This is a genomic window from Hypnocyclicus thermotrophus, from assembly GCF_004365575.1.
Classification (GTDB): Bacteria; Fusobacteriota; Fusobacteriia; order Fusobacteriales; family Fusobacteriaceae; genus Hypnocyclicus; species Hypnocyclicus thermotrophus.
This window is the reverse complement of the sequence record NZ_SOBG01000009.1, coordinates 1-57,671: the sequence shown is the minus strand read 5'-3', so window position 1 is coordinate 57,671 and position 57,671 is coordinate 1. Positions and strand designations below refer to the sequence as shown.

Here is a 57,671-nt window from a genome sequence, read left to right as displayed (position 1 = left end):
AATTAAATTTATTTGAATCATATAAAACATAATATTAGCTAAAACTATATTTAATGATACAAATTTTATAATTGTTGCTACTAAAAATACTAAAATCAAATTAGTTAATATTCCTGCTATAGCTACAGAAAAATAAGCTTTTTTATTGTCTTTTAATATTTTATACGATACTGGTATTGGTTTGGCCCATCCAATTACAAATGGTGCTCCACTAAATATAAGCAATACTGGAACTAATAATCCTAATAAATCTATATGTTTTATTGGATTAAGTGTAATTCTTCCTGCTATTTTTGCTGTAGGATCACCAAACTTATAGGCAATATATCCATGAGCTAATTCATGCAATGATACTGATATTATAAGTACTAAAATTTGTGCTAATATCAATGGATTTTTTATTATTGAATTAATTATTAATAATCCTATTAATCCTAAAATTCCTAAATATATATATTTTGTAATTTTAGGTATATTAGGATTGTTTCTTTTTATTTCTTCTAAAAAGTCTTTCATTTTTTTCACCTCTAGTTATATTTTGTATATAATATATAATCTTTAAATTGAATATATCTATCTTTTTCTAATATTTTTAATAAATCTAAGTTTGAATAAACCATCTTATTTTCTTTTTTATATTTTTTTATTTTTTCTATCTCTTTTTTTGTAAATCCAAAATATAACAACTCTTTTTCTGTTGCTTTATTTATATAAATTTTTTTTCGTTTTATATTTCTTTTTGTATAAAATTTTTCTTTTAATATCTCAATAGTTTTTTTCCCAAATCCCTTGATTGTTATTAAATTATCTATTTTTTCTATTCCTCCTACAATCTCAATATACTCTTTTATTTTTTCATATTTACTAAGAGATATCCCTTTTTCTAAAAATTCTTCTTTTGTTGCAATATTTATATCTATTTTTTCAATAGGTATAACTTTTTCTTGAAATAATAGTTTCTTTTCGTTTTTTTCTTTTTCATAATTATTATTTAAATATTTATCTATACTTATCCCAATAAAAATTAATACAACAAAAAATAATCCTTTAATAAAGATTTTTTTCATCCCCCTATCCCCTTTTTTATTTTTTTTAAATTTTCCCTTTTTAAATTATAACATAATTTATATTAAAATTAATTAAATTTTTCAATAAAAAATTTGTATAAAACAAATAAAAAATCCTCTTTTATAGAGGACTTTTTATTTTATCTACTTTCATACATTTTTTCATAATATTTTTGATAATCTCCACTTACTACTTCTTTTACCCATTCTTGATTATCTAAATACCATTTTATTGTTTTTCTTATTCCTACTGTAAATGGTGTCTCTGGGTAAAATCCTAATTCTTTTACTGTTTTACTTGGGTCTATCGCATATCTTGCATCATGCCCTAATCTATCTTGTACATATGTTATTAGTTCTTCATTTATATTTTCTTTTTCTATTTTCAAGATTTTTTCATATTCTGTATTTTCTTCTATTAATTCTCTTATTATTTTTATTATTAATTTTACTATATTTATATTTTGCTCTTCATTAAATCCACCTATATTATATATTTCTCCTATTTTCCCACCATTTATTACCATATCTATTCCTTTACAATGGTCTTCTACATATAACCAATCTCTTACTTGTTTTCCATCTCCATATACTGGTAATTTCTTCCCTTCTAATACATTTTTTATCATTAAAGGTATTAATTTTTCTGGAAAATGATATGGTCCATAATTATTACTACATCTTGTTATATTTATCGGCATATGATATGTTTCATTATATGCTCTTACTATCATATCTGCTCCTGCTTTACTCGAAGAATAAGGACTTCTTGGATCTAATGGAGTGTTTTCTGTAAAGAATTTTTTACCAAATATTTTTGGTATTACTTCTCTATCCTTTAATACTTTATTTAATTCTTCTAAACTTAATCCATTATCTATTGTTAATTTTTTTTCTTCAATTAATAATTTTCCATCTGGAAAATCTCTATCTAGTGCTCCATATACTTCATCTGTTGATACTTGTAAAAATTTTACATTGTCTCTAAATATTGGATAACCTTTTTCATTTTTTCCTATTACCCAATGAGCTTTTGCTACATCAAGTAAATTTTGTGTACCAATAATATTTGTTTCTAAAAATAATTTTGGATTTTCTATACTTCTGTCCACATGAGATTCTGCAGCGAAGTTAACAACATAATTAATATTATTATTCGCAAATATATATTCAATTAACTCTCTATTAGCAATGTCACCTTTTACAAATTTTACTCTATTATCATTTAATTCTTTTTTTATAGTACCTAAATTACCTGCATAAGTCAGTTTATCAAGTACAATTATATTAATATCATTATATTTTTTAAGCATGTATTTAACAAAATTTGCTCCAATAAAACCCGCTCCACCTGTTATTAGATATGTTTTCATTTTCCCTCCTATTAATTTTATTTAATTACAAAAATTTAATATATTAATTTTAAAATTATATTTAAGATTTTTTATACCATTGCACAAATTTTTGTATTCCTTCTTTAAAATTTGTTTTAGGATTGTATCCTAACAATTCTTTTGCTTTGCTTATATCTGCATTTGTTCTTTTTACATCTCCTAGTTGCATTGGTAATTTCTTTAATTTTGCTTTTTTTCCTAATTCTTCTTCTAATGTTTCTAACATCTCTTTTAAACTTATTGTTTGACTTTCTCCCAAGTTTATTATTTCATATACTTTCTCTTTCTTTTCTATATATTTTATTGCTTTTGTTATCCCATCTATTATATCTTCTATATATGTATAATCTCTTTCTGTTGTTCCATCTCCATAAAATGGTACCTCTTTTCCTTCTGTTATTAATCTAGTGAATTTATGTATTGCTAAATCTGGTCTTTGTCTTGGTCCATATACTGTGAAAAATCTTAATTGTATCATATCTATATTATATAAATGATAATATACATGCCCCATTACTTCACATGCTTTTTTTGTCGCTGCATATGGTGATATTGCAAAATCTACTATGTCTATTTCTTTAAATGGTACTCTTTTATTATTTCCATATACTGATGACGATGACGCTTGAATTACTTTTTTTATATTATATTTTTTACACATTTCAAGAATATTCATAAATCCTTTTATATTTACTTCTTCATATAATTGTGGATTTTCTAATGATGGTCTTACTCCTGCCATTGCTGCTAAATTTATTACTATATCTATCTTATTTTCTTTAAATACTCTATTTAACTCCTCTTTATTTATTATATCTATAATTTCTAATTTATAATTTTCACTATCAACTACGCTTTTTAATTCTTCTAATTTTTCTACTTTTTTATCATATTTATTAGTCGATTCTAATACATTTCTTATTTTAATATTAATATCATAATAATTATTAAAATTATCTATATTTATTATTTTATTTCCTTCTTTTAGTAAATATTCTATTAAATGTGAGCCTATAAAACCTGCTCCTCCTGTTATTAGATATGTTTTTACCATAAATATTCCTTTCTTAAAAATAATTTTTTAAACCTATATTCTATACAACAAATAATTATTAAAGTTATTTCCTTTATATATTACATTTATATAAAATTTTAGTCAACAATTTTTATTAGACAATTTTGGATAATACTTGTATAATATTATAAACTTAAATTTTAGATAGGAGAATAAATTATGGAAATTTCAGTTATAATTCCTGTATATAATGAAAAAGATAATATTAAACCAATGATTGAAAAAGTTGAAAATGCCTTAAAAAAACAATTTAAAAATTATGAAATTATTTACGTAAATGATGGAAGTACTGATGGTAGTGAAGAAATATTAAATTCTATTGCAAAAACTAATAAAAATGTAAAAGTATTTCATTTTACCGAAAATAATGGACAAACTGCTGCTTTAGCTGCGGGTTTTGAAAAATGTAATGGTGATTTAGTAGTAACTATGGATGGAGATATGCAAACAGATCCAGAAGATATTTATGTTTTATTACCTTATATAAAAGAATATGATGTAGTAAATGGAAAAAGAGCTACTAGAGAAGATGGATTTAGCAGAAAATTAGCTTCACAATTAGGAAATGGTATCCGAAACTTTATCACTAATGATAATATTACAGATACTGGATGTCCTTTGAAATTATTTAAAAAAGAGGTTGTTAAAAAATTTCAATTATTTAATGGAATGCATAGATTTTTACCTACATTAGCAAAAATTTATGGACATTCTGTAATTGAAGTACCTGTTAGACACTATGATAGACAATTTGGAACTTCAAAATATAAAACTTGGGGAAGAGCTCTTAGAGGTTTAAAAGATGCGTTAGCAGTTAGATGGATGAAATCTAGAGTATTGATGTATAAGATTAAGGAGGACTAATTTTGAATAATTTCTGGTTAAAAATAGGATTTTTAGGACAATTTATGTTTACAATGCGATTTGTTGTTCAATGGCTGGTATCAGAAAAAAATCAAAAAAGTACTATTCCTTTTGCATTTTGGATATTTAGCATTTTAGGAAGTCTTTTATTATTGAGCTATGCAATCCATAAAAAAGACCCTGTATTTATTTTAGGACAAAGTTTTGGAATAATCGTATATATCAGAAATATTATGTTAATGAAAAAATATAAAAATAACAGAAAATAATTTGGAGGATGTTTATGTTTAATATATCATATAAAAAAATGTTTTTATTTATGTTTTTTATATCTTTATTTTCATTTTTACCTAATATAAATATAGAAGATGCAGATATAATGGAAGCTAGAAATTTTACTACAGCACGAGAAATATTAAGTGAAAATAATTGGTTAATTCCTACTATGAATGGAGAAATTAGAATAACTAAACCACCTCTTCCTACCTGGATTACTACTCTAGGTTTTTTAGGAAATCATAAAGAAAATTTAGGTTTATTACGTATTCCTACTGTGTTTACTACTATTTTTATGATTTTTTTATTCTTTTATTTTGTACTGACTCTAACCCAAAATAAAGATTTATCGTTTATATCTTCTATTGTATTAGCTACTAGTTTTCTTATTTTTAAAATGGGAAGAACTGCTTCTTGGGATATATATACCAATGTTTTTATTGTTGGTTGTTTATTTTATCTTTTAAAATCTATAGAACATATAAAATACTCTTTTATTGCTGGTATTTTTTTAGGATTTTCAATTATGAGTAAAGGTCCTGTATCTCTTTATGCAGTATTTTTACCTTTCATTATAAGCTATACTATTATTTATAATATAAACTTTAAAAAAATAAATTATAAAAAAATTATTATATTTATTATCACTTCTCTTATTATTGGAGGAAGTTGGTATTTTTATATATTTTTTTTGCATACTGATATTACTTTAAAAGTAGCTCAGGTCGAATCTACTGCTTGGTTAACTAAACATACTCAACCTTTTTGGTATTATTTTCATTTTCCTATTTTTTCAGGAATTTGGTTTGTTTTAGGAATTGGAGCTTTATTTAAAAAAAATATGGAAAAATTTGTAGTTGATATTAAAACATATAGATTTTCTTTACTCTGGATGCTTATTTCTTTTGTTTTACTATCTATTTTACCAGAAAAAAAAGAAAGATATCTTATTCCTGTAGTTATTCCTATGGCTTTATTAATAGGACAATTTATTTATAGTGCTTTTTTAAACATAAATAAAAATTCTAAATTTATTAATAATATTTTAAAAATACATTCTACTATTATAATTATTTTTTCTATCTATATTCCAATATTACTTTTTACAAAAAATTATTATAATTTAAATATTTTTTATATTATATTTTTAACTATTTGTTATATTATATTTATAATATTATTTTTAAAAAACTTTAAACAATTAGACATAAAAAAACTTTTTATTTATACACTTGTTTTTATGTTGTTTTCAAATATATTTTTTGCTCCATTTTATCTAAAAAATATTATGTTTAAACACAATAGAAAATATCAAGCACTTCGAGATGTAAAGAAAACTGATTATTTAGATAATATAAAAATTTATAGTTTCCATCAACCAGGTATAAGAAACGTATGGAATATCGGTCATAAAATTAAAATGATTAATAAATCTGAATTAGATAATTTAAAATTTCCTCTATGCATAATATATTATGATTATGAAAAAGATGAAGTAGAAAATTTATTAAGTTCTTATATTATACTTGATAAAAAAACTTTTTATTTTTCAAATACTTCTAATACCGAACTCAATCTTGTTAAAATAATAAAAAAATAGTTTCTAAATAGAAACTATTTTTTTTATTTATTATATAATTCTACTAAATATCTATCAATTGCATTTTGCCAAGTCGGAATATTTTTTCCTATTATTTTTTCTACTTTTTTACTATCTAATTTACTATATTTTGCTCTTTTTGCTGGCAAGTTAAAATCAGCTGTTTTAGCCCTTCCTAATTTACCTTTCCATCCTATTTTATCAAGTACATATTTAGCTTGATCATATTTACTTGCTATTCCATTATTTGATATATGATATAAACCAAATTTATTTATTTTTATAAGTTCCCATGAAAATTGTGCAAGGTCATATGAGTATGTTGGCACTGATACTTGATCATCTACTATATTTAATTCGTTTTTACTTTTTGACCAATTTATTACTTGAGTATTAAAATTATTATTACCTATACCAAATACCCATGATGTACGTATTACAAAACTTTTTTCATATGTATCAAGAACTGCTTTTTCCCCGTCATATTTACTCATTCCATATACAGATAATGGATTTGGAATATCTTTTTCTGTATACGGAATATCTTTTTTTCCGTCAAATACAAAATCTGTAGAATAAGTAAGAAATACAGCATCTATTTGTCTTGCAATTTTTGCTAAATTTTGAGGTGCATAACAATTTAAGGTATATGCTTTATCTTTTTCAACTTCTGCTTTATCTACATCATTATATGCTGCACAATTTATAATAATCTCAATCTCTTTTCCTTTTACAAACTTTTCTATAGCTAATTTATTTGTAATATCTAGCTCAGTATAATCTGTCGCTATATATTTTATACCTATTTTATCAAATATTTTTTTAAAATCCGTACCAAGTTGCCCGTTTGCACCTGTTAATAATATCATTTTTTTTCCTTTCTATATAAATTATTTATTTACAAAACTTAACTATGGTAAAAATAATATTAATTATCTTTTAAAAAATTACTCCACTTTTAATAAATTCTTTAAATGTTTGTTGATTTTTATCTTTTTCTGATAAACTTAATTCTTCTTCTTTTATTCCATATTTTTCTAATTCCCAATCTATTCCAATTTCTTTGTCATTCCATATTATTCCACTATCATATTCTGGAGCATAATAATCTGTACATTTATATTGAAATTCTGTATTATCTTCTAGTGTTAGAAATCCATGAGCAAATCCTTCTGGTATATAAAACATTCTCTTATTCTCTGCTGTTAATAAGACACTATACCATTTCCCAAATGTTTTGCTATCTTTTCTCAAATCTACTGCCACATCTAACACACTTCCTGCTATTACTCTTACTAATTTTCCTTGCGTATGTTTTGTTTGGAAATGTAAGCCTCTTAAAACGCCTTTTTTAGATTTCGAATGATTATCTTGGACAAATTCCATATTTAATCCTATTTCACTAAAATCTCTTTTACTATAACTCTCCATAAAAAATCCTCTATTATCACCAAATACTGTTGGTTCTATAATAACCAAATCTTTTATACCTGTTTCTATTTTATTAAATTTACTAATTTTAAAAACCTCCAACTCTATTTACTTGAATCTTTTTTTATTATACATTTCCAGTTGTTAATTGTCAATTATTTCAATATTTTCATATTCTTCTCTGTGGTTCTTTTTCTTTTTCTCTGTGTTCTCCGTGTAATTATTTTGACTTTTTTTAATTTTACATAATATCTTTTTTCATATTATCACTTATACATTCCATTCCCTTACATTCAGATCCTACAAATACCAAAGCCCATTTTTTCATATTATTCATACTTCTTAGTTCTTCTGATTCTTTATATTTCATTAATTGTTCTTTTGCTTCTTCTAATTTTTTCTTTAATAAGTCTTCTGTATAATCTTTCTTTGATATATATTTCAATTCAAACATTCCATAATATCTCGGCTGTCCTATTGTCCCTTTTTTCAACACTATATCTATATATCCATCTTCTACCTCATATTCACTCTTTGTGAAATATAAATTACTTTTATATAAATACATTAACATTATTACTTTTACATATTTTTCATCAAATTTTATGAAGTCTCTATTTGATAGTTTATGCAATATATTTTCTGTTAATTTTATTAATTTATCAATTTTACCATCTCTTGCTATTTCTAATATCGCTTCTCTAATTTTGCTATCATCTATTTTAAAATCTGCTTCTTCTTCTATTATTTTATTGAAATATTCAAAATATAATTCTCTTATTACATAGTTTGGAACCCCTATATATACTGCTCCAAATTCATCTACTCTTTTTATTGTCATAAGTCCCATATAAAATAACAAAGATTTAAAATCATCTAAATTAAACTCTATTTCTAAATTAAATCTACTACTTATTACTACTTCTTGCTCTATTCCCATTACTATCTCTTTTAATATTTTTATTCTTTCATTATTTCTTCCACCTATTTCAAACAATTTTCCTATTTTTCTATAATCACTTAATATATTATTATCAATTATATTTTCAGGTTCTTCTTTATTTTTCTGGTAATAACTCATATAATAAAGTACCATATCACTATTATATACTCTATTTTTACACTTTTTATTAAATTTATATCCATTGTAATAGTCTCTTAATCTATCTATATTAGCATCTATATCATAATTTTCTATTGTTGCATTGGCTAATTTCTTTACCTCTTCTTCTGTAAACCCCATCATCTCATTAAAATCTGAATCTAATGTTATATCTGAACCTATATTAAATCCACTTGTCATACTATCTAATGTTATTGGACTTACTCCTGTTATAAATAACCTATCTACTATTCCAGTTCCTGTCCCATCTTTTATTACTTCATAAAATTTCCTTACAAATCCATTACTGCTTACTGAATTTTGATAAAAATTATAATTAAAACCTAATAATTCATTGGCAAAATGGTCATATTCATCTATTAATATATATATTTTTCCATCAATTAAAGCTCTTACTTCTGTTAAAAATGTACTCATTATTTCCGTTGCAGTTTTTTCTTCATCTATTTTCATTTTAAATTTATTTTTTATTAAAAATTCTTTTATTCCATTTATTACTTTTGTCCTAAATCCTTCTAATGTCTCCTTTTCTATTTTTGTATTTATTCCTGAAAAATTAAATTTCAATATATAATAACTATTTTTTAATTTTGTTGGATTATTTCCTATATAAAATTCATCAAACAGCTTATTTTCTTTATAATTTATATCATAATAATATTCCAATAATGATATAAATAGACTTTTCCCAAATCTTCTAGGTCTTAAAAATATCAAATATCTTTCATTTAAATTTTCTAACATCTCAATATATTTAGTTTTATCTACATAATAATAACCATCTTCTATTATTGTTTTAAAATTACTTATCCCATATGCTATTTTTTTCATTTTACCTCCTAAAACTCTACACAAAGTACACTAAGAAAAAATTAAGTTCCTCTAAGTTTTTTATGCTTTTCTTTGTGGTTCTTTTTCTTTACCTTTGTGTTCTCCGTGTAATGTCTTTTCCTTCACTATCTAATTAATTCCATTAGATATTTACCATAATGTGTTTTCATAAGTGGTTTTGCTAATTCTTCTACTTTTTCTTTTCCAATCCAGCCATTATTATATGCTATCTCTTCTGGACAAGCTACCATTACTCCTTGTCTTTTTTGCACAGTACTTACAAAATTAGCCGCATCTAATAATCCATCATGTGTACCTGTATCTAGCCATGCCATCCCACGTCCAAAATTTATTACATTTAATGTTTTTTCTTTTAAATACATTTCATTAAGAGTTGTTATTTCTAATTCTCCTCTTGAGCTCGGTTTTACTTTCTTAGCTTTTTCTACTACTGTATTATCATAAAAATATAATCCTGGTATGGCAAAATTTGATTTTGGATTTTCTGGTTTTTCCTCTAATGAAATAGCTTTACCATTTTTATCAAATTCTACTACTCCAAAAGATTTTGGATTTTTTACTGGATAACCAAATATAGTAGCTCCTTTTGTTCTACTAGCTGCTTCTTTTACCATTCCTGTTAATCCATGTCCATAAAATATATTATCTCCTAATATCAATGCGCATGTATCATTACCTATAAAATCTTCACCAATTATAAAGGCTTCTGCAAGTCCATTTGGATGCTCTTGTACTTTATAACTAAAGTTAACTCCAAAATCTTTTCCGCTACCTAATAACTCTTTAAATACAGGTAAATCTCTATGTGTTGATATAATAAGAATATCCTTTATCCCTGCAAGCATTAACACAGATAAAGGATAATATATCATAGGTTTATCATAAATAGGTGTTATTTGTTTTGAAATTGCCTTTGTTACTGGATATAATCTAGTACCACTACCTCCTGCTAAAATAATTCCTTTCATAAAAAATTTCCCCTTTCTATATTAAGTGAAACTACAAAGACTCAAATAGTATTAAATTGTTAATTTGTTCTATAAACAATTAATTTGAGTCCTTGCATTAAAATTTTATATAATTTTTTTAATCTCTTCTATATAAATCTCTTGTATAAACTTTTTCTTCTACATCTTTTAATTCTTCTTCAAATCTATTTGCTACTATTACATCACTTATTTTTTTAAATTCTTCTAAATCATTTATCACTCTCGAATTATAAAAACTATCTTCTTTTAGTACTGGTTCATATATTACTACTTCTATTCCTTTTGCTTTTATTCTTTTCATTACTCCTTGAATTGATGATGCTCTAAAATTATCACTATCTTTTTTCATTGTTAATCTATATATGCCTACTACTTTTGGATTTTTTGCTAATATCATTTCTGCTATATGATCTTTTCTTGTTGTATTTGCATCTACTATTGCTTTTATTATATTACTCGGTACATTATCATAGTTTGCTAATAATTGTTTTGTATCTTTTGGTAAACAATACCCTCCATATCCGAATGATGGATTATTGTAATGTGTCCCTATTCTAGGATCTAATCCTACTCCATCTATTATATGTTTTGTATTTAATCCTCTTACTTCTGCATATGTATCTAATTCATTAAAATATGCCACTCTCATAGCTAAATATGTATTTGCAAACAGTTTTATTGCTTCTGCTTCTGTTGCATTTGTAAATAATATTGGCATATCTTTTTTTATTGCACCTTCTTTTAATAATTCTGCAAACTCTCTTGCTCTTTCTGATTGCTCACCTACTATTATTCTACTTGGATATAAATTATCATATAATGCTTTTCCTTCTCTTAAAAATTCTGGCGAAAACATTATATTATCTATACCATATTTTTCTTTTACCTCTTCTACATATCCTACTGGTATCGTAGATTTTATTACCATAACTGCTTTTTTATTTATTTTTAATACATCTTTTATTACTGATTCTACAGTACTTGTATCAAAATAATTTTTCTTTTCATCATAATTTGTAGGAGTCGCTATTACCACAAACTTTGCATCCTTATATGCTTCTTCTTTATCTAAAGTAGCTTTTAAATTAAGATTTTTTGTAGCTAAAAATTCTTCTATTTCTTTGTCTACTATTGGTGATTTTTTATTATTTATCATATCAACTTTTTCTTTTATTACATCCAGAGCAATAACTTCATGATTTTGTGCAAATAAAACTGCTATTGATAATCCTACATATCCAGTACCTGCAACTGCTATTTTCATACTATATCCTCCATAATATATTAGTTTAGATTTTATTTAAATAAGCTTAAAACAATACAAAATACTTTTAATAATGGTTAAACATATAAATTTATGATTATCTTATCATACCAAAATAAATTATATTTTTTTATAATTATTTTTATTTAAAATTTCTTTATTTATTTCTTTCCTTTTTTTATCAAAAAACCATCCCCACTTGTTAAAATAGTAAATAGCAGATTTAATATGATAAATTAATAATTTTTTATTTTTAAAAGACCCTTTTTCAAACTTATGATATACTGTTACTTTTGGATAATACATAGTTTTATATTTTTCATTTATTCTTCTAGATAAATCTGTATCTTCTAAATACATAAATATATTATCATCAAAACAACCAACTTCTTTAAAAATTGAAGTTCTTATAAACATAAAACATCCTGACAAATACGGAACTTCCATTTCAGTATTATAATCTGTAAATTGCATTTCATATTTATAATCTAATTTTTCTAACAACGATTTTATTGGAATAAATTTTCTTCCTATTAAATTCATAGGTGTAGGTAATAATTTACATAATCTTTGTATATCTCCATTTGGATAAAGTACTCTTGGCATAACTAAACCAACATCTTTATTATTTTCCATATATTTAGTTAAATTTTCTATTACTCCATTATTAAAATATATATCTGGATTTAATATCAAATGATATTTACTTCCTTCTTTCATTGCTTTTTCAATCACAATGTTATGAGCTTTTCCAAAGCCTAAGTTTATATTATTATAAATATATTCAATTCTACTATCACTACATAATTGTTTTATATCTTTATTAGATGAATTATCTGAAATATATAGTTTTACTTCTAAATCAGTATTTAAAAAACTATATATCGCCTTTTTTAATTCTTCTTTATTATTATGATATGTTACTATTGAGGCTGTTATCATTTTAGCACTCCTTTATAAGATCTATAAATTTATTTTTTCCATAATTTCTATTAAAAAAAATTTTCAACTCTTTTTTATCTTCTACTTTTAAAAATTTTAAATTTTCTATAGCTTTTTTTATATCTTCAAAAGAATTAATTTTATTTATAAATTTATTTTGTAGTTCAATTCCTTCTAATGCTACCTCTGTTCCAATTACAGGAGTTCCACAAGCTAAAGCTTCTATAACTTTTACCTTTACCCCCGCACCATTAAAAAGAGGAGCAATAAGACCTTTTGATTTATTCAAAATTTCATATGGATTATCTACAAATCCTAAAATTTCAAAACCTTTGTCTTTTAAAATTTTTTTATAATCTTCTTTTAATCCCCCACCAATAATTTTTATATTAAAATCCAATTTATATCTTATATTTTCTTCAAACCATTTTAAACTTTCTAAATTTTCTTTTCTTCCCCAAGCTCCATAAAAACAAAAATAATCTTCTACTTCTTTAATTTCTTGATTTTGAATTTCTTTTTCAATAAAAAAATCTACTTTATTTCCACTTAAATTATACTCCAAATTTAATAAATTCAAATCTTTATTACTAAAACATAAAATATTAGAATCCTTAGCTTTTAATACTAAATTTTCAGAATATTTAACCCAATATTTCAAGAAAAAATTTTTACTCTTTCGCTTATATTTTTGAATTATAATATCATGCGCCATCAAAAATTTTATTTTATTTTTAATAAATAAACCATATATAAAAACTTGAGAAAAATCTAAATATATATAATCATATTCATTTAAATTTTTTAATATATATATTAATACTCTAAAAGAAAATCTACTCGTAAAAAAAGGAAATAATAATAAAAATTTAAAGCTACCCATAATTTTAGTAAAAATATTATTTTTTATAATTTTTTTATAAGATACATTTTTATTATTAAAATCAAAAAAATCATGTTTTTTATAAGAAAAACTTACTATATCTATTATATTTTCTTTTGATAATTCTTTTATTAAATTTTTTGTATAATTTTGCCCTGCAGTTTTATTATTTGGAGGAAATGCTGTGACCAATAAAATTTTCTTCATAATTATAACTCCTTAAATAGATTTTTTATCCCTTCTTTCAATATATTATTAGAATACTTTTCCAAATAATTATTTCTTGAAAATTTGTTAAATTTTTCTATTTTTTTATCATTTATATATTGATTTATTTTTTCTATAAATTCATCTCTACTATTACATTCTTCACCTATTTTCCCAAATTCCAATTCATATCCTTCAAATGCTTCTTTTGTTCCAAATATTGTTTTTCCATACATTAAAGCTTCTGCTGTTTTTACTTTCATTCCAGAACCAGAGAATATTGGAGCTACTATAAAGTTCGCATTGTAATAATATTCGGCAAGATCTTCTACCCCTCCGACAACTTCTACATTTTCTCTACTTAATTCTTCTCTTAATTTCTCCATTCCTTTTCCTACTATATACAACTTCCCCTCTATTTCTGGCATAACATTTTTTACAAACCAAGTAATTCCTTCTATATTAGCAAAGAAATAAGAACCTACAAATAACAATTTTATTTCTTTTTCATATTTTTCTTTTAATTTTTTTTTATCAAATTTATCCTCAAAGCTTACTGGTAATTTTAAATCAATTTTCCTTTTGTATTTTTTTCCAAAATTAATTTATCTCTTTCATTTAAAGAAATTAATTTATCTGAGTATTTACATGATAAATTTTCATTATATAAACTAGATAGAACTAATGGAAAATATTTAACCCCGTCTAATTTTAACCGTTCCTTATAATAAAAATATTCTACATTATGAAAAAAAGTTATAATTTTTATGTTATGATTTGTTTTTTTTATCTTTTTGGCAATTCTTCCAAATAGTGAACAATCTAAAAAAACAACTTCATATTTGTTTTCAAAAATAAATCTTAATATCTCTTTTTCATTTTTTTTGTTTAAATTTCCTGCATATAAAAATAAATTTTTAAATAATAATTCTATTTTACTATAGTTAACCTCAAATATTATTTCAAATTCCGAAGACATTCCTTCCCCAAATGAAATTACTTTTATTTTATATTCTTCTAATTTTTTTAATAATTCTAAATTTCTAAAACTTACAGCCTTCCCTCCACTATCTTCTCTTCCTAAATCATTTGAAATAAACAATAGTTTTTTCACTTTTATATCCTTTCATTTAAATTTATTTTATAAGAAAATATAATTTTTTCTCCTTTTTTCAAATTATCTTTCTCCATATAACAACTTATATTTGTCACTTCATCTATAGCACAATAATATTTTTTATTATCTATTCTTACTTCTTTTAAACCTTTGAACTCAAATGATATGTTTTTATTGTTAATTAAAGAATTTATTTCTTTCTTAGATTTTTTTTGTAAACTTCCCAATGAAAATATATTTAATATCTTAAATTCTTTAATTTTTAAATTATCCTTAGAAATTATAGTTTCTTTTATTTCAATGCAATTTTTTTTAAATTCTATATCTCTTCTATGCTTAAAAAAATATCCTTCTCCTATAAAACTCCCTTTAAAATCTAAAGAATATATAAGTCGATTTTTAAAATAATATTTTTCTTCTTTTTTATTTCTTTTCAATATAATTTTTAAAATTTTTTTTAATCTATCTAAAAAACTAATTTTTTTAAAAAAAATAAGTTGATATAACGCTTCTTTTATTTTTTCTCTTAAATTTAAATTTAAAAATAAATTTGGCAATGGAATTCCTTCTAAAGAATATAAAGAAGATCCATATTCTTCTCCTCCATACATTGGAGTAATCCGTTTATCCCCCATAATTATGTAGGGAAAAGACATATCATTTGTTAAATATCCATTATAATCTGGAACCGCTAATGCCGCTTCATAATTTACATTCTCTCTTTTTATATAATACATTCCATCATAATAATCTTTTTTATTATCTATATTTTCATCTTCTATTTCTACTTCATTAAAAATTTGTTCTAATAAAACAAAAAAATATGTTAGAAATGGCAAGTAATCAAAATAATTGTTATAACCATACCAACCTAAATAATTAATATCATTTATATTTATTTTAAAAGGATATTTTTTTTCTGAAGCTCTTAATACTAAAGGAATACTTCCATCTTTTTTTATAAATTTTTTTAAATATATAAAAACATTCTTTTGTAAATATTTATACTTTTTATCATTTGTATAGATGAATGCTTTTTCTAAAGAATATAATAGTGGACCGTAACCGAAAATTTGTTCTTGTCCTCTACCAATATAACTATTATCTCCATTTGCTAGTGTAATGTTATAAATAAAATTTATTCCCTTAATAAAAGAATTTAATAACCATTCTTTTTGGGTTACTTCATATGCTTCAATTAATAAAAACAACATAAATGAATGATATTGAAAAGAATTTACCTTTTTATCATCTTTAATCAAACCATTTTCTAATTGGTTCTTTTTTATTTTATTTCTTATTTCTTTCAAACCTTCTTTTTTTCCTGTTATAACCTTAACAAGTCCTCTTAACATCGTCCAATTCGAACAATTTGTTCCTTTAAATTTTAAAGGGAATAAGTTCTCTTTATATTCCAATTTATTTTCTATTTCATAAATTTTAAATAACGCATAATTATTAAATTCCCAATGAAAATCCTTAACACTTTTATCTTTTTTATTTAAATAATACTCCATTATTTCTTCTATTTCTTTATTATATTTTTTCTTATCATACATTAACATTGACAATGCAGTAAATGTTTCACCATAAAATGTTCTTGCTGGAAATTTCCCATTTTTATTCTCTTTAGATAAATAATTTAATAATTGCTCTATTATTTTTCTAATTTCTTCATATTTCATTTAATATCCCCTCAACATTCTTAAAAAATACTTAACAAAGTTTTTCAATGTTAGTTCATTTTTTAATTTTTTTGCAAAAAGTTTCCAATGTTTTCTATAATATAATTTATAACCTTTTAAAGTTTTTTTTGATTTTCCTATAGTCTCTCTATTATGCTTATGATAAATCGTTTCAAATTTTTTTACAACTCTACACTCATAACCGCAACTAATAATTCTTGTCCACATATCCCAATCTTGACAACTCGGCATTTTTTCATCAAATAATCCAGCTTCTATAAGAGCTTTTTTCTTTAACATTATTGATGGTGAAGGAATAAAACACTCTTTTAATATTTCTTCCATTAAGTATCCTTCTTTAGTTGGAGTATATTCTCCAACTAACTCTTTTCCTTGAAATATTTTTGTCCAAGTATAAACTATTCCTGTTTTTTTATTACTAGATTTAAATATTTCTATTTGATTTTCTAATTTTGTAGGAAACCATTCATCATCATCATCTACTAAAGCTATAAAATCATATTTTGCTTGTGAAATTCCCCTATTTCTTGAATAAGGGGCTCCTCTATTTTTTTTATTTCTTAAAAATCTAAATTCATTAAATTGATTTGAATATTTATCTATAACTATCTTATATTCATTATAATTAGGCGAATTATCATCTATTATAATAATTTCATAATCTTTAAAACTTTGTTTTTTTATACTTAATAGTAATCTTTCTAAATAATCTGCTCTTTTATAAGTAGGTATTACTATTGATACTTTATAATTTGGTTCTTTTTCTATTATTTCAAAATTTACATCCCATTTTAATCTTGTCCCTTTATTTAAAGTTACTATTGGAAAAGCATTTGGATTTATAAATTTCATAATCTTATTTTTATAAGGTATTCTTTCATTATGATACCATAAGTAATCTTTTAATTTTTGGTTTTTTAATATTCTTTTTGACAAAATCTGATTTATTGGTTGTGTTTTATACCAAGAATTACATAATTTTATTACTTCCTTATGCCATATCTTTGGCATCATTCTTACATGTATAATCCATTCGCCATTATTATCTCTTGCATATATAAATGGAAGCATTTCTTCAGAAATGATTTTATCATTTATAGTAATTTTTATATCAAAATTTTCTCCTATTAATTTTACTTTTTTAACAGAATACTGATTATAAACATTTGTATTCTTATAATACAACTCCTTATCCGATATAAGTACTTTATTTACAAATTCTTTTTTTATTCTAAATCTCATAACAAAATCCATAAAATTAGAGTCTTCTAAACATTTTAATTCGATTTTTCTATTCAAAATTTTGCCATTCAAACTCTCTTCTCCATTTATTTCCCATAAACCTTCTATCATTTTATTTACTATTTTATAAGAATAATGTTTGTCATCGTATTTTATATTCTTACTTAATATTTTATATTTATACCCTATTCCTTCTTCCAAAGAAAAAAAAGCATACGAATCTGCAGTTTCTATTCCAAAAGGATTAATAATATTTTCATTATTAATCTCTAATTTAGAGATTACATTATTATTAATCTTCCAATTTATTTTCATTTATTTCCTCCAATAGATTTAACCAATTTTTTTTAAATTTTATTTTAGAATAATTCTTCACAGCATAATCTCTTGCTAACTTAGAGTAATATTTATAATTCTTATTTATTTTTTCTATTTTTTTTATATAATCTTCTGAATTCCAAGTTTCTACTACAAATTCTTCAATTTCATTTTTTAATTTTTCTCCTATCCCAACTTTACTTATTACTATCGGCAATCCACATGCCATTGCTTCTACCGTAACAATTGAGCAAGCTTCAAACCTACTTGGAAATATAAGCATCTTATGTTTATTATAAATTTCAGGTAACAAATCATTTTCTATATTTCCTCCTATATATCCTAATAAACCTTTGGGATCTCTTGTAGTTACACAATTAATTTTATAATCTGATTGAGCAATTTTTTCTAATACATCAAATCCTTTTGAATATCCATTGTTTCTATATCCACCAACAAAAATATATTCATTAACTTTTTCAATATTTAATGGTTTAAATTTATTTACATCAACGCCATTTTCAATTACTTTAAATACTTTTATTCCTTGTTTTTTTAAAATTTTAGCTATAAAATCAGATACAGCTATAACAATTTTGCCATTACTTCCTAATTTTTGTATATAACTTAATTTCATTAAACTTAGTTTTTCTCTCCAATTTAATTCTTTTGATAAATACTCTCTATATCCTTTATATGAGCCATGAAAAACATTTATACATTTCGGATGTTTTATTCCAAAAGAAAATTCACCATTACAAATAATAATATCATATTTTTTTGACAACTTCTTAAATTTCAGACTAGTTATATAAGGTAATCCTATTATTCTAAATAATACTTTTTGTAAAATATTTAATTTTAACTTTTTATCCGTTGTTAAATAATCTACACAATGCCCTTCTTGAGTAAATATATTTTCTAATTCTTTATTTACAATTTCTACTCCACCAAAATAATTTTTATATGGAGTAATAATAAGTATATTCATTTCTCACCTCATTAAAATTGATTTAACACTCTTTTTTAAAATTATTTTCAAAACATCTAAAGTAAATAAATAATTAGAAGCAATGATTTTAGATTTATTCTTATATTTTATTTTAAAAAATGATTTATATCTATTAAAAAATATAAAATTATTTTTCAATTTAAAAAACTCATATTTTAACCAATTCCCTTTATGCTGACCACTTTTTTCCTCAATTTCATTCCTTAACATATGATAACAAACTGCATTCCCATTATAATAAATCTTATATCCATTTTGTACCATTTGTACTTGTGCATCACTTTCTTCTCTATAACCATTATAATCATATCCTTCGTAATATTTTACACCTTTATATGCACTTTTAGGAACTAAAATTAGCGCATGTCCAAAAGGTATTTCCTGTTTTTTAATTCCTTCTACTCTAAAATACCCCTCCATTTTTTTATAATCAAAAATAGGTTTTTTTGATTTTCTTTGCTTATCAATAACACTTTTTTGAGATTCTAAACTCTTTTTTAAAGATATATCATAGATTATCGCTCCACAATATATCTCATTTTCTGATATTTCTTCAACTAACCTTTCTATATAATCTTCTTTCAAGAATACATCATCTTCACCCCAAAAAATATAATCATAATTTGAATTTTTAACTCCTATATTTCTACAATATGCTGCTCCCATATTTTTTTTATTTCTTAAATATTTGTAATCTATTTGTTTTTCTTCACATAACCCATTTATATATTTATTTAAACATTTATATTCAACTTTACTTCCATCATCAATTATAATTAACTCTTTTACATATTTTTGAATAATATAAGAATTAATTACTTTTTTTAAAGTTATAGCTCTATTATAAGTTGGTATTATTATTGAAATCTCCCTCATTTTCTTTTCCTTTCTTATCAGTAATAAAATAATCAATCATATATAAAAATGTTGGATTAAATATTGCATAAAAATAAATATTCTCTACAAATGAATAAACAATAAAAATTGTTACTACCGTTATTTCCTTATATTTTTTTTCTTCTATCATAATCTCCAACAATTTATAATATAATATTGAATACACTAAAAAAAATAATATTCCTATTCCAAAAATAGAATATATATACGAATTATCAATAGGATTATGCATTTTTTTAGCCAACGAGTATATATCATGGCCTTTTAAATAATCAATTGAATCCATGATTGAAAACATATTTTTCCAAAATCTTAATCTATAAGATAAAATATTATCAATCAAAAATAGAATTCCATTCAATTTATATGTCAACCCAATATACATAGTTAATAGCCCAAACAAAAAATAATTGATCTTTAATACAAATTTTATAATGTTATTTTTTAAATTAGTAATCTTTAAAATAAAATATATTATATTCATTATTATTATAACTAATACTATTGTTCTAGTCTTAGTAAAAGCAACAACTATAAAAATTAATAGTATAATAATAAAATTAGATTTACTAAACACCTTAGTTCTTAGTGTATTTCCAATATACAAAAAAAACATTAAAAGTGGAAAAGCATTTACTGAGAGAAAACCTAAACTTTTTCTTATATTTACCTTCCCATTTATTTCATATTCTATTAAAGTTTTGTCTGGAAGTATATTTAAAATATATAAAATTATATGCAATATGCTATACATCAATAATGTATAGCATATTAATTTGAAATAGCTTTTTCTTTTTAATCTTTTTATCAAAATAAACGAAGTTACTATCATAAATATATCTTTAGAAAAAGGTGTTCTAAATACTACCATTAATAAAAATAAAAAAGAAATCAAAAATATCTCCTTCTTATTATAATTAATGATTAAAATACTAAAAAATAAGTATACATAGTATATTATCATTAAGGTTTTATTAATAATATTGAGTGCTAAAATATCAATATTAATAGTGCTTATATAATATTTACTAATAAATATAAATACTGTAAAATATATAAAAAATTTAGATATGTTTTTATTTTTATTGGATAACAATAACATCTATTTCTCCATCTTATTTTTAGATTCTGTCATAATAAATTCTGCTAAATTCATAGACTTTTTTATACATATATCCATATTGGGATACTCCCACTCTGCAAATCTTCCATGTAAAATTAAATTCCTATTTTTAAAATAATCTTTTATCAATGACATATTATCTTTTCTATGCTTATCAAATATCACATATGCATATTTTGTAAAATTTTCGGCTATTGGATTTTTAAGTCCTAAAAAATTTGAAATATTTTCTAACATTTCTTCTTTAGTATATAACTCTGGTTTTGTTATTTCAACTGTTATACTACTCTTTCCTTTAGGGCTATTTTCTTCTGCAAAATTCCCTTGATAAACAATTCTATGTGGTATAATCTTTTTATCCGGTATGTACATCCATGAATAGTCATTTTCTTTATCTATAGGGTAAAGAAAAGAATGAACCGAATTATACTTGAGATTATCTATAGCATTCAATATATTTTCATCTAATTTTAATATCAATTTCTTTAATTCCGGAAGAGGTATTGTATTTACTACCAAATCATACTCCTTTTTATTTATATAGATTTTTGAATCTTTAAATTCAATTTTTTCAACTCCTTCATACCTATTATTACTAGGAATACTCTCAGAAATTGCATCTATCATTGTTTGTATTCCTCCCGCTACAGGGTAGTAATATGTAGAATGAGACATCCCCTCTTCTTTAGTATCCTTATTTAAAGTTTTAATTAATATTTCTCTTGCATTTGGAAAAGGAAGTTTCCCCTCTATCCAATCAAAATCCATATCTGCAGGTGAAAATTTCCAAATTTTTTCATTATAAGGTCCCAGATAGTATTCATAAATTTTTTCTCCAAAATTTTTTACCAAAGCGTCCTTAAAACTATTGATCTTTATTTCATTATTTCTTTTAAATAAACTTTCTATACAATCTGCAGCAATTTCTTTATCTACTTTTGATAGAGAAAATTCAAATGGATAATCTATTATTTGACTGCCAAATTTAATCTTTGATTTTCTTTCTGAATATTGCCAATTTGATTTATCTAATAACTCAAAAATATATTCTTTTACCTCTTTATATTTTGAGTTAAATACATGTCCTCCACTAAGATCATAGACATAACCATCTATGATTTCTGTTCTACATAATCCTCCAAATTTATCGTTTTTTTCATATATATCTGAAACAATCCCATATTTTCTATTTAATATATCGTATAAAGAAATACCTGAAAGTCCTCCACCTAAAATAGCTATTCTCATTTTTCCTCCTTATATAATATCTTATAGTCAAAAAGCTACTATAGAATCAAATTCATTTTATAATTTTCATTTTCAATTATATTTAATTTTTTTCATTGATTAAAAATTGATTAAAATATGAATTTATTATACTCTTATCCATTTTTTTATACCTTTATCATATTTTTTTATTACTCTTGCAGGATTTCCAACGGCCACACTGAATGGTGGTATATTTCTAGTAACAACTGCTCCAGCCCCAATAACCACATTATCACCTATTTCTACTCCACCTAATATATGAGCACTATGGCCTATCCAAACATTGTTCCCTATCTTTATTTTTCCTTTACTATAACTTCCTTGATTTATTATAGGTATATCTATATCAACATATTTATGATTTCCATCATTAATATGTACAAAAGCTGCTACTAACACATTATTGCCTATTCTTATTCCGTTAGAGCATCCAATATGTTGAAATCCATTTGCAAATCTAACATTATCACCGATTTTTATTTCTGCTTTATCTGCACATATTAAATGCATAAATTCATCAAAATGAATATTATTGCCTAAAGTTATATTTTTATAGTTTACAATCCGTATATTATTACTTACAAAAGGTCTCCATTTCCTTTCCCATGTTATATTCTTACCATACTTTTAAACTTTTTAGAATAATATTGCTCAAACATATTTAATACTATTCTCTTTTTTTTACTAATTACTTTTTTTATCAATTTCATATCTTTTCACCTTTGTAATATTTCAACCTACGCTTCAAATTATCTTTTAAATCCAAAATATTATTTCTTAAAATTTCTTTTATTGATAAACCATCTTTCTCATTTTCAACATTTGATTCTATCTCTCTTATTATCTCTCTTGATCTTTCACTTTTCATTAAAGGTTTAAAATCATATCTTTTAAATACTTGTGGATGACTTTTTTCAAAGCTTTCTTTTAAACATTTTTCTGCATACTCGTTATGCCTAGTTGTGCTTTTAAAAAATGCATAATGATGTATTGCTATATTCCTAGAAACAAGAATTCTATTGTCATATGGATGCCATATAGACACCTCTTTCCTATCTTTATCAAACCATCCCTCGTCATAAAACGTTTCACTCTTCCCATCTCTATAATGATGTTCCGCATGAATGCCTTCTTCATTTTTTATCATTATCGTTGCAAATGTATGCGGTTCTCCAACTGGTACTTTTGTTTTTAAATTATCAACAAAAAAATGATAAGGCCACCCAATTGACTTCACATTAGAATTTCTTAACTTTTTTTTAACAAAATTTCTAACCTGTTTTGCATTAAAATCAGAATAAACTTCATCCCCTTCTAATCTTAATATCCACTCCCCTTTACATTTTTTTACCATATCAGTTCTTACATGAATCAACTCTTTTTTGGGTCTTAAATCCTCCCAAAATACAATCTTTTTATCCAGATCGTATTTAGCTATGATTTCATTAATAATCTCTACTGTTCCATCTGTACTTCCACCATCCACTACAAGTATTTCATCTACATACTTATACATTGACATTATACTATATCCAATATACTCTTCTTCATTTTTTACCATTACTATTGCTGAAATTAACATTCCATTACCTCCTGTATTTATTAAACAAAATAAATTTGAAATTAGTTTTTCTTACTTCCCTAATTAATAGTGTTGAAAAAAATATATAAGCAATGATATTTCCAACAGCTACTCCAACTGCACCACCAATAACCGCTCCCCCAAAATAAATTATTATTGAAAAAATTCCTGTGGGAATTGCCACATTTAATAAAAGAATCTTCGGATCATTTCTTAGTGCTATATAACTCCCTAAAACTATCATTGAATTATAAATTGATAAACCTAGTAAAATATATTTCATATAATTATAAATTTCAGTTATTTCCTTCACTTCAATAAAAAAACTCAAAAATATTTTACCAAACAAAATAAATAAAGCATATTGAATAATTGATAAAACAACACTCAATGTTAAAAATTTAGAAATAACAGTATTTTCTTCCACCTCATCACTTATATTAGCAAGTGCTATAGATGCATTATTTTGTAACACTTGAAATATTATCATAAAATAATTCCCTAAATTCAAAGCAACACTATACCTACCCAATGTAGTCATTGTAACAAATCCACTCAAAATCAACGGATCTATTCTGTATATGATATTCGAAACTACCCCCAACAAATGAGTTGTTAACGTATAATTTCTTATAGATTGTTTATTCTTTTTATAAATTATTTTATTATCTAATTTTGAAAAATGAAATTTAATATCTGTCACTAAAATTTTATATAACATTATACCGAAAAACAATTGAGAAAACAAATTAGCTAATATTACAATCTCTAATTTTGGAAAAACTAACAATAACAAAAGTAATAACAATTTTAATATAGTAGATTTTATTCTGTATTTTGTAATCTTTTTCTGCAAAAAATTTATATTCAAAACCATACGACTAACAGCAATCATTTGGTTTATAAAAAAAAGAACCCCATTACTCATTATCGCAATAAACAAATAAATTCCATTCAAAAATTTTAAATATAAAACAATTCCAAGTATAACATTCAAAATAAATATAAATATTCCTTTTATAATTTCAAAGACAAAAAATGAAGTTATATATACATTCAATTCTTCTTCATCTTTTAAATTATTCTTCAATTTAAACATATAATTAGCTGGAACTATATTTATAAAATTTATAAGCACCATAAAACTCAATACATAATTATAAATTCCATATATTTTTCTATCTATATATTTTATAATTAAATAAGTACTTAAAAATCCAAATATAACAGATATACCTTGTTCTATTAAAGCAAAAAATACCGAGTTTTTTATTTTTTTATTTAGACCTCTACTCATATTCCCTCAAATACCATTCATAAACTTTTTTTATTCCTTCTTCTAGCTCAACTTTATGTTTCCATCCAGTTGCATGTAACCTCTCTACATCAAGTAATTTTCTTGGTGTTCCATCAGGTTTACTTGTATCATTTACTATTTTCCCTTCATAACCTACTACTTTTTTTATGATTTCAGCTAATTCCCTTATTTCTATATCTTCACCTGTTCCCATATTTACATGTATTTCATCACTATAATTATTCATAAGGTGTATTAATGCATCTGCCAAATCATCTACATACAAAAATTCTCTTCTAGGCTTACCTGTTCCCCACATTACCACTTCTTTATCTCCATTTACTTTTGCTTCATGAAATTTTCTAATCAAAGCTGGCATTACATGGCTTGTTTCAAGGTCAAAATTATCATTTATACCATATAGATTTGTTGGCATTGCAGATATAAAATCTACGCCATACTGTCTTCTATAAAATTTACATAGTTCTATACCTGTTATTTTAGATATAGCATAAGCTTCATTTGTAGGCTCTAAATATCCACTTAACAATTCTTCTTCTTTTATTGGTTGATTTGCGAATTTTGGATATATACAAGAACTACCTAAAAACAATAATTTTTTTATTCCTGCTTTATATGCACTATGTATTATATTTGTTTCTATCATAAGGTTATCATATATAAATTCTGCTGGATATGTATTATTAGCATGTATTCCTCCTACTTTTGCTGCTGCCAAAAATACATATTCTGGTTTTTCTTCTTCAAAAAATTTTTCTACATCAGATTGTCTTCTTAAATCAAGCTCTTTTGATGTTCTATATACAAGATTATTATATCCTAATTCATTAAGTCTTCTAATAATAGCAGAACCAACCATTCCTCTATGACCTGCTATATAAATCTTTGATTCTTTTTCCATAAAAACACACCTCTTTTTTACCGTCAGTTATACGGTTTTTTTTATTTAATCTATTAACACTTTTATTTTTTTTAAACTCTTTTCTTCTTTGTGGTCCTCTTCTCTTTTACTTTGCGTTCTTTGTGTAAGTTCTTTTATATTTTTACAAATTTCTATATTATTATATTAATCAAAAGCTTTCTTTATTCTATCCTCTTTTGCTACAAATTTCATATCATGCTTTACCATTATTTTAACTAATTCTTTAAAACTAGTTTTTCTTGGATTCCAACCAAGTAATGTTTTAGCTTTTGTAGGATCTCCCAATAATTGTTCTACTTCTGCAGGTCTAAAATATCTGGGTTCTACCTCTATCAATACTTGCCCTGTTTTCTTATCTATTCCTTTTTCATCTATCCCTGTCCCTTGCCATTCTAGCTCTATTCCAGCTTCTTTAAATGCTAAAGTAGCAAATTCTCTAACTGTATGCATCTCCCCTGTAGCTATAACAAAATCTTCTGCTTTATTATGTTGTAACATAAGCCACATACACTCTACATAATCTTTTGCATATCCCCAATCTCTTTTTGCATCAAGATTTCCTAAGTATAATTTTTCTTGTTTTCCTTGTGCTATTCTAGCTGCTGCAAGAGTTATTTTTCTTGTTACAAATGTTTCTCCTCTTCTTTCTGATTCATGGTTAAAAAGTATACCATTTACACAAAACATATCATATGATTCTCTATAATTTTTAGTTATCCAAAATCCATAAAGTTTTGCTACCCCATAAGGACTTCTAGGATAAAATGGTGTAGTTTCTTTTTGTGGTACTTCTTGTACTTTTCCATATAATTCAGATGTCGATGCTTGATATATTCTTGTTTTTTTCTCCATACCCAATAATCGAACTGCTTCTAATAATCGAAGAGTACCTATTCCATCTGTATCAGCTGTATATTCTGGCATATCAAATGATACTTTTACATGTGATTGTGCTGCTAAATTATATATCTCATCAGGTTGAATTTGTTGGATAAGTCTTATTAAATTACTAGAATCAGTCATATCTCCATAATGAAGATTTATTTTTCTTTTTATATGCATATCTTTTATTAATTCATCTATATACAAGTGTTCTATTCTTCCTGTGTTAAAACTAGAACTTCTTCTAATTATTCCATGTACTTCATACCCTTTCTCTAATAATAATTCCGCAAGAAACGAACCATCTTGACCTGTTATTCCTGTAATTAAGGCTACCTTTGACATTTTGTTCCCCTTTCAAATCTTTGATTTTTTTCTTTTATTTATATATTTTATTTCTTTTTTTTAGATAAAAATTAGACTTTATCATTTATTATATTAATGTATTCTATATTTTTTTCTTTTAATTTTTCTTCTAATTCTGTATTCCAAAAATATACAATAATATTCTTAAAATATTCTATATCTTTTATATTATTTATTTTATCATATGATATATTATTTAGTTTAAATGTAGTTTCTATTATTTCCATTATTTCATCATTTTTTCCTAATAAGACAATAGTTTTATTTTCTGATATATGTTTATTACTTAATTTTATTATTTTATTATTTAATTCTATTATCAAATTATATGAATTCTTTATATATTTTAATGTTTTTCTAGTTTTTTCTTTTATTCCTTGCGGAGTCAGTATATATTTTACTGTACGTGAATTAAGGTTTTCTATTTTTATAAATCCTTTTTTTACACATTTTTTTATTAACAAATTCACTGCTCCTAGTGATATACCACTTTTTTCAGATAATTTTCTTTGACTTATTATTGGCTCTTTTTCTATTATTTCTAATATATCACTTTCATCTACTATTCGTTTCATATTTGTCTCCTATTTTTTTATAGTTCATTATTTGAACAATAAAATTGTAACTTGTTATATATTTTTTGTCAAGTTACTTTTTATTATTTTTCTTACTTCATATTCAATAAAAAATATTAAGAAATAAGTAAATATCATTAAAAATATTGTACTGGCATATTTTATATCTATTTTCATTAATGGTATTTTAGAAAACAATGTTACTATCCCATATAATGAGTGATACATTCTCTCTATTATATATCTTATTAATATTCCAAAGAAATTAAAACTAAGTATATTTATAAAGTATAGTATAAATATCGCTGGTATAATAAATATTGCATAAGATAAAATAACTACATTTGCAATAAATGAAAAAATATATATACTTTTAAAATAATATAGAAATATTGGCATTAAATATATTTGAATTATTATACTTAGTAATATTAGTTTAAAATATTTATTTCCAATAAATTTATTATAATAATTATATGAATAAATTATTGCAAAAAGTGCTATATATGACATTTGAAAAGATATATTTCTTAGAATAAATGGATTATTTATAAGGTTTAATATCATGGAAAAACAATATGATTTGCGTATTTCATTTTTTTCATAAAAAATATTTGAAAACAAAATAAAGCTTCCCATTATATATGCTCTAAATACTGATGGTGTAAACATAACTAAAAATACATATATACTCAATAATATAAAAGTAAAGAAATATTTTTGTCTATAAGAAAATTTTAAAAATTCTGCTATTTTTAATAATAGTAAAATAATAAGTCCTATGTGAAATCCTGATATAACCAAAATATGAGAAGCACCTATATTATTAAACTTATTTTTTATACTATTATCAAGAGATGTTTTTTCACCTAAAATTATAGCTTTTACAAAATTTTCTGTATTATATTCCAAATCAAGTTTTTCAATATTTTTATATAAAAAATATCTATATTTATTTAAATTACTTTCTTTTATTTCATAATTATCAAGATATACTATATTTTTATATTTTTTCTCTATTTTTGAAATGGTATAAAATACTCCATTATTAATCTCGTCATAAGTTTTTATATTATATTCTTCTTTTGAAAGTTTTTTATTTATTTTTAATACTTCTATTTTTTCACCTATTTTTCTTATTTTCAGATTATATATTTTATCTTTTTCTAAAACATCACTATTTATATAACTTTGATAAAAAAGAATTAGTATAATCAAATAAATATAATCCTTTTTTATAAAAATATACAACAAAAAAAGTAGAGTTATTATAGCCCCTACTTTTAGATTAAAAACTATATATATCATCGAAAAAATTATAGAAATTATAGTTAATTTTTCAATTATATACATATACTCACCCTAAATTTCCATGTCAATAAAACAAGAAAATAATGTTTCAAATAATTTATTGAAAATTACTTAGAAAATCTTACTTTTAACCATTCTAAATTTCTCACATATACTTTTTCATAATCAAGATCTAGATATCCTCTGTCTTTATATACTTTTAGATATTTTTCTATCTCTTCAAGTGGTAAATTTGTAATATTTTTTATTTCTTCAAGCGATAAAATCACTTCATTTTCTCTTGTATTTAAATATTTTTCATATATATAACGTAATATCTTTCTTTCACTATTTTCTTCTAATATTATCTCTAATTGTTTTTCAGTGTTATATCTACGATTTGACAATACTTTTACCAAACTCACTGCTATATCAGGAGCTAATTTTAAAATTTCAAAAAAACTATCTTTATCAAATTCTAACACTTTTGTATCTTCTTCTGCTATTATAGTCGCTGTACGAGGTTTATCCTCAAATACAGCCATTTCTCCTATAAATTGATTTGCCCCTATATATGCCAATACTTTTTCTTCATTTTTTCTTATTTTAGTTATTTTTACTCTACCTGATATTATAAAATATAATTTAGATTGTTTTTCATATTCACAAAAAATTATATCTCCATTATTAAAATTTTTTCCAAATTTTTCTATAAGTTTTTTATTTTCAAACATTTCCCTCACCTTTTCTTTCTAGAGTGAGTTTCTCTTTTAATACTGTTATCATATCTTTAAATCTTATTTTTTCTTCTTCATTAAGATCTGCATCCATAAGTAGATTTCCCACTTGAAATGCTTTAGTATAATTTTTTTTCTCTTCATATATTCTAAGTAATAAAAACATCATCTCTTTATGTCTATTTGAAGTCTGAAATTTTTCAATGAATTCTTCTAATTCACTTATAATTTCACTTTCTCTTTTTACTGCTACATGTATATCTATAGTTTCAATAAGAAGCTTTTCTAGTACATCATCATATATCACATTATGACGTAGTCCTTTTAAAAAGGCTATCAATAATTCATGTGATTTTTCATAATATTTTTTTACTAAATCTATTTTTTCTAGCGTTACACTATAATCTAAAAAATTTTCTATTCGTTTAGATTCAGATTTTACAAAGTCTATTTCAATTCCATTTATCATCATTCTTTTCAAAACTTGTGAAGCTTTTAAAAATTCTCCTCTTGAAATAAAATATATATATATATCAAAAAATGGTGTTTTTGAACGAAGCTCATCTTTTTCTTTTGATTCCAAATGTATTCTCTCATCTAATTCTCGTATCTCTTTTGAAAGGGATATTATCATTTTTTTACTTATTTCAATATTATTTTTTATAAAATCACTAAATTCATTATCTTCAAAAGCTAATATTTCAGAATCAATATCAGCTATTACTCTAGATTCTCTTTTTATTCCTATAAAAATTTCTTCAAATCCAAACATATCGCCAACATTTAATACTTTTAAAGTATTTATTTTATTATTATAAAAGAAAAAGCCTTTTTCTTTTTTTAAAAAAATTCGCCCTGATTTTAATACATATATTTCTCTAGGTTCAGTATTTTCAAAATACAATATTCCACCTGCTTTTAATTTTATCATCTTCATATTTATCCCCATCCTAATATAGAGTTCCAATTAATATTATATTGTTTTTTTTGATTTTTCCTCTTTTATTTGCAAAAAAATTAAATATCTAACTTTAAATAAAAACTTCCCTAAGATTAGGGAAGTTTTTATTGTTAATTTACAACTGTATTTACAAGAAGTACTGTCGTTAAAAGTTGTACACTTACTTGTAATATATCTAAAAATCTATCTAATTTACTTTTTTCTCTAGTATCTTTTGGAACTATTATTGTATCTCCAGCTTCTATATTTATTTTTTTTATATTTTCTTTCATAGCTTTTCCATTTGCTTTTATTATAAATACTTTTTTTTCATACGCTTTTTCTTTATATCCACCTGCTGCATCAATATAATCTTTCAATTTAAAATTTTCATTATATGCTATTATACTAGGTGCATAAACTTCTCCTACTACTTTTACTGTTGTAGGTCTATTTGGTATATAGATTTCATCTCCATCTATAAGTTTTATATCATTTTTATATCTATTTAATTCTCTATCATATTTAAGGTTTGTTACTTTTAAATTAAACACATTTTGTTCAAGAGATATTTTATCATCTATTTCTAGATTTAAGCTTCTACTCTCTTTTAATTGTGTCTCTTTTCTTTTTATTTGGATACCATTTGGAAATGCATCAGATTTAAATCCACCAGCTCTATTTATAATAGAATTAATTCCCTCATCATCATTTAATAAATACTCCCCAGGGTATTTTACAAATCCTGTTATTTTTACCGTTTTTACATCTTGCCATGTTGAATCTTTTCTTACAAAGATTACATCATTTGGTAATATTTTAAAATCTGGATTTTTCATATAATCAACTATTATTTCAGATATTTTATCTTTAATTTTTTCATTTCTAGCTATTACTATATTTCTATCTGCTTTTTTTTCTAATCCCTTTGCATAAAATATTGTATCTTCTAATGTCATTCCTTTATAATATTTTATTTTCCCTGGCTCTTTTACATTTCCATATATATATACTGTATCTGGTTTTATTACTTCTTCATATTTATAGATTTTTACTATATCATTTGCTTTTAATATAATATTTTCTTTTGTATCACCAGCAAGAGCTTTTTCTAAATCAAATTTTATAAGATTTAATTCTCCTTGTTCATCAACTCGATAAATATCAGCTCTTTTATAAAAAACATTTTCTTTTATATCTATTCCACCAGCAAAATTAATAAGATCTAATACTCTTTGATTTTTATATATTTCATAATTTCCAGGATTTTTTACTGCTCCTATAATATTGCTATATTTTTTAGCCGCTATATCATTTCTATTATATACATATATTGTATCATTTTTTTTCAATTCAATATTTTCATCAATAGGATTAAAAGTAATAATTTCTTTTTCATAATTTTCTTTTAATCTAATTAAAGTTATACTATTTAAATATGTATCTTTTTTATATCCTCCTACAGTTTCTATTAAACTCCTATAATCTTTTATCTTATCTACATTATATTCTCCAGGGTTTACTACATTCCCATAAATATATACACTATTTTTTGATTCTTTATCTATACTTCCTATTTCAATTGAAATTAAATTTTGTTTTATACTATTTTCTAATCGTTCATTTGATACCTTTACTTGTAAATTTTCAATATATTTTGTTTTTATCAAGTTTTTATTTGCAAAAATATCAAATGCCCCTATATTTTTAAATATTTCTTCATACGTTTTTTCATTTTTTAATTCATATATACATTTTTTCTTCAATTCTCCATAAAGTGCTACCTTTTCTTTTATTACAGGGACATAAATTATATCTCCATCATTTATTTTTATATCTTCAATATTTTTATTTCCATTTATATAATCATACAAATCTACTATAGTTTCTTTTTCTTTCGACTTGATTTTTATATTTCTTATACTAGAATTTTTATTTATTCCACCAGCAGTATAAAGTATATTAAATAAATTATAGTATTTATCTATACTGTAAATACCTGGTTTATTAATTTCTCCTATTACTGTTATTGCAAATGTTCTACTATTCTTTAATGATATATCTATATTAAAATTTTTGATTTTTTTATTTGCTTTATATAAAATATCTTTTTCTAACTCTGCTATTGTTTTCCCTTCAGCTTTTATTATTCCTATATTTGGTATAAATAAATTCCCGCTATTGTCTATTGTCAATATTGGCATAAAATTTTTATTTGCTTCATCAGGTAATAAAATGTCACTCCAACTATTTATATTTATTGTATCTCCCATTCCTAATATATAATCTTTCCCAATAGTTTTTGTGGTTTTTACTGCTCTACTATTATTTATTATATCCATACCATACATTTTTAATTCTTCTCTATTTCTTATATATTCATTATAATATCTTTTAAATATATTTGATTCTTTATCTTCTTTATTTAGTTCTTCTTTATTTAGTTCTTCTTTATTTAGTTCTTCTTTATTTAGTTCTTCTTTATTTAGTTCTTCTTTATTTAGTATTTTATCATTTTCTTTTTGTAAAGTATTTAATTTCTCCATCTGTTGCTGTGATTCATCAGTATTATCTATATTATCACTTTTCTTTAAATTATTTAGATTATTATTTGCTTGCATAAGTGTTGTAACATCTGTTGTTGTAATATCTGCTGCAAATATTGTTATTGATAAAGATAAAAACAATAGTATTTTTTTCATTTTTACGCCCCTTTTTAATCTATGTTCTAATTTATTTTTTCTTCTGTTATTTTATCCCACTCTATATTTTTTAAAAATTCAATAAAAAATTCAAAAAATATTCCTAAAAATCCACCTAGTACAAACGATATGACTACTATAAGCTTTTTATTTGGTTTATCTGGATATTTTGGATCTATTGCACTATCCAAAATAGTTATCATACTTTTTTTATTTAATACCTCTAATTTTGTTTTTTCATATTCTACTCTAAGCATTTTATATACTTCTATATTTACATTTAATTCTTGCTCTAATTTTTGTAATTCAAATTTGATTTGTGGTATATCACGAAGAGGTATAATATCAACAGGTAAGTTATCATCTCCATTTATTATCGCATTTAATTGTTCTTTAGCTACTATTATTTCTTCTTTTATTTTTTGAACTTCAAAGCTATTTTCTCCAGCAAATTTTTTAGATATTTTCAATTCATTTTCTTTTTGTATAATAAATTGTTTTAATTCTGCCACTTTTTCAGTTACTACTTTTGCTTCATCAAGTATACTTACTGTTTTATATTTTTTTTCTATTTCTCGAAGTTCTGCTTGTTTATCATTTATTTGTTTTTCTACTGTATCTACTTGCTCTTTTAAATATTTTAATGATAAATTTGATTTATCATCTTTTTGCTCCTTTAAATAATTATCCAATACAGTAAAATATTCATTTGCTATTTTAGCTACCATTTCTTTATCAGATAATTCTACTTCTACTCTATATATTCCATTTTTTTCATCTTTTGATACTACTACTATATTTCCAACCCATTTTGCTACATCATAAATAGTTGGTTTATCATTTTCATCCTCTATTTTATCTAGCTCTATTTTATTATATTTAATATAGTAATCATATAATCCTAATTTATTTACTATTTCTTCTCTAAAAGTTCTACTTTCAAGTATTGTAAGTAACGAGCTACTTCCATTATTAGATGTTCCACCTATCAATCCAAATGGTATAGAGTTAGCTAAACTTGATAACATACTTGAAGATGAGGATTTTTCTTCTGTAAATGTTAATTCTGCTTTATACAGTGGTTTTGAAATAAGTGCAAAAATTCCCCCAAAAATAGTCACTAACACTGTAATAATTATAATAAGGGTTTTCCTTTTCCATATTACTCTAATAAGGTCAAGTAAATCAATCTCGTCCTCTTCATAATAATTATTTTGGTTTATTATTTCATTTTGCATAACTTTACTATTCTCTTGCATTTCTTTCCTTTCTATAGCTACATAATTTTTTTAATATTTTTATTATCTTCCTTTTCCAAACACAACTGTTTTTACTGTTTTAAAGATAATTATTATATCAAATATAAAGTTTTGATGTTTTATATAAAATAGATCATATTCCAATTTTCTAAGTGCATCTTCTACACTAGCTCCATACGGATATTTCACTTGTGCCCAGCCAGTAAGTCCTGGTTTTACAGAATGACGTACATTGTAATATGGTATTTCTTTTTCTAATATATCAATAAAATATTTTCTTTCTGGTCTAGGCCCTATAAAACTCATCTCACCTTTTATTACATTCCATAATTGTGGAAGTTCATCTATTCTTGTTTTTCTCATGAATTTACCAAATTTTGTTACTCGATTATCTTTCTTTTGAGCCCATTGTGGTCCATTTTTTTCAGCATCTACTGTCATTGACCTAAATTTCACTATTTTAAAAGACTTATTTCCTAGACCTATTCTCTCCTGTATAAATAATATCGGTCCTTTTGATTCTAATTTTATTATTACTGCTGATACTAACATAATTGGAAAAGTCAATATAAATATTAATATGGCTAGTAAAAAATCAAATATTCTTTTTAATCTCTTTTGAAAATTATCATGAAGTATATTAAATCCTCTTCCAAATAAAAACCATTCTTCATTAATTCTATTTACTAATACTTTTTCTTCTACTTTTTCAAAAAAATTTATATAATTATACGTTTTTACACCTTTTAACTTTACACTTAATATTTTTTGTATAAGTGATTCTTTTATAATATTTTCTGTGATAATTATTCTTTCCACATCATATTTTTCTACTAATTCTTCTATATTTTCTATCTCTTGAAAATTTAATTCTGCAACTACATTATAAATATCTTTTTCATTTATTATTCTTTTTATTACTTCTGATTCTTTATTTTTTCCAATAATAATCACATTATTTTTTTTTACAAAAAATTTTGCTAAAAAATATTTAATTATATTTTGTAAAATAAAAATATCTATAAAAACAAATGCTAATTCTTTCATATTTACAAGTAGTGCAACAATAACAAGTAATAAATTTAAAAAAAACGAATACAATAAATCACTAAATTGATATTTTCCTTTTTCCATATTATAAATATTAAATATATAATATATTATAAATATCCCAAATATTAAAATAATAAAAGAAAGATTAATATCAATACCAAAAATAAAAGATAAAAAATAAAAAAATATTAAATTTAATAAAGTATTAAAAATTGTTAATCTTGACCCTATGCTCATTTTACCGCCCCTTTTGACTCATTTGTATTTATTATAAAGTATTATATAGTTTTTTTCAATAATTTATTTTCTTATATTTTTTTAATAATTCAAGAACTTTATCAATATCTTCTTTTTCTAATAATGAATTTAATGAAAATCTTATTCGTGGAATATTTACTGTAGGCTTACGTATTACAACTACATAAATATTATTTGCTAATAAATATTCACCTAATTTTATTGTACTTATATTACTTTTAAATAAAACAGGAATTATTTGAGAATTTGTTTCTGATACATTATATCCTGTTTTTATTAGACTTTCTTTAAAATATTTACTTATTTCTAATAAATGTATTCTTCTTTCTTTTTCTTTTATTGATATATCAAATGCTTCGTTAATTCCAGCAATAAAAGCAGGTGGAAGAGCTGTAGTATATATAAGTGAACGGCATCTATTTATAAGATAATCAATAATTGTAGCTGACGCTGCTATATAAGCACCTTGTACTCCATATGCTTTTGAAAATGTTCCTACATTTATATCAATTTTTTCTAATACATTTTCTCTTTCTGCAATTCCAAAACCATTTTCCCCAAAAACTCCTCCAGCATGTGCTTCATCTACCATTAAATAAATATTTTTATATTTTTCTTTTATTTTAATTAATTGCTTTATATCAGCAATATCTCCATCCATACTAAACAACGAATCTGTAACTATAAGTGCTTTATTATAATTTTGATTTTTTTCTATTTTTTCTCTCAAATCATTATAGTCCATATGTTTAAATCTAATTAATTTAGCACCACTTAATTTTATTCCATCATAAATACTTGCATGATTTAATTTATCACAAAATATTACATCATCACTTGTAAACAATGTAGAAATCACTCCTATATTTGCATCATATCCACTATTAAATATAAGTGCTCTTTCTTTCTTTAAGTATTTTGCTAACTTATCTTCTAAATTCCTAAAAATATCTGCTTCTCCACATATGAGTCTACTTGCTCCACTTCCTACTCCATATGTTTGTATTCCTTTTATTACTGCTTCTTTTATCCTTATATCATCTCTTAATCCTAAGTAATTACTAGATGTCATATCTAAGTACTTTATTCCCTCTTTATAAATATACTTATGCTCAAGTTTATCTATATCTTTCAATTCTCTATGCATATTATTAATTTTTAAATTATGCAATACTTCTTTTAAATAATTCATAACCCCACCTCTTTAATTTAATTAAAAAAAATTATAATTTTTATAATTATAAAAACAAAAAAATCGGAAGTAATAATCACTCCCGCTTATTTATTTTTCCACATTTTTTTTACATTTTCTATAAATTTAAAATCATCTTCTACTTCTCTACCTCTTACAGTAAGATATCCTCCTATAAGCATACCATTCATTCCACTCATAAATGCCATCCCCATAAAATCTTTTAATATCCCTTCTCTTCCTGCACCTATTTTTAAAACTTTATCTTTGTGTATTATTCTAAATATTGCAAAAGTTTTTAATATTTCATCCATAGATAAAGCTTGCATATTTTCATAAGGAGTTCCTTTTATCGGATTTAATATATTAAGTGGTATTGCATCTACATTTAATTCTTTTAATGTAAATGCCATATCTATTCTATCTTCAAATGTCTCTCCCATTCCTATTATTCCACCACTACATACTTCTATTCCCTCTTGTTTTGCTATTTTTATGGTATTTATTCTATCTTGTACATTATGTGTAGTAGACACTAATTTATCATATACTTTTGGAGAAGTTTGTATATTATTATGAATTCTAGTAAGCCCTTTTGATTTTAAAATTTTTATTTCTTCTGCATCTAAAAGTCCTATTGAGCAACAAAGCTCTACTTTTTTATTAGTTTTTTTTGCATTTTCTATAAATTTTTCTATTTCTTCAAATTCTTTTGTTCCTTTTTTTATACTTCTCCCACTTGTAACTAATCCAAATTTTTTTGCATTATAATCTTCTGATTTACTATATTCATTAAGTAAAGTTTCTTCATCTTTTAAATCATAAGTAGGAATATTTGTATTATGATGTGCTGACTGTGCACAAAATTTACAATTTTCTGGACATTTACCAGATTTTGCATTTGTTATAGTACATGTATGTAATTCATTACCACAATACTTTTCTCTTATTTCATTTGCGACTGCAAACAATTCCATCATTTTACTACCTTTTAACCTTGAAAGTTCTATAGCTTCTTCTCTTGTTATTTCTTTATCAATAAGTTTTCTTAAATCCATTCCATCTCCTTATACTTTTTATTTATAAATTATTTAAATTATACAAAATATATTAAAGCAATTTTATATATAAAATACTTATAGCTAATAAATTTTACTATATTAATTTCTGATATATATTATTTTTTATAAAAAATGACAAGTATTACTTGTCATTTGATTTTTATTTTTTTTCTATACACATTAAAGTAAGATCATCTATTACCGGTAATCCTTCTAAAAAATCTTTTAAATCGCCATATATATTTTCAATAAGTTCTGTTGCACCACAATTTATATTTTCGCTAAGTACCTGTTTCAATCTATCTAGTCCATAAAATTCATCATTTTTATTTTGTGCTTCATTTATTCCATCAGTATAAAAAAATAGTTTTTCTCCTGGTAATAACTCTACTTCTTTATCTTCAAAATTTAAAACGCCTGGAAAATCTTTTTCCGAAAAAAGTCCTAATACTTGACTACTTCCTGGTAATTCTTGTACACTTCCATCTTTTTTTAAATGTAAAACTGGTTCTTGTGAAGCCCTACAATATCTTATTGTATCACTTTCTTGACTCATTAACAAATAAAAAAGTGATATAAATTTACCGTCAGGAAAAGTTTCAACTACTTTTTCATTTAATACTGTCAGCAACTTACTTGGTTCTTGTATCTCTTTTGAATGTGTAACTAAATGTACTTTAAATATTGTTGAAAGTAATGCTGCAGGTATTCCATGTCCTGACACATCGGCAAAAGCTATTCCATAACTATTATTATTAAGATTTATAAAATCATAAAAATCTCCGCCTATATCTTGTGAAGGTTTATATTTCACTGCAAAATTATATCCTGCTATATCTGGATAACTTTGTGGTAACAATTTTTTTTGTATTTCCGATGCCAATTTTAACTCCTCTTCCAATTCAGAGTATAGCTTAAACAACTGATTATTTTTCTTTTTAAGCTCTTTTTCTCTAATCTGTAATTCTTGAAAAAGTCTTTCATTTTCTTTCATTAACTTATTTTCTTTAACTACTTTTTTTAATATATGTATAAGTTCTTCTTTTTTAAAAGGTTTATTTAAAAAATCAGAAGCTCCTAACCTCATTGCACTAACTGCCAAATTAACATCTGTTTCTGTAGTAAGCATTACTGTAGGTATATTTCTTTTTTTAGGCTTAAATTCTCTTATAAATTCTAATCCATTTAGATTTGGCATTTCATAATCTACTAGTATTATATCTGGTTCTTTATATCTTAATTCTTCTAAAGCCTCTAAAGGATCACCATAAGCTATCGTAGCAAATCCTTCTTCTTGAAGTACTGTTGATATCAACGCTCTCATAAATTTAGCATCATCTACTATTGCTACTAATATTTTATCATTGTCTACTTCTATGCTTGTTACATCATTTATATTATCATACATCTCTATATATTTTTCAAGCTTTACAATGCTAATAAGTTTTTTTATTCTATTAGATGTAATAATATATTTTGCTTCTCCTGATATTTCATGAACTTTTTTTCTTATATAAATAAGTACTCCAAGTCCTACTGATTCCATATAATTCAATGTAGATATATCAATTATAAAATTTTTTCTATTATTTTTTAATAATTCATCTATTTTTACTTTTAGATAATATGAATTTTTAGGATTTAATTCTGATTTTATTGTAATTACTGTCCATTGATTAATATTTTTTATTTCAATATTTACTTCTTCTTCATCTTTGTTAAAAAATCTATCTACAGCATCTAATATTGGTTTATAACTTTCTTTTTTTACATAAATTATATCAGATACTCCTTTTTTAAACGTATCTACTATATCTGCATTTCCTACATTTCTATCAAATACAACAATTACAGGTATTTGTGATACCTTTTCAGATTTTCTAGCTAATTCAATTTCATTTATACTTTGAGCACCTAAAATAAGTAAGTCTATTTTATTCTCTAAAATATTATCAATAATATTTTCTACAGATAGTATATCTACTATATATCGATTATCTCTAAGCAAATCTGATATATTTCTTTCTAATTCATGATCTTTTATAATGATAGCAATTCTTTTTTTCATCTATACTCACCTAATTTATCGATTTTATAATATTTGCTAACACTCCATTTATAAATTCATGCGACTTCTCATTTCCATATTTCTTTGCTATCTCAATTATTTCATTTACTACTATTTCTTTTCCTGTATCTTTTTTTAATAATTCAAAAGCACCAAATCTCAAAAGAACTTTTTCCACATTTCCTATTCTATCAATATTCCAATTTATCATATTTTCATCTATTACTTTATTTATTTCTTCTAAATTTTCTGCAATTCCTGTAATATATTCTTTTATAAATTTTATTTGTGGTTCTCTTAAATTTTCTAATTCCTCTCTTTTTAAATAACTTAATAGTACATCTTTTAAATCAGTGTTACTAAGTTCACTTTCAAATAATATCTTAAAAACTTCTTCTCTTGCTACTCTTCTGCTCATTTTTAACCTCTCTAATCTATAATATAATTATTCTTCCATTTTTTTTGCAAATTGTTTTAATTTTTTTAAAACTTTTTTAAAAAAATAAATAACTTCTCTATAAATTCTCATGTAATTATAACCAATAATAGTAAATAATGCAACTATTAAAGTATCTAAAAACCCAAAAGATATATATACTATTCCAAAAATGAATCCGAGTATTGCTGCTAATATTTTTTTTCTATTAACTATCAATTTCTCTAATATCTCTGTCAGCATTATTTTCATCTCCTATATTATCAACTTTTACTATATCTTTAACTTTACTAGTCACTATATCTACACTTTTTACTTCTATATCAAATACTTCTTTTGTTCTATTTTTTATATCTTCTTGTATTGTTTTTAATTTTAAAGATACATTGTCTGTTTCTAATATTTCTATTTCTATTTTTACATAAACACCTTTTTTATTAATACTATTTTTCATTTTTATAAGTTTTAAATTTTTTCTTTTTGTTATTTCTTTTTTTATTAAAGTATTTAGTGCTGAAATTGTTATTCTTATTTTTCCATTTTCAGTATCAAGATAATAAGCTTCCTCTTTTTTAAAAAGTCTTAGTAATTTTTCAATAAACAATGCAAAATAAAAAAAACCTACTCCTAATATTATTAGCCTAAAATTAATATTATAATAATTAACTATTGAAAAATATTTAGGAAAAACTGCTAAAAACATTGTACCCAGTGATATAATACCCAAACCTATCCAACCTATAGCAAATAAAAACATCCACAACATAATATCACCCTTTTTCTTTTTATTATTTCTAATATATTTTATACTAATTTAAAGAAAATAACAAATAATTTTTTTAAATAAAAAAAACCTCCTTTTATATCGGAGGCTAATTTTTAATACGCTTCTTCTATCAATTCCTCATTTTCAGCTTCTATTTCTTCTTTATCATCTGAAGGAAAATGTAAATCTTGAATATAAACATTTACTTCTACTACGTTTAATCCAGTCATCATTGTTATTTCTTTAATGATGTTTTGTTGAACTGCATTTGCTACCTCTGGTATTGGTTTCCCATAGTCTACTACAATATATGCATCTACTGTACATTCTTTTTCTCCTACTTCTACTTTTATTCCTTTAGCAGAGTTTTTCTTTCCTAAAAATTTGTTTACTTCGTCTGCTACATTTCCACTCATTTTATGTACACCATCTATATTTGTGGCAGCTTTTGACGCTATTACTGCTACTACTTCATCTGCTATTTTTATATTTCCTACTTCCGCCATTTATACCCCTCCTTATTTTTATATACTTTTAATTCAACGCAAAACTTTGATTTATCAATTTTAATACTCTAAATCAATATACAAAATTTTTCTTAAAATCATCTAAATTATTATTCTAAAAGATTTTATAAATTCCTTTATTTTTTTTCTAAATGAGTTTCTATAAAGCTAGTATATACATCCCCCTCATTATATACTTTATTATTCATTACTTTTTTATGAAATGGAATAGTTGTATCTACTCCCTCTATTATATATTCGTCTAATGCTCTTTTCATTCTATTTATAGCTTCTTTTCTTGTATCTCCATAAACTATAAGTTTTGCAATCATAGAATCATAATATGGAGGAATAGTGTATCCAGCATACGAATGAGAATCTACTCTTATTCCATATCCACCTGCTGGAATATATTTTTCTATAGTTCCTGCTGACGGTAAAAATCCATTTTCACTATCTTCAGCATTTATTCTACACTCTATTGCATGCCCTTTTATCTCTATATCTTCTTGTTTTATAGATAATGGCTCTCCTGCAGCAGCTAAAATTTGCTCTTTAATTATATCTACCCCTGTTACTACTTCTGTTACAGTATGTTCTACTTGAATTCTAGTATTCATTTCCATAAAATAAAAATTTCCTTGAGTATCTAATAAAAATTCTAATGTACCTGCACTATCATAATTTATCGATTTTGCAAGTCTTACAGCTGCTTCTCCCATAGCTTTTCTTGTTTTACTATCTATTGCTACCGATGGAGCTTCTTCTACTAATTTTTGATGTCTTCTTTGAATAGAACAATCTCTTTCACCTAAATGTACTACATTTCCATGTTTATCTCCAACTATTTGCACTTCTATATGTCTAGGATTTTCTACATATTTTTCTATATACACATCTGGATTTCCAAATGCTGCTTTTGCTTCTTGACTAGCTGCAACCATATTTTTTTCAAGTTCTTCATCATTTCTAGCTATTCTCATTCCTTTACCACCGCCACCAGCAGTAGCTTTTATCATTACCGGATATGTAATAACTTCATTTACAAGTTTTTTAGCTTCTTCTATATCAGAAATAATTCCATCTGATCCTCTTGTGATTGGAACATTATTTTTTATAGCACTTGCTCTAGCCGTAGCTTTATCTCCCATATTTATAATACATTCTGGACTAGGCCCTATAAATGTAATATTGTGATCTGCACATATTTTTGCAAACTCTGAATTTTCTGCTAAAAATCCATACCCAGGATGAATAGCATCTGCTCCTACTGCTTCTGCTGCTGCTATTACATTTGGTATTTTCAAATATGATTCACTACTAAGAGCTGGTCCTACACATACAGCCTCATCTGCTAATTTTACATGTAAACTTTCTTTATCAGCTTCTGAATAAATAGCAACTGTTTTTATCCCCATTTCTTTAGCGGTTCTTATTATTCTTACTGCTATCTCGCCTCTATTGGCGATAAGTATCTTTTTAAACATTATTCTCCTCCCATAATTAAGCTTTTTCAATCAAAAATAAAATTTTCCCATAATCTGCTAAATCACCGTCTGCTAATAATACATCAGATATAATTCCATTAACTGGTGATTTTACTTCAGCTTTTAATCCTACTGATTCTATATACGCTAATACTTCTCCTTCTTTTATACTTTGACCTTTTTTTACTATTGGTTCCCCTGTTTTATTTAATAAAATTATATTTCCTACATTTTGTGATTTTATCTCTATTAATTCTTTTTTAGACATTTCTTCTTTTTTTGGTGCTTTAGTCGATTTCAATACTTGTTTTACTACATTATCTTTTTTTATAAAAACTCTTTCTTTTCCAAATGTAACATCTATTTCTATAAGATCTGTTTCATTTAAAATATTTATTATATTTTTTATTTCTTTGAATTCCAAAATATTCCCTCCTATTATTTATTATCAACTTTCAACGGTATTTTATCACAATTTTTTTTTAAGTGCAATAACAATAAAATAACAATTGTTATTTTATATAATTTTTATTCTATCAGCTCCTATTATGTTTTTTAACTCTGTTATAAAATATTTTGTTGGAATAATTCTATAATTTTTAGATAGCTCTATTACTTGTCTTTTATTTTTTATTGCTAAATATACTCTATGATTTCCTTTATATTTTTTTAATAGCTGTTTTAACCTAGTCATCTTTGATTTTTCTTTTTCATCCACTAATATATATACTTTAAAACTATCAATCTCATCTATATCACCTAATGGTATCATCTCTCGTATAAAGATTTTTTTTTCTTCATTACCAGAAAAATTATCATAATTAATAGTGCCAGAAACATATACTGCTTCATTTTCGACTAAATAATGCATATATTTTTTAAACTCTTTTGGAAAAATAGTTACTCCTATACTTAGATCATATCCTTCAAGTATAAATGTAGCCATACTTTCTCTACTTTTTTTAGTTACTAATTTTTTTAAATTTTTTATTATACCAAAAGTTTTTACAAAGTTTATATTTTCATTATGTATCTCTCGTATGCTATTTAATTCATATACATCTAATATATCTTTATACTCATCAAGTGGATGTCCCGAAATATATATTCCTATATACTCTTTTTCCGCCCTTAATAAACTAGATTTTTCAAATTCTGTTACATTTTGAAATTTAAAACTATCTAACTTTTTGCTACTATCTCCAAAAAGTCCCATTTGTTGTACTTCATCAAGTGCCACAATTTTATTAGCATTTTCAAGTACTTCTGATATTCCTAAATATTTTTGTTTTCTATTTCCTGGTAAACTATCAAGAGCTCCTGCAAGTATAAGAGCTTCTAATATTTTTTTATTCATTCCATATTTTTTAGTCCTATTTACAAAATCTTCATAACTTCTGTACTCTCCATTTTCATATCTTTCTTTTATTATGTTTTCTACTATTGTTAATCCTATATTCTTTATTGCCGCTAGTCCAAATATTATTTTACCATTTTTTATTACAAATTTTGTTGATGGATTATTTATATCTGGTGCACTTAATCTTATTTTATGTTTTTTTGCATCTTCTACATAAAGTCCCAATTTATCTATATTATGTATTTCAGAAGTCATTAAAGCTGCAAAATACTGAATAGGATAATTTGATTTTAAATATGCTGTCCAATAAGCAATAAGTGCATATGCTGCAGAATGTGATTTATTAAATCCATATCCTGCAAATTTATCAACAAGACTAAATATATATCTAGCTTTATCTTCTGTATATCCTTTTTCCATTGCTCTTTTTACAAATTTTTCTCTATTTTCTTCCATTATTTCTATTTTCTTTTTTCCCATGGCTCTACGAAGAAGATCTGCTTCCCCCATAGTATAATTAGCCATAATACTAGCTATTTTCATTACTTGCTCTTGATACAATATCACTCCATAAGTTTCTTCAAGTATATCTTTTAATGTATCATCTGGATATTTTATCTTTATTTCCCCATTTTTTGCTTTTATAAAATCATCTACCATCCCACTACCCAAAGGCCCTGGTCTATATAAGGCTAAAAGTGCTATAATATCTTCAAATCTATTTGGTTTTAGTCTTTTTATTAATTTTGTTATTCCACTTGATTCTAATTGAAATATCCCTAATGTATCTCCTCTTTGAAGTAATTTATATACTTTTTCATTATCTAATTCTATCTTATTAATATCTAATTTTTCTCCTGTATCTTCTGCTATATAATCAAGTGTTCTTTGGATGATAGTAAGGTTTCGAAGTCCTAAAAAGTCCATTTTTAAAAGCCCTAAATCTTCTAATTCTTTCATTTGATATTGAGTAGAATAAATAGAACTTTTAGTATCATAATATATAGGTACTTCTTCTATAAGATCATTTTTAGTTATTACTATTCCAGCTGCATGTATAGATGAATGTCTTACTTTTCCTTCTATTCTTATGGAAATATCAATTAATTTTTTTATCTCACTATCACTATCATATATTTTTTTTAATTCTTTTATTTTAGATAAAGCTGTTATTAAATTTATATTAAATGGTATTAGCTTTGCTATTTTATCTACTTTACTTAGTGGAATATCCATTACTCTCCCAACATCTCTTACTGCTGCTCTAGCTTTCATTGTCCCAAAAGTAATAATTTGTGCTACTTTATTCATTCCATATTTATTTGTTACATATTCTATTACTTCATGACGTCTTTCTTGACAAATATCTATATCTATATCTGGCATTGATATACGTTCTGGATTTAAAAATCTTTCAAATATTAGATTATATTTTATAGGATCAAGTTCTGTTATCCCAAGTGCATATGCTACTATACTTCCAGCAGCTGAACCTCTTCCAGGCCCTATTGGTATATTTTTACTTTTAGCATAATGTATAAAGTCCCATACAACTATAAAATACTCTTCGTATCCCATTTTATTGATTATTTCTAATTCATATTCTACTCTTTTTTCTATTTCTTTATTAAAATTTTCACTATATCTATTTATTATTCCTTTTTCAACTAAAAATTCTAAATATTTTTGAGCATTCCCAAATTTTTCTGGTATATCAAATTGTGGAAATTTAAATTCACCAAATTTTATTTCTACATTACATTTTTTAGATATTTTTATTGTATTTTCTATTGCTCCATCATATTTACCTAATTCTTCAAATATTTCTTCTTTAGATTTCATATAGAGTTCATCTGTTTCTATTTTCATTCTATCTTTATCATCTAATTTTTTACCTGTTTGTATACAAAAAACTATATCTTGTAATTCACTGTCACCATGGTATACATAGTGAACATCATTAGTTCCAACAACTTCTATTTCGCACTCTTTTGCTATTTTATATAATTTATCATTTAATATTTTTTGTTCTACTATTCCATTTGCTTGAATTTCTATATAAAAATTTTCTCCAAAAATATCTTTATACTCCAGAGCTATCTCTTTTGCTTTATTATTATCATTTTCAATTAATGCTTGAGAAATTTCCCCTTGCATACATGCTGAAAGAGCTATTATTCCTTCACTATATTCTTTTAAAATATTTTTATCTATACGTGGTCTATAATAAAACCCTTTTTCATATGCAATAGAAGATAACTTCATTAAATTTTTATATCCTTTTTCATTTTTTGCCAGTAATATTATATGAAAGTTTTTACCTTTTTTTTCTTCCATATTATATTCTGCTAAATATGCCTCTATTCCAATAATAGGTTTTATACCTTTCGCTAATGCTTTTTTATAAAATTCTATTGCTCCAAACATATTTCCATGGTCAGTAATAGCTAGAGCTTTCATTCCAAGTTCTTTTGCTCTATCTATATATTCATCTATTTTTCCTACTCCATCTAATAAACTATATTCCGTATGTAGATGTAAGTGTACAAATTCACTCATCTATCTTCCTCCAAGTTATTATTTTATATTTATTTAATTATATATCGAATTTACTTTACTATCAAGGCTTTTATATGTTAAAATATATTTAAACTAATTAATATTTAAGTCGAAAATTACATTATAATAACAAATCTATATTTTATTAAGGAGTTATTAAAAATGAAAAAATATATTTTAATATTAATATTAACTTTATCTTTTATCTCTTGTACTGCAATTACTTCTAATGCTACAACACATCCAATTATTAGAGAACGTAGAGAAATACTAAACACAGAAATAAGAGTACAAATAACTGTAGCCGATAATATAAGTACTCCTAGACTTGATAATTATAATTTACGACATGGTACCAATTATTTAAAAGTACCTCTTGGTATTCATAATCTTTATTGGTCTAAAAAAGGAAAACCTTATATAAAAGAGATAAAAATCACAGAAGATAACAGAAAATTTATTATTTTTTAAAGCTCAATTTGAGCTTTATTTTTTTAAAAAACTCAAAATAATTTTAGAAAAACTTAAGTTAATTCTTGATTAATAATATTATTTATTTTAGTATAACTATGTTTTATAATTTAAATTTATATAAAATAGAAAGGTTTAATATGAAAGTAGCAATATTAGGCAGTGGAAGTAGTGGAAATAGCATATTTATAGAAAGTAATAATCACAAAATTCTTATAGATGCTGGTTTTAGCGGAAAAAAACTAAAAGATAAATTAAATAATATAAATGTTGATATCTCTAAAGTAAATGCTCTTCTTATTACTCATGAACATTCTGACCATATTTTAGGAGCTGGTATTATATCTAGAAAGTATAATATTCCTATCTATATAACAAGAGAAAGTTATGAGTCTTCAAAAGATAAATTAGGAAAAATAGAAAATTCTCTTTTAAATTTTATATCTGATAAAAATTTTAATCTTTTTAATACTTTTAATATATATCCATTTGATGTAATGCATGACGCAACTAGAACACTTGGATATAGGATAGAAGTAGAAAATAAAAAGATTGGGATAATTACTGATATTGGTTATGTTGATAATTATTCTAAAAATTTTTTAAAGAATTTAAATTTATTAATAATTGAAGCAAATTACGACTATGATATGCTTATGCAAAATGATTATCCTTGGCAGTTAAAATCAAGAGTAAAATCAAATAACGGACATCTCTCAAATGATGACGCTGCAAAATTAATTTGTGATATTTATCATAAAAATATAGAAAAAGTATATTTTGTACATATGAGTAAAGATAGTAACACTTATGATTTAGCATATACTACTATCTCCTCAAAATTTAATGAAAATAATATTAACGTTGATTTTAAAATAATTAATTATGGAGAAAATAGCGAAATATATTATGTAAAAGGTGAAAACAATGGATAAAAATTTATTATGGGAAGAATTAGCATTTGAAATAAGTTCTACAAAAATAGCAAACCTAGGTAATAGAAATGAAAAAGTATTACTTGGTGCTGGAAATAAACAAGCTAAAGTTATGTTTATTGGAAATGATTTAAATCTTTTTGAAGATGAAACTGGAAATACTCTTCCTGGTACAAGTGGTAGTTTCTTTTTTCAAGTATGTGATTTAGTCGATATAACTTTAGATGATATGTATATAACTAATATAATTAAATGTAATGCAAAATTCGAAGAATTAACAAAACAAGAAATTAATTTTTATAAAGATATTTTACATATGCAAATAGCTATTATAAATCCAAAAATAATTGTTACTCTAGGTAAAACTGCAACTGAAGTTTTATTAGAGCAAGAAGTTGATATAAGAAAAATACATGGAGATGTTTATGAATGGAATGGAGGAATACTCCTTATTCCTTTATTTGATCCCTCATACTTACTACGTGAAACAGATAAACAGATGAATAGCCCTAGATGGCTTAATTGGCAAGATATGAAAATGATAAAAGAAAAAATGGAGCTTTTATGAAAAATAAAAATGAAATAAGAAAATCTATTAAAAATAAACGTGAAAAATTAGATAAAAATTATATTGAACTCTATTCTAAAGAACTTACACAAATTTTTATAAACAGTAGTTTATATAAAAATGCTAAAACTATTATGTCATATATTCCTATAAAAAATGAAGTAAATACAATATATATAAATCAAGAAATTATAAAAGATAATAAAACTTTACTTTTACCTGCTATAATAAATGATAAAGTTTATCCTAAACTCTATAACGATAATTTCATAAAAGGAAAATATGATATAAAAGAACCTAGTGGAGATATTTTTATAGACGAAATTGATTTAATAATAGTTCCTGGCATAGCTTTTGATAAATATAAAAATAGAATAGGTTTTGGAAAAGGTTATTACGACAAATTTTTACAAAAATATTTATCTAGTATAAAAGTGTCGCTAATATATCCTTTTCAATTAGTAGAAAAAATAAATAATGAAAAACATGATATAAAAATAGATTTTATTTTTGATAATAATCATATTATTTAAAATTATATTATTTCTTGAAAAATTAAAAATGCTATGATAAAATTATTTGTAAATACATGTAAAAATTTAGGATCAACCTAGTCTCATAAAATATTTCTAAAATTATTTTAATGAGGCATTTTTACAACAAATTATTAGGAGGTATTTTTTGTGGCTGGACATAGTAAATGGGCAAATATACAACATAGAAAAGGTAGACAAGATAAAGCAAGAGCTAAGCTTTTTACAAAATTAGCAAAAGAGCTTACAATTGCTGCTAGAGACGGTGGTGGTGACCCTAATTTCAATCCGAGATTAAGACTTGCTTTAGATAAAGCAAAAGCAGGAAATATGCCAAAAGATAACATCGAAAGAGCTATTAAAAAAGGTACTGGTGAAATCGAAGGTGTAGAATATTTTGAAATAAGATATGAAGGGTATGGCCCTAGTGGTGTTGCTTTTATAGTAGATGTTGTTACTGATAATAAAAATAGAACTGCCTCAACAGTTAGATCTAATTTTTCTAAAAATAATGGAAATTTAGGTGAAAGTGGAAGTGTTTCTTGGATGTTTCATAGAAAAGGAGTATTAACTTTTTCTAATGTTGATGAAGAAAAAATAATGGAATTAGCTTTAGAATCTGGTGCAGAAGATATTATAGAAAATGGAGATAACTTTTTAGTATATACAGCTCCAGAAGATTTTGAGAATATAAAAAAAGCTTTAGAAGATAATGAATTAGTAGCTGAATCTGCAGAAATTACTTTTGTTCCTGAAAATGAAATTGACATAACAGATGAAGAAACAGCAAAACAAGTCTTAAAACTTTATGAAGCTTTAGAAGATAATGAAGATGTTCAAGAAGTTTATGCTAACTTTAACATTCCTGATGAATTAATGGAAAAATTAATGAATTAATTTTTTATTTTAGGCGTTCAAATTTTAGAACGTCTTTTTTTATAGAAGGAGGCTTTATGCAATATATTTGGCACTTTAATGCATTACTTGTAATATTTTTTTGGAGCTCTACATTTTTTCCAAATAAAATACTTTTAGCAAATGGTTTTACTTCTTCACAAATACTTATAATTAGATCATTTATAGCTTTTATATCTCTATTTTTATTCTATCCAAAAAGAATAAAAATAGATAAATCACAATTTAAATTAGTATTTTTAGCAGGATTATTTGGTATTTCATCATATTTTTTCTTTGAAATAAGTTCATTAAAATATACTTCACCTGGTAATTCTACTCTTATTCTTAGTACTATACCTATTTTAAATGCTATAATTGTACATATAATTAATAAAAAAAAATTTGAAAAAAATTTATTAATAGGATCTATTTTTTCTTTAATAGGATTATTTTTTGTAATATTTAATGGTAGAATATTACAATTAAATCCTTTAGGAGATTTTTTAGCTTTTCTAGCGGCTTTTAGTTGGTCTATTTATACTATAATTTTAGAAAAATTTAATAAAAATATAACTCCTATTATTATTACTCGATACGTATTTTTATCTGGTATTCTTACATCACTTCCTTTAATGTTTTTAATAGGAGATTTTTCTTTAAATTTTAATATAAATATTAGTACAATAAGTAGTTTATTATTTTTAGGATTAATTACCTCAGCAATATGCTTTTTATTATGGAATAGAGTAGTTAATCATCTAGGTATACTTACATCTAGCTTATATATTTATTTACTACCTATTTTTGCTATGATACTAAGTAAAATAATATATGGATATCCTATTACTCTACTTATGATTATAGGAACAATTTTTACATTAGGTGGTGTTTTTATTGCTTCTAGAAAAAGAAATAAAATATTTAAGTCTATACAACAAAATTGAAAATATAGATTTTTTAGATGAAAAAAAAATAAAAATATTAAAATCTCTTAATTTAAAATATATTATAGATATAATATATTTTTTCCCTAGAACTTATGAAGATAAAAGTAATTTAAAAAAAATAATAGATATAAAAGCTGATGAAACTGTTGTTCTTACTGGAGTTGTTTTAAAAACTAATTTGGTAAAAACCCGTACAAAAAAAATAATTTTTCAAGCAACACTTTCTGATGGAACTGGTACTATACGATTGTCTTGGTTTCAAATGCCTTATCTAAAAAAAACAATTTTTGCTGGTGACCGATTATCAATTATTGGAAAAGTAAAAAAAACATACGGCTATGAAATAATTAATCCAGAATATAAAAAAATTGACGACGAGGATAAAATAGAAGCAAAAGTTTTACCTGTTTATAGCAGTATTAACAAAGTTACTCAACGTACTCTAAGAGCTATAATCAAAAAAGTAATAAATAAATATATAGACAATATTTTTGAAAATATACCTAGTTCTATATTAAAAAAATATGACATATTAGATAGAAAAGAAGCTATTTTAAAAATACATTTTCCAAAAAAAAATAATGATATAACATTGGCTAAAAAAAGATTTGCATTAGAAGAACTCCTTACATTAGAATTAAGTATAATTTCTAAAAGATTTGAAGTGGAATTACAAAATAAAGAAAAATATAAACTTGATGATAACAAACATCTTGTTAAAAAATTTTTAGATTCACTTTCTTTTGAATTGACAAATGCTCAAAAAAAAGTAATTACTGAAATTTATAAGGATTTAATTAATGGTAAAATAGTAAACCGGCTTATTCAAGGAGATGTTGGTAGTGGGAAAACAATAGTTGCTACAATTATGATGCTTTATATGGTAGAAAATGGATATCAAACAGCAATTATGGCTCCTACAGAAATTTTAGCTGTCCAACATTATCTATCTATGGTTGATTCACTTTATGAATTTGGAATAAAAGTAGATTTATTAACAAGTTCTATAAAAGGAAAACGAAAAGAAAAACTTTTAAATGAAATAAAACATGGTTTAACAAATATTATAATAGGTACACATTCTCTCATTGAAGATAATGTTGAATTTAATAAATTAGGGCTTGTGGTTATAGATGAACAACATAGATTTGGAGTATTACAACGGCGTAACTTAAGAAATAAAGGAGTTCTCGCTAATCTTATTGTCATGAGTGCTACTCCAATCCCTCGTTCTCTAGCTCTTAGTATTTATGGCGATCTCGATATATCTATTATAAATGAACTTCCTCCAGGTCGTATTCCTATAAAAACAAAATGGATACAAAACGAAAACGAATTAAATAAAATGTATAATTTTATTAGAAAACAACTTGGCCAAGCTAGACAAGCATATTTTGTAGCTCCACTTATTGATGAAAGTGAAAGTTTAAATGTAAAATCTGCTACTGAATTGTATGAAGAGTTGAAAAATAAATATTTTTCTGATTATAAAGTGGCTCTCTTACATGGTAAAATGAAAAATAGTGAAAAAGATAAAATTATGCATGATTTTAAAAAGAAAAAATATGATATAATTGTATCTACTACAGTTATTGAGGTAGGTATTAATGTACCAAATGCTACAATAATGGTAATTAGTGATGCTCATAGATTTGGGCTTAGTGCACTTCATCAATTACGTGGAAGAGTTGGAAGAGGAAAATTTAAATCATATTGTTTTCTTGTTTCAAGTACCAAAAATGAACTTTCTATAAAACGTCTTGAAATAATGGAACAAACTACTGATGGATTTGTAATCGCTGAAGAAGATTTAAAACTTAGAAAAATTGGAGAAATTTTTGGGACAAAGCAAAGTGGTTCTAGTGATATGCAATTTATTGATTTTGTAAAAGATATCAAATTAATAAAATTTGTAAAAGATTTAGCTACAAAATATTTATTTGAAAATAATGGAAAAATTGACAATATTTATATGCAACATGATATTAATAAGCGTTATAATGTCGAAGAGATAAAGGGGTAGAGTATATATGATAGATAAATATTTAAAATATCTTGTAGATAATAATGGTTCTGATCTTCATTTAAGAGTAGGAAATACACCTATTATTAGAAAAAATGGTGATTTAATTAATTTAGATAATTGTGAAAGGTTAAAAAAAACAGATTTAGAAGAAATCGTTAATGATATTTTAGATGAAAAAGCAAAAGAGAAATTTTTATCTTCATTAAACTATGATATATCTTATTCTGTTCCAGGAACAGGTAGATTTAGATTAAATATTTCTCTTTCTAGAAGTTCTTATATGATAGTAGCTAGACTTATTCCTTTTGATATTCCAGATATTGAGACTCTACATCTACCAGTTATATTAAAAGAAATCGCAAAAGAAAAAGATGGAATAATCTTAGTTACTGGTGCTACTGGAAGTGGAAAGTCTACGACGGTAGCTGCTATTTTGGAACATATAAACAGCAATTATAGAAAAAACATTATAACTTTTGAAGATCCTATTGAATTTTTATTTAAAGATAAAAAATCAATTATAAGTCAAAAAGAAGTTCCCAATGATATACCTGATTTTAATCTTGCGTTAAAATATGTGCTTCGTCAAGATCCTGATATAATTTATATTGGAGAACTACGTGACCAAGAAACTATTGAAACAGCATTAAAAGCAGCTGAAACAGGTCATCTTGTAATATCTACACTGCATACTGTAAATGCTACAAAAACTATCTCAAGAATACTTGATTTTTTTCCAGTAGATAAGCATAAACAAATAAGATATCAATTGAGTGATAATCTAAAAGCTGTAATTTCTCAAAAGCTTTTAAAAACAGTAGACAATAATAAGCGTGCCATAAACGAAATACTTCGAACAACATCTACAATTCAAGAATTAATAAAAATAGATGAAGGAACTCAAAAAATTCCTGATATTATAAAAGCTAATAAAGATATGTTTGGAATGCAATCATTTGATCAAAATATTGTTGAGTTATATAAACAAAATATTATTTCATATGAAGTAGCACATGCAAATGCTACAATAAAAACAGATATAGAAATGTTAAAATCTGGTATTACAAATGATTTATCAGATTTTTATTAAATATTTAATATTTAGAAAGGTGGTTTAAATGAGATTTAGCAAACTATATTTAAAAACATTAAAAGAAAGCCCAAAGGAAGCTGAAGTTATAAGTCATCAATTACTACTTAGAGCTGGAATGATTAAAAAACTTGCAAGTGGAATTTACTCTTATTTACCTCTTGGTAAAATAACATTGAATAAAATAGAAAAAATCATTAGAGAAGAATTAGATAATGCAGGATGTCAAGAAATTTTAATGCCCGTCTTACAACCAGCAGAATTGTGGAAAGAATCTGGTAGATGGTTAAAAATGGGTGAAGAAATGATGAGAATGCAAGACAGACACAATAGAGATTTTGTTCTTGGACCTACTCATGAAGAAGTTATTACCGATATCATTAGAAATGATATAAAATCATACAAAGATTTGCCTATAAACCTTTATCAAATCCAAACAAAATTTAGAGATGAAAGAAGACCTCGATTTGGACTTATGAGAGGTAGAGAATTCTTAATGAAAGACGCTTATAGCTTTCATACTTCTGAAGAAGATTTAGATAGAGAATATCACAATATGTACAAAGCCTATGAAAGAATTTTTACTAGATGTGGCCTTAATTTTAGACCTGTTGAAGCTGATAGTGGAGCTATTGGTGGGAGTCATACTCACGAATTTCATGTACTCGCTGAATCTGGTGAAGATGATATCTTATATTGCAATAAATGTGATTATGCTGCAAATTCCGAAAAAGCTGTATCAAATATTGAATTAACTCAAAATGATGAAGCTGAAAAAGAGTTAACATTAATTGATACTAAAAATACTTCTTCGATAGAAGATGTAGCTAAATTTTTAAATGTTGATATTACTAAAACTGTAAAAGCAATGATGTTTAAATCAATTTTAGAGACAGAAACTAAATATTATATGGCTCTAATTAGAGGAGATTATGAAGTAAATGAAATCAAATTAAAAAATGCAGTAAATTCTCCTGTAGAACTAGAATTAATAACTGATGAAGAGTTTGAAAAATTAAGCATAACTAAAGGATATTGCGGAGCACTAAAAAATATATCAGAAGATATCTATGTAGTAGCTGATGAAACTATAAAACCAATGAAAAATATGGTAATAGGTGCTAATATAAAAGATAAACATTATATAAATGCAAATATTAACAGAGATTTAAAAATTAATAAATTTTATGACATAAGAATGGTCAAATCAGGAGAACCTTGTCCTCATTGTGACGGAACTCTTGAAATAGCTAGAGGAATAGAAGTAGGACAGGTATTTAAGCTTGGTACTGGCTATGCTGAAGCTTTAGGTGCTAAATACTTAGATAAAAACGGTAAACTTCAAGTAATGACAATGGGGTGTTATGGTATTGGTGTTTCTCGTACTATGGCTTCTGCAATTGAACAAAATTATGATGAATACGGTATTATATGGCCTGTTTCTATTGCGCCATTTATTGTAAATATAATTCCAGCAAATATGAAAAATCAAACTCAAGTTGATCTAGCTGAAAAATTATATAAAAATTTTTCTGAAACAAATATTGATACAATAATTGATGATAGAAATGAAAGACTAGGATTTAAAATGAAAGATAGTGACCTTATTGGACTTCCTATAAAAATTGTAGTAGGAAAAAAATCTGATGAAGATATTGTGGAAATAAAATTAAGAAAAACTGGAGAAACAATAGAAATTTCTGCAAATGAAGTTATTAATAAAGTAAGAGAGTTAATTAAAACTTTATAAAATAAAAGCTGTTAATAAGTGAATTTTATTAGTTCACTTAACTAACAGCTTTTTTATTGCATTTTCTTATATAACTCAATAAATAATAAGTTTCTTCAAAAAATCTATCTGATACTATATCTAGATTTTTTTCAATAAGAACGACTTTTTTTCTAATAAGCTTTATTTTACTTTTTACATCTTCATTATCTATTTTTTCTATAAGTTCATCTAAATGTTCTTTTAATAATTTTATTAGAGTATAATCACTATTATTTATTTTAATTGCTTCTAATAAATCAGTAATATTTTCCATTTCATATTGGTAGGCAGTTGGAATTTCACACATTTTTTACACCTCCATTAATAGTATATCATTTTTTCTTTTTTTTTTAAATATTTTTTTCATAATGAAAATTGCAAGTTTAATTGCACACATCTACCCCTATGCTAATTTAACTAATTTTTCTTCATAAACTTCATTTGGACTTTTAAATCCAAACAT

General features: G+C 24.0%; 54 protein-coding genes (1 of these 54 running past the window's edge). 12 read left to right on the top strand and 42 right to left on the bottom strand.

Going from position 1 to position 57,671, the window contains the following annotated elements; genetic code table 11:
* The 4 genes from EV215_RS09385 to EV215_RS09370 form a co-directional block, all read right to left on the bottom strand.
* Positions 1 to 516: the 5' portion of a site-2 protease family protein gene (locus EV215_RS09385; RefSeq protein ID WP_134113757.1), read on the bottom strand. The gene continues 213 nt to the left of window position 1, outside the view; 516 of the gene's 729 nt are visible here — the first part of the coding sequence; it begins with the start codon at positions 514 to 516; its stop codon lies off the left edge, out of view.
* Between the two features lie 11 nt (positions 517 to 527).
* Positions 528 to 1,067 carry a ComEA family DNA-binding protein gene (locus EV215_RS09380; RefSeq protein ID WP_134113756.1) on the bottom strand — a complete coding sequence of 180 codons (540 nt, stop codon included), beginning with the start codon at positions 1,065 to 1,067 and terminating at the stop codon, positions 528 to 530.
* Between the two features lie 140 nt (positions 1,068 to 1,207).
* Positions 1,208 to 2,440 carry a dTDP-glucose 4,6-dehydratase gene (locus tag EV215_RS09375; protein ID WP_134113755.1) on the bottom strand — a complete coding sequence of 411 codons (1,233 nt, stop codon included), beginning with the start codon at positions 2,438 to 2,440 and terminating at the stop codon, positions 1,208 to 1,210.
* Positions 2,441 to 2,501: 61 nt separating this feature from the next.
* The gene (locus EV215_RS09370; protein WP_134113754.1) at positions 2,502 to 3,515 is read right to left on the bottom strand and encodes a GDP-mannose 4,6-dehydratase; all 1,014 of its coding nucleotides are present in this window, start codon (positions 3,513 to 3,515) and stop codon (positions 2,502 to 2,504) included.
* Between the two features lie 177 nt (positions 3,516 to 3,692).
* On the opposite strand from EV215_RS09370, the gene EV215_RS09365 reads away from it, so the two are divergent.
* Genes EV215_RS09365 through EV215_RS09355 form a run of 3 tightly spaced genes read left to right on the top strand, consistent with a single transcriptional unit; the run spans position 3,693 to position 6,276 of the window.
* Positions 3,693 to 4,400, top strand: a complete 708-nt coding sequence (locus tag EV215_RS09365) for a glycosyltransferase family 2 protein (RefSeq protein ID WP_134113753.1) — start codon at positions 3,693 to 3,695, stop codon at positions 4,398 to 4,400.
* Between the two features lie 2 nt (positions 4,401 to 4,402).
* Positions 4,403 to 4,669 carry a lipid-A-disaccharide synthase N-terminal domain-containing protein gene (locus EV215_RS09360; RefSeq protein ID WP_208320367.1) on the top strand — a complete coding sequence of 89 codons (267 nt, stop codon included), beginning with the start codon at positions 4,403 to 4,405 and terminating at the stop codon, positions 4,667 to 4,669.
* A 14-nt stretch (positions 4,670 to 4,683) separates the two neighbouring features.
* Positions 4,684 to 6,276 (top strand): ArnT family glycosyltransferase, encoded by a 1,593-nt coding sequence (locus EV215_RS09355; RefSeq protein ID WP_166667401.1) that lies wholly within the window; start codon positions 4,684 to 4,686, stop codon positions 6,274 to 6,276.
* Between the two features lie 23 nt (positions 6,277 to 6,299).
* On the opposite strand, the gene rfbD is transcribed toward EV215_RS09355, so the two are convergent.
* The 37 genes from rfbD to EV215_RS09170 form a co-directional block, all read right to left on the bottom strand.
* Positions 6,300 to 7,145 (bottom strand): dTDP-4-dehydrorhamnose reductase, encoded by an 846-nt coding sequence (gene rfbD, locus EV215_RS09350; protein WP_134113750.1) that lies wholly within the window; start codon positions 7,143 to 7,145, stop codon positions 6,300 to 6,302.
* 70 nt (positions 7,146 to 7,215) lie between these two features.
* Entirely contained in the window at positions 7,216 to 7,794 is a 579-nt protein-coding gene (gene rfbC / locus EV215_RS09345; protein ID WP_134113809.1) for a dTDP-4-dehydrorhamnose 3,5-epimerase, read from the bottom strand.
* A 154-nt stretch (positions 7,795 to 7,948) separates the two neighbouring features.
* Positions 7,949 to 9,661, bottom strand: a complete 1,713-nt coding sequence (locus tag EV215_RS09340) for an AAA family ATPase (RefSeq protein WP_134113749.1) — start codon at positions 9,659 to 9,661, stop codon at positions 7,949 to 7,951.
* A gap of 125 nt (positions 9,662 to 9,786) precedes the next feature.
* On the bottom strand, positions 9,787 to 10,650 hold the full coding sequence (gene rfbA, locus EV215_RS09335; RefSeq protein WP_134113748.1) for a glucose-1-phosphate thymidylyltransferase RfbA: 864 nt from the start codon (positions 10,648 to 10,650) through the stop codon (positions 9,787 to 9,789).
* Positions 10,651 to 10,768: 118 nt separating this feature from the next.
* On the bottom strand, positions 10,769 to 11,935 hold the full coding sequence (locus tag EV215_RS09330; protein WP_134113747.1) for a nucleotide sugar dehydrogenase: 1,167 nt from the start codon (positions 11,933 to 11,935) through the stop codon (positions 10,769 to 10,771).
* Positions 11,936 to 12,055: 120 nt separating this feature from the next.
* Positions 12,056 to 12,877, bottom strand: a complete 822-nt coding sequence (locus EV215_RS09325) for a glycosyltransferase family 2 protein (RefSeq protein ID WP_134113746.1) — start codon at positions 12,875 to 12,877, stop codon at positions 12,056 to 12,058.
* Between the two features lies 1 nt (position 12,878).
* Positions 12,879 to 13,967, bottom strand: a complete 1,089-nt coding sequence (locus tag EV215_RS09320) for a glycosyltransferase (RefSeq protein ID WP_134113745.1) — start codon at positions 13,965 to 13,967, stop codon at positions 12,879 to 12,881.
* 2 nt (positions 13,968 to 13,969) lie between these two features.
* A complete protein-coding gene (locus EV215_RS09315; RefSeq protein WP_166667400.1) occupies positions 13,970 to 14,461 on the bottom strand; it encodes a glycosyltransferase family 4 protein in 492 nt (163 codons plus the stop codon).
* 71 nt (positions 14,462 to 14,532) lie between these two features.
* Complete coding sequence (locus tag EV215_RS09310) at positions 14,533 to 15,081, bottom strand: hypothetical protein (RefSeq protein ID WP_134113743.1); 549 nt, start codon at positions 15,079 to 15,081, stop codon at positions 14,533 to 14,535.
* 2 nt (positions 15,082 to 15,083) lie between these two features.
* The gene (locus tag EV215_RS09305) at positions 15,084 to 16,769 is read right to left on the bottom strand and encodes a hypothetical protein (protein ID WP_134113742.1); all 1,686 of its coding nucleotides are present in this window, start codon (positions 16,767 to 16,769) and stop codon (positions 15,084 to 15,086) included.
* Positions 16,770 to 18,347 (bottom strand): glycosyltransferase family 2 protein, encoded by a 1,578-nt coding sequence (locus EV215_RS09300; RefSeq protein WP_134113741.1) that lies wholly within the window; start codon positions 18,345 to 18,347, stop codon positions 16,770 to 16,772.
* Positions 18,325 to 19,341 (bottom strand): glycosyltransferase family 4 protein, encoded by a 1,017-nt coding sequence (locus tag EV215_RS09295; RefSeq protein WP_134113740.1) that lies wholly within the window; start codon positions 19,339 to 19,341, stop codon positions 18,325 to 18,327. The genes EV215_RS09300 and EV215_RS09295 overlap by 23 nt, the downstream gene beginning before the upstream one ends.
* Positions 19,342 to 19,344: 3 nt before the next feature.
* Positions 19,345 to 20,238, bottom strand: coding sequence for a glycosyltransferase family 2 protein (locus EV215_RS09290; RefSeq protein ID WP_134113739.1), 894 nt, complete (start codon positions 20,236 to 20,238; stop codon positions 19,345 to 19,347).
* Positions 20,204 to 21,130 carry a hypothetical protein gene (locus tag EV215_RS09285; protein WP_166667399.1) on the bottom strand — a complete coding sequence of 309 codons (927 nt, stop codon included), beginning with the start codon at positions 21,128 to 21,130 and terminating at the stop codon, positions 20,204 to 20,206. The genes EV215_RS09290 and EV215_RS09285 overlap by 35 nt, the downstream gene beginning before the upstream one ends.
* 231 nt (positions 21,131 to 21,361) lie before the next feature.
* On the bottom strand, positions 21,362 to 22,630 hold the full coding sequence (locus tag EV215_RS09280) for a protoporphyrinogen/coproporphyrinogen oxidase (RefSeq protein ID WP_134113737.1): 1,269 nt from the start codon (positions 22,628 to 22,630) through the stop codon (positions 21,362 to 21,364).
* Positions 22,631 to 22,756: 126 nt separating this feature from the next.
* A complete protein-coding gene (locus EV215_RS09275) occupies positions 22,757 to 23,161 on the bottom strand; it encodes an acyltransferase (RefSeq protein ID WP_134113736.1) in 405 nt (134 codons plus the stop codon).
* A 196-nt stretch (positions 23,162 to 23,357) separates the two neighbouring features.
* Positions 23,358 to 24,233 carry a glycosyltransferase gene (locus EV215_RS09270; protein ID WP_134113735.1) on the bottom strand — a complete coding sequence of 292 codons (876 nt, stop codon included), beginning with the start codon at positions 24,231 to 24,233 and terminating at the stop codon, positions 23,358 to 23,360.
* Positions 24,234 to 24,237: 4 nt separating this feature from the next.
* Complete coding sequence (locus tag EV215_RS09265; protein ID WP_134113734.1) at positions 24,238 to 25,530, bottom strand: lipopolysaccharide biosynthesis protein; 1,293 nt, start codon at positions 25,528 to 25,530, stop codon at positions 24,238 to 24,240.
* On the bottom strand, positions 25,523 to 26,452 hold the full coding sequence (fcl, locus tag EV215_RS09260; RefSeq protein WP_134113733.1) for a GDP-L-fucose synthase: 930 nt from the start codon (positions 26,450 to 26,452) through the stop codon (positions 25,523 to 25,525). The genes EV215_RS09265 and fcl overlap by 8 nt, the downstream gene beginning before the upstream one ends.
* A 165-nt stretch (positions 26,453 to 26,617) precedes the next feature.
* Positions 26,618 to 27,700: a GDP-mannose 4,6-dehydratase gene (gmd, locus tag EV215_RS09255; RefSeq protein WP_134113732.1), complete on the bottom strand. Its 1,083-nt coding sequence runs from the start codon at positions 27,698 to 27,700 to the stop codon at positions 26,618 to 26,620.
* 71 nt (positions 27,701 to 27,771) lie between these two features.
* The gene (locus tag EV215_RS09250) at positions 27,772 to 28,296 is read right to left on the bottom strand and encodes a winged helix-turn-helix transcriptional regulator (RefSeq protein WP_208320366.1); all 525 of its coding nucleotides are present in this window, start codon (positions 28,294 to 28,296) and stop codon (positions 27,772 to 27,774) included.
* A gap of 54 nt (positions 28,297 to 28,350) precedes the next feature.
* Entirely contained in the window at positions 28,351 to 29,649 is a 1,299-nt protein-coding gene (locus EV215_RS09245) for a ComEC/Rec2 family competence protein (protein WP_134113731.1), read from the bottom strand.
* A gap of 65 nt (positions 29,650 to 29,714) precedes the next feature.
* Entirely contained in the window at positions 29,715 to 30,320 is a 606-nt protein-coding gene (locus EV215_RS09240) for a Crp/Fnr family transcriptional regulator (protein ID WP_134113730.1), read from the bottom strand.
* Complete coding sequence (locus EV215_RS09235) at positions 30,313 to 31,260, bottom strand: Crp/Fnr family transcriptional regulator (protein WP_166667398.1); 948 nt, start codon at positions 31,258 to 31,260, stop codon at positions 30,313 to 30,315. Before EV215_RS09235 ends, EV215_RS09240 begins: the two co-directional genes overlap by 8 nt.
* A gap of 134 nt (positions 31,261 to 31,394) precedes the next feature.
* Positions 31,395 to 33,965: a polysaccharide biosynthesis/export family protein gene (locus EV215_RS09230; protein ID WP_134113728.1), complete on the bottom strand. Its 2,571-nt coding sequence runs from the start codon at positions 33,963 to 33,965 to the stop codon at positions 31,395 to 31,397.
* A gap of 26 nt (positions 33,966 to 33,991) precedes the next feature.
* On the bottom strand, positions 33,992 to 35,224 hold the full coding sequence (locus EV215_RS09225; RefSeq protein WP_134113727.1) for a GumC family protein: 1,233 nt from the start codon (positions 35,222 to 35,224) through the stop codon (positions 33,992 to 33,994).
* A gap of 42 nt (positions 35,225 to 35,266) precedes the next feature.
* Positions 35,267 to 36,514 carry an exopolysaccharide biosynthesis polyprenyl glycosylphosphotransferase gene (locus EV215_RS09220; protein WP_134113726.1) on the bottom strand — a complete coding sequence of 416 codons (1,248 nt, stop codon included), beginning with the start codon at positions 36,512 to 36,514 and terminating at the stop codon, positions 35,267 to 35,269.
* Positions 36,515 to 36,569: 55 nt separating this feature from the next.
* Complete coding sequence (locus EV215_RS09215) at positions 36,570 to 37,727, bottom strand: aminotransferase class I/II-fold pyridoxal phosphate-dependent enzyme (protein WP_134113725.1); 1,158 nt, start codon at positions 37,725 to 37,727, stop codon at positions 36,570 to 36,572.
* An 86-nt stretch (positions 37,728 to 37,813) separates the two neighbouring features.
* Entirely contained in the window at positions 37,814 to 38,785 is a 972-nt protein-coding gene (bioB, locus tag EV215_RS09210; protein WP_134113724.1) for a biotin synthase BioB, read from the bottom strand.
* A gap of 163 nt (positions 38,786 to 38,948) precedes the next feature.
* On the bottom strand, positions 38,949 to 40,856 hold the full coding sequence (locus EV215_RS09205; RefSeq protein WP_134113723.1) for an anti-sigma factor antagonist: 1,908 nt from the start codon (positions 40,854 to 40,856) through the stop codon (positions 38,949 to 38,951).
* Positions 40,857 to 40,866: 10 nt separating this feature from the next.
* On the bottom strand, positions 40,867 to 41,274 hold the full coding sequence (gene nusB, locus EV215_RS09200; RefSeq protein WP_134113722.1) for a transcription antitermination factor NusB: 408 nt from the start codon (positions 41,272 to 41,274) through the stop codon (positions 40,867 to 40,869).
* A gap of 27 nt (positions 41,275 to 41,301) precedes the next feature.
* Positions 41,302 to 41,535 carry a DUF2273 domain-containing protein gene (locus EV215_RS09195; RefSeq protein ID WP_166667397.1) on the bottom strand — a complete coding sequence of 78 codons (234 nt, stop codon included), beginning with the start codon at positions 41,533 to 41,535 and terminating at the stop codon, positions 41,302 to 41,304.
* Positions 41,501 to 42,058 (bottom strand): alkaline shock response membrane anchor protein AmaP, encoded by a 558-nt coding sequence (gene amaP, locus EV215_RS09190; RefSeq protein ID WP_134113720.1) that lies wholly within the window; start codon positions 42,056 to 42,058, stop codon positions 41,501 to 41,503. Before amaP ends, EV215_RS09195 begins: the two co-directional genes overlap by 35 nt.
* Before the next feature lie 113 nt (positions 42,059 to 42,171).
* Entirely contained in the window at positions 42,172 to 42,564 is a 393-nt protein-coding gene (locus tag EV215_RS09185; protein ID WP_134113719.1) for an Asp23/Gls24 family envelope stress response protein, read from the bottom strand.
* Positions 42,565 to 42,701: 137 nt separating this feature from the next.
* Entirely contained in the window at positions 42,702 to 44,051 is a 1,350-nt protein-coding gene (gene accC / locus EV215_RS09180; RefSeq protein ID WP_134113718.1) for an acetyl-CoA carboxylase biotin carboxylase subunit, read from the bottom strand.
* Between the two features lie 16 nt (positions 44,052 to 44,067).
* Positions 44,068 to 44,475, bottom strand: a complete 408-nt coding sequence (locus EV215_RS09175; RefSeq protein WP_134113717.1) for an acetyl-CoA carboxylase biotin carboxyl carrier protein — start codon at positions 44,473 to 44,475, stop codon at positions 44,068 to 44,070.
* A gap of 93 nt (positions 44,476 to 44,568) precedes the next feature.
* Positions 44,569 to 47,970 carry a DNA polymerase III subunit alpha gene (locus tag EV215_RS09170; protein ID WP_134113716.1) on the bottom strand — a complete coding sequence of 1,134 codons (3,402 nt, stop codon included), beginning with the start codon at positions 47,968 to 47,970 and terminating at the stop codon, positions 44,569 to 44,571.
* 162 nt (positions 47,971 to 48,132) lie between these two features.
* Between EV215_RS09170 and EV215_RS09165 the strand changes: the two genes are divergently transcribed.
* The 9 genes from EV215_RS09165 to EV215_RS09125 all read left to right on the top strand — a co-directional run bounded on the left by EV215_RS09165 (position 48,133) and on the right by EV215_RS09125 (position 57,187).
* Entirely contained in the window at positions 48,133 to 48,441 is a 309-nt protein-coding gene (locus EV215_RS09165) for a hypothetical protein (RefSeq protein WP_134113715.1), read from the top strand.
* Between the two features lie 140 nt (positions 48,442 to 48,581).
* A complete protein-coding gene (locus EV215_RS09160) occupies positions 48,582 to 49,376 on the top strand; it encodes an MBL fold metallo-hydrolase (RefSeq protein ID WP_134113714.1) in 795 nt (264 codons plus the stop codon).
* Positions 49,369 to 49,944 carry a uracil-DNA glycosylase gene (locus tag EV215_RS09155; protein WP_134113713.1) on the top strand — a complete coding sequence of 192 codons (576 nt, stop codon included), beginning with the start codon at positions 49,369 to 49,371 and terminating at the stop codon, positions 49,942 to 49,944. The genes EV215_RS09160 and EV215_RS09155 overlap by 8 nt, the downstream gene beginning before the upstream one ends.
* A complete protein-coding gene (locus tag EV215_RS09150; RefSeq protein WP_166667396.1) occupies positions 49,941 to 50,477 on the top strand; it encodes a 5-formyltetrahydrofolate cyclo-ligase in 537 nt (178 codons plus the stop codon). Before EV215_RS09155 ends, EV215_RS09150 begins: the two co-directional genes overlap by 4 nt.
* Positions 50,478 to 50,627: 150 nt before the next feature.
* Positions 50,628 to 51,374, top strand: coding sequence for a YebC/PmpR family DNA-binding transcriptional regulator (locus EV215_RS09145; RefSeq protein WP_134113711.1), 747 nt, complete (start codon positions 50,628 to 50,630; stop codon positions 51,372 to 51,374).
* Positions 51,375 to 51,430: 56 nt separating this feature from the next.
* Complete coding sequence (locus EV215_RS09140; RefSeq protein ID WP_134113710.1) at positions 51,431 to 52,318, top strand: DMT family transporter; 888 nt, start codon at positions 51,431 to 51,433, stop codon at positions 52,316 to 52,318.
* A complete protein-coding gene (gene recG / locus EV215_RS09135; protein WP_243832417.1) occupies positions 52,269 to 54,344 on the top strand; it encodes an ATP-dependent DNA helicase RecG in 2,076 nt (691 codons plus the stop codon). The genes EV215_RS09140 and recG overlap by 50 nt, the downstream gene beginning before the upstream one ends.
* A 7-nt stretch (positions 54,345 to 54,351) precedes the next feature.
* A complete protein-coding gene (locus tag EV215_RS09130) occupies positions 54,352 to 55,437 on the top strand; it encodes a type IV pilus twitching motility protein PilT (RefSeq protein WP_134113709.1) in 1,086 nt (361 codons plus the stop codon).
* Between the two features lie 28 nt (positions 55,438 to 55,465).
* The gene (locus EV215_RS09125) at positions 55,466 to 57,187 is read left to right on the top strand and encodes a proline--tRNA ligase (protein WP_134113708.1); all 1,722 of its coding nucleotides are present in this window, start codon (positions 55,466 to 55,468) and stop codon (positions 57,185 to 57,187) included.
* Between the two features lie 37 nt (positions 57,188 to 57,224).
* Here EV215_RS09125 and EV215_RS09120 read toward each other — a convergent pair whose 3' ends face one another.
* Positions 57,225 to 57,515, bottom strand: coding sequence for a hypothetical protein (locus EV215_RS09120; RefSeq protein ID WP_134113707.1), 291 nt, complete (start codon positions 57,513 to 57,515; stop codon positions 57,225 to 57,227).
* Positions 57,516 to 57,671: the final 156 nt, after the last annotated feature.

Excerpts from the sequence above, each read along its gene's own strand:
- EV215_RS09380 (WP_134113756.1), bottom strand. The coding sequence starts at position 1,067 with ATGAAAAAAATCTTTATTAAAGGATTATTTTTTGTTGTATTAATTTTT.
- EV215_RS09375 (WP_134113755.1), bottom strand. The coding sequence starts at position 2,440 with ATGAAAACATATCTAATAACAGGTGGAGCGGGTTTTATTGGAGCAAAT.
- EV215_RS09370 (WP_134113754.1), bottom strand. The coding sequence starts at position 3,515 with ATGGTAAAAACATATCTAATAACAGGAGGAGCAGGTTTTATAGGCTCA.
- EV215_RS09355 (WP_166667401.1), top strand. The coding sequence starts at position 4,684 with ATGTTTAATATATCATATAAAAAAATGTTTTTATTTATGTTTTTTATA.
- rfbD (WP_134113750.1), bottom strand. The coding sequence starts at position 7,145 with ATGATATTATTAACAGGTGCAAACGGGCAACTTGGTACGGATTTTAAA.
- EV215_RS09340 (WP_134113749.1), bottom strand. The coding sequence starts at position 9,661 with ATGAAAAAAATAGCATATGGGATAAGTAATTTTAAAACAATAATAGAA.
- rfbA (WP_134113748.1), bottom strand. The coding sequence starts at position 10,650 with ATGAAAGGAATTATTTTAGCAGGAGGTAGTGGTACTAGATTATATCCA.
- EV215_RS09330 (WP_134113747.1), bottom strand. The coding sequence starts at position 11,935 with ATGAAAATAGCAGTTGCAGGTACTGGATATGTAGGATTATCAATAGCA.
- EV215_RS09325 (WP_134113746.1), bottom strand. The coding sequence starts at position 12,877 with ATGATAACAGCCTCAATAGTAACATATCATAATAATAAAGAAGAATTA.
- EV215_RS09320 (WP_134113745.1), bottom strand. The coding sequence starts at position 13,967 with ATGAAGAAAATTTTATTGGTCACAGCATTTCCTCCAAATAATAAAACT.
- EV215_RS09305 (WP_134113742.1), bottom strand. The coding sequence starts at position 16,769 with ATGAAATATGAAGAAATTAGAAAAATAATAGAGCAATTATTAAATTAT.
- EV215_RS09300 (WP_134113741.1), bottom strand. The coding sequence starts at position 18,347 with ATGAAAATAAATTGGAAGATTAATAATAATGTAATCTCTAAATTAGAG.
- EV215_RS09295 (WP_134113740.1), bottom strand. The coding sequence starts at position 19,341 with ATGAATATACTTATTATTACTCCATATAAAAATTATTTTGGTGGAGTA.
- EV215_RS09290 (WP_134113739.1), bottom strand. The coding sequence starts at position 20,238 with ATGAGGGAGATTTCAATAATAATACCAACTTATAATAGAGCTATAACT.
- EV215_RS09285 (WP_166667399.1), bottom strand. The coding sequence starts at position 21,130 with ATGGTAGTATTTAGAACACCTTTTTCTAAAGATATATTTATGATAGTA.
- EV215_RS09280 (WP_134113737.1), bottom strand. The coding sequence starts at position 22,630 with ATGAGAATAGCTATTTTAGGTGGAGGACTTTCAGGTATTTCTTTATAC.
- EV215_RS09275 (WP_134113736.1), bottom strand. The coding sequence starts at position 23,161 with ATGCATTTAATATGTGCAGATAAAGCAGAAATAAAAATCGGTGATAAT.
- EV215_RS09270 (WP_134113735.1), bottom strand. The coding sequence starts at position 24,233 with ATGTTAATTTCAGCAATAGTAATGGTAAAAAATGAAGAAGAGTATATT.
- EV215_RS09265 (WP_134113734.1), bottom strand. The coding sequence starts at position 25,530 with ATGAGTAGAGGTCTAAATAAAAAAATAAAAAACTCGGTATTTTTTGCT.
- fcl (WP_134113733.1), bottom strand. The coding sequence starts at position 26,452 with ATGGAAAAAGAATCAAAGATTTATATAGCAGGTCATAGAGGAATGGTT.
- gmd (WP_134113732.1), bottom strand. The coding sequence starts at position 27,700 with ATGTCAAAGGTAGCCTTAATTACAGGAATAACAGGTCAAGATGGTTCG.
- EV215_RS09250 (WP_208320366.1), bottom strand. The coding sequence starts at position 28,296 with ATGAAACGAATAGTAGATGAAAGTGATATATTAGAAATAATAGAAAAA.
- EV215_RS09245 (WP_134113731.1), bottom strand. The coding sequence starts at position 29,649 with ATGTATATAATTGAAAAATTAACTATAATTTCTATAATTTTTTCGATG.
- EV215_RS09240 (WP_134113730.1), bottom strand. The coding sequence starts at position 30,320 with ATGTTTGAAAATAAAAAACTTATAGAAAAATTTGGAAAAAATTTTAAT.
- EV215_RS09235 (WP_166667398.1), bottom strand. The coding sequence starts at position 31,260 with ATGAAGATGATAAAATTAAAAGCAGGTGGAATATTGTATTTTGAAAAT.
- EV215_RS09230 (WP_134113728.1), bottom strand. The coding sequence starts at position 33,965 with ATGAAAAAAATACTATTGTTTTTATCTTTATCAATAACAATATTTGCA.
- EV215_RS09225 (WP_134113727.1), bottom strand. The coding sequence starts at position 35,224 with ATGCAAGAGAATAGTAAAGTTATGCAAAATGAAATAATAAACCAAAAT.
- EV215_RS09220 (WP_134113726.1), bottom strand. The coding sequence starts at position 36,514 with ATGAGCATAGGGTCAAGATTAACAATTTTTAATACTTTATTAAATTTA.
- EV215_RS09215 (WP_134113725.1), bottom strand. The coding sequence starts at position 37,727 with ATGAATTATTTAAAAGAAGTATTGCATAATTTAAAAATTAATAATATG.
- bioB (WP_134113724.1), bottom strand. The coding sequence starts at position 38,785 with ATGGATTTAAGAAAACTTATTGATAAAGAAATAACAAGAGAAGAAGCT.
- EV215_RS09205 (WP_134113723.1), bottom strand. The coding sequence starts at position 40,856 with ATGAAAAAAAGAATTGCTATCATTATAAAAGATCATGAATTAGAAAGA.
- nusB (WP_134113722.1), bottom strand. The coding sequence starts at position 41,274 with ATGAGCAGAAGAGTAGCAAGAGAAGAAGTTTTTAAGATATTATTTGAA.
- EV215_RS09195 (WP_166667397.1), bottom strand. The coding sequence starts at position 41,535 with ATGCTGACAGAGATATTAGAGAAATTGATAGTTAATAGAAAAAAAATA.
- amaP (WP_134113720.1), bottom strand. The coding sequence starts at position 42,058 with ATGTTGTGGATGTTTTTATTTGCTATAGGTTGGATAGGTTTGGGTATT.
- EV215_RS09185 (WP_134113719.1), bottom strand. The coding sequence starts at position 42,564 with ATGGCGGAAGTAGGAAATATAAAAATAGCAGATGAAGTAGTAGCAGTA.
- accC (WP_134113718.1), bottom strand. The coding sequence starts at position 44,051 with ATGTTTAAAAAGATACTTATCGCCAATAGAGGCGAGATAGCAGTAAGA.
- EV215_RS09170 (WP_134113716.1), bottom strand. The coding sequence starts at position 47,970 with ATGAGTGAATTTGTACACTTACATCTACATACGGAATATAGTTTATTA.
- EV215_RS09165 (WP_134113715.1), top strand. The coding sequence starts at position 48,133 with ATGAAAAAATATATTTTAATATTAATATTAACTTTATCTTTTATCTCT.
- EV215_RS09160 (WP_134113714.1), top strand. The coding sequence starts at position 48,582 with ATGAAAGTAGCAATATTAGGCAGTGGAAGTAGTGGAAATAGCATATTT.
- EV215_RS09155 (WP_134113713.1), top strand. The coding sequence starts at position 49,369 with ATGGATAAAAATTTATTATGGGAAGAATTAGCATTTGAAATAAGTTCT.
- EV215_RS09150 (WP_166667396.1), top strand. The coding sequence starts at position 49,941 with ATGAAAAATAAAAATGAAATAAGAAAATCTATTAAAAATAAACGTGAA.
- EV215_RS09140 (WP_134113710.1), top strand. The coding sequence starts at position 51,431 with ATGCAATATATTTGGCACTTTAATGCATTACTTGTAATATTTTTTTGG.
- EV215_RS09130 (WP_134113709.1), top strand. The coding sequence starts at position 54,352 with ATGATAGATAAATATTTAAAATATCTTGTAGATAATAATGGTTCTGAT.
- EV215_RS09125 (WP_134113708.1), top strand. The coding sequence starts at position 55,466 with ATGAGATTTAGCAAACTATATTTAAAAACATTAAAAGAAAGCCCAAAG.
- EV215_RS09120 (WP_134113707.1), bottom strand. The coding sequence starts at position 57,515 with ATGTGTGAAATTCCAACTGCCTACCAATATGAAATGGAAAATATTACT.